The organism is Promicromonospora sp. NPDC050880, from assembly GCF_044456525.1.
Taxonomy (GTDB): Bacteria; Actinomycetota; Actinomycetes; order Actinomycetales; family Cellulomonadaceae; genus Promicromonospora.
In genome coordinates, this window is the sequence record NZ_JBITFV010000001.1 from 447769 (window position 1) to 503517 (window position 55749).

Here is a 55749-nt window from a genome sequence, read left to right on the forward strand (position 1 = left end):
AACTCGCAGACGTACTCGCGCGAGAGGTGCAACAACGGCTGGTGCGCCGTGATGTACGCGAGCTACTTCGAGAAGGACCAGACCCTCGACGGCCCGATCGCGATCGGCAGCCACAAGCACGACTGGGAGCACGTGGTCGTGTGGGTGGACCAGGGGTCGAACCAGGTCGAGTTCGTGTCGATCACCGAGCACAGCGGGTACGCCACCTACCCCCGGTCACAGGTCCGGTTCGACGGCACCCACCCCAAGATCGTCTACCACAAGGACGGTCCGAGCACGCACCTCTTCCGCCTCGCGGGCGGCAACGACGAACCGCCCGAGAACCACTACGGCACCTGGCGCTACCCGCCGCTGGTCGGCTGGGACGGCTGGCCCGGCACGGCGCTGCGGGACCGGCTGACGACCGCCGACTTCGGCGGCGCCACCCTCAAGATCGACGACGGCGACTTCACCTGGTGGCTGGGCCAGATGAAGCCGGCCGGCATCCCGTTCGACCCGGGCGCGTGACGTCCGGGGCGTGGTCCGCTCAGAGCGCGCCGACCACGGAGAGCAGCCGGAGCCGCTCGTGGCTCTCCGTGCCCGGCACGGCCGTGAACACGGTCAGCGCCTGGTGCTGGTCGGGGTCCAGGAGCGTCTGCCCGTGCAGCTCCAGGAGACCGACGTCGGGATGGTTCAGGCGCTTGGGCTCGCAGTACGGTCCGAGCACCGGGTGCTCGTCCCAGAGCCGCGCGAACTGCGTGCTGCGTCCCCGCAGGAGGGTGGCCAGCTCGCCGGCCGGGGAGCGGGGGCCCGTGCGTGCCTCGACGGCGGCCAGGCGGGCCACGAGCGTGCGCCCGTGCCGGGCGTGGTCCTCCTCGGGGACGCGGTCGCGGCCGCGCGGGTCGGCGAACCACCGGTAGACGCGGACGCGCTCCGGCCCGGTGTACGAGGTCTCGTCGCCGAGCAGGAGCGCGGCCAGGCGCGTCTGGCGGAGGGTCACGCCCAGCACGTTCTCGACCTGGGCGGGCGCCTCCGCCAGGCCGTCCAGGATCCGCATCAGCCCGGCGTTGACGTGGTCGCCCCGGGCGCGCCGGGGTGTGGCGTGCCCGGCGAGCTCGACCAGCCGGTCGCGCTCCTCGAGCGTCAGCCGCAGACCGTGGGCGATCCCGGAGAGCACCTGCTCCGACGGGACCGGCCCCCGGCTCTGCTCGATGCGGCTGTAGTAGTCCGCCGAGACACCGCTGAGGGCCGCCACCTCCTCGCGCCGCAGCCCGCTCGTGCGCCGACGCGGTCCGCGCGGCAGGCCCACGTCCTCGGGCTGCAGCGCCTCCCGGCGGGCCCGCAGGAAGTCACCCAGCCGTTCGCGGTCCATCGTCACCTCGTTCTCGTCCCGGGGCCGCAGGAACCACCGGACCTGTCCGGAGGGCGCCGTCCGGGAAGCGCACGCCCGTCAGCTCCTCGGAGACCGCCCAGAGCCGGGCAGCCGCGGCGGCGTCCGTCGCCGCGCGGTACACGCGCTGCGGTGCGGAGCTGCCCGTGAAGTGCCCAACGCCGTCGGGCCCGTAGAACGTCCCGCCCCCGGCGGCGGGGTCGGTGGCCGCCTGGAGGGCGGGCAGCAGGCCCTGCGCGACCGGCTGCACGAACACCCCGAGGGCGAGCAGCCGCCGCATGACGATGTCCACCCGCGGCGGCCTCGCGCTGCTGCCCAGCCCCGGTCCGGCGGAGTACAGGCCCGAGTAGGTGGTCCCGGGGTGGGCGGCGTTGCTCACGATGCCCCAGCCGTGCGCGCGGCTGCGGCGGTCCAGCTCCAGGGCGAACAGGAGCTGCGCGAGCTTGGAGAGGTTGTAGGCGCGGACGGGCGAGTAGTCCCGCTCGCTGTTCAGGTCGGCCCAGTCGATACGCCCGAACCGCGCGGCCGCACTGGTCATGGTCGTGACGCGCGCGCCCCCGCCGGGGCCCTGGGCGACCAGGAGCGGCAGCAGGCGGCCCACCAGGGCCATGTGCCCCAGGTGGTTGGTGCCGAGCTGGAGCTCGAACCCGTCCGCCGTGATGGTCCGGGACGGCGGGGTCATCACCCCGGCGTTCGCCACGAGCAGGTCGATGGGCCGCCCCTCGGCCAGCAGGCCGTCCGCGAGCGCCGCCACCGACGCCAGGGACGCGAGGTCGCCGGGCCGGGTGGTGACGACGACGCCGGGGACGGCGTCCCGCAGGCGGGCGACGGCGGCCGCCCCCTTGGCCGGGTTGCGCACGGGTAGTACCAGCTCGGCGCCTGCTCGCGCGAGGCGTTCGGCGAGCCCGAGGCCGATCCCGTCGCTCGCCCCGGTCACCAGGGCCCGGGTCCCGGTCAGGTCCGGGACGACGACGTCGGTGTACCGGCGCGCCCGGTGCCGCGTGTCGGTGCCCGGGAGCTTGGTGCTGCTGCCCAGCGGTGCTCCGCTCGGGGTCTTCCTGGTCACGTGGTCCGTCCTCACGGTGAGTTCTCGTGGCCGGCCGGGGGCCGGACGTCCCCAGCGTGCGCAGGCTGCCGCGCCGGATCCAGGTTCGATCTGTCCGTGGCTGCGAGCCCGTGGACGAGCGCGTATCGCCGCAGGTGGCGGGCTGTGACCAGGGCCACGTCACGTTCGGGCGCGCCGTGTTGTCGAACAGGTGAGACCACCAGAGGCAGTTGCACAGGAGGTTGTGATGCGAAAGATCCTGATCGTCGGAGGCGGCTACGCCGGCTTCTACACGGCGTGGGGCCTGGAGAAGCGGCTCCGCCGCGGCGAGGCGCACGTCACCCTCGTCGACCCGCACGGCTACATGACGTACCAGCCGTTCCTGCCGGAGGTCACGGCCGGGTCGATCGAGGCGCGCCACGTCATGGTGTCGCTGCGCCGGCACCTGCACCGCACGACCGTCGTCGCCGGTCACACGACGTCGATCGACCACGCACACCGCACCGCGACCGTCCGCACCAACGACGGCGCCCTACGTGAGGTCCGCTACGACACGATCGTCGTGACGGCGGGCGCGGTGACCCGTACGTTCCCGGTCCCCGGGATCGAGCAGGAGGCCATCGGCCTCAAGCACGTGGAGGAGGCGGTCGCGATCCGCGACCAGCTCCTGACGGCGTTCGACCGTGCCGCGCTGCTGCCCCCGGGCGAGGAACGCCGCCGGCTGCTCACGGTCACCGTGGTCGGTGGCGGGTTCACCGGGGTCGAGGTGTTCGGCGAGCTGCTGTCCCTGGCCACGAGCCTGCTGCGGGCCTACCCGGAGCTCGGCCGCGACGACCTGTCGTTCCACCTGGTCGACGCGAACGACCGCATCCTGCCCGAGGTCACCGACGAGCCCGGCCGCTGGGTGGTGCGGCACCTGCGGCAGCGCGGCGGGCACCTGCACCTGGGCACCCAGGTGGTCTCCGCCGCCGACGGCCGGATCATGCTGTCGACCGGCGAGTCGTACGGCAACGGCCTGCTGATCTGGGCCGCGGGCAACGGCAGCAACCCCGTCGTGGCACGCAACACCGACCTGCCGGTGGACGAGCGCGGGCTGGTCCGTGTCCGGGCCGACCTGCGGGTCGGCACCGACGACGCCGTCGTCCCGGACGCCTGGGCGGCCGGCGACAACGCCGCCGTGCCGGACCTGGCCTCGCCGGTGCCGGGTGCACGGACCGTGCCCAACGCCCAGCACGCGGTGCGGCAGGGCAGGCTGCTGGCGGCCAACCTGGTCGCCGACCTGCGCGGCCGGAAGGTGCGCCCCTACGTGCACCACAGCCTCGGTGTCGTGGCCACGCTCGGCATCGGGCACGGCATCTTCCAGTACAAGCGCCTGGTCGTCACGGGTGTGCCGGCCTGGCTGATGCACCGCGGCTACCACGTCCTGGCGGTGCCGACCTGGGAGCGCAAGGTGCGGGTGCTGCTGGTCTGGGCGTCGGCGGCGCTCTTCGGCCGCGACATCATCCCGCTGGCCACGGTCCAGCGACCGCGGGCCGCCTTCCTCGCGGGCGGCGACCCGTTCGCCGGGGCGGACGACGCCCCCGCCGTCCGCCGCGAGCTCAGCGCGGTGCGCGATGCCCGCTGACCCGGGCGGACGCCGCCGCCTGACCGCGTACGCGGCCGAGCTCGGCGCCCGCCGCGTGCAGCTGCGCTGGTCGAACCTGTTCGGCGTGGTGACCGTCGCGTGCCTGCTGGTCCTCGCGGTGACCGGGGTGCTGCTGGCGACCTGGTACACGCCGTCGAACGACCTGGTCACCTACGACGGCCCCTACGGGCCGCTGCGGGGCGCCACCGTCACCGAGGCGTTCGCCTCGACGATGGCCGTCTCGTTCGAGGTGACCGGCGGGCTGCTCGTGCGCCAGACGCACCACTGGGCCGCCCTGGTCATGCCTGCCGCGATGATCGTGCAGCTGCTGGTCACGTTCTTCACGGGCGGGTTCCGCCGTCCGCGGCAGCTGAGCTGGGTGCTGCTGGTGGTCGCGTTCCTGCTGGTGCTGCTGGCGGGCTGGAGCGGCTACGCGCTGCCCGACGACATGCTCTCGGGCACGGGCCTGCGCATCGTGGAGGGCGTGGTGCTCAGCATCCCGTTCGTGGGCACCTGGCTGGCGGGCTGGATGTTCGGCGGGCCGTTCCCCGGTCAGATCATCGAGAACCTGTACCCGGTGCACGCCGTGCTGGCGCCGGGTCTGCTCGTCCTGGTCCTGGTGGTGCGCGCCGCGCTCGCCGTCCGGCACGGCCAGGCCCAGCAGCCGCCGGCGGTCCGCGCGGCCCTCGGCCTGCGCCTGTGGCCGGACGCCGCGCTGCGCGCCGCCGGGATGACGGGCCTGACGGCCGCGGTGCTCGTGCTGCTGGGGGCGACCTCGACCATCAGCCCCGTGTGGTCGTACGGGCCGGCGTCCGTGGGCGAGGTGGGCGCGGGCAGCCAGCCCGACTGGTACATGGGATTCCTGGACGGCGCGCTGCGCCTGGTGCCGGCCGGCTGGGAGACCGTGTGGGGCGGCTGGACCGTCACGTTCGCGATGCTGGTACCTCTCGCGGTCGTCGCCGGGTACTTCGTGCTCCTGACGCTCTACCCGTACATCGAGGCGTGGGTGGACCAGGACCGCCTGCCGCACCACGTGCTCGACCGGCCGCGCAACGTGCCGGTCCGCACCGGGATCGGCGTGGCGGGCATGCTCTTCTACGGGATCCTGTGGGGCGCCGCGAGCGCCGACATCGTCTCCACGGAGTTCAGCGTCAGCTTCGAGACGGTCATCACGACCCTCCAGGTGGCACTCGTCGCCGGCCCTCCGCTGGCGTTCGAGGTGACGCGCCGGATCTGCGTCGGGCTGCAGCGCAAGGACCGCGAGATCCTGAGGCACGGGCACGAGACGGGCCGCATCGTCCGGATGCCGAACGGCGGCTACGTGGAGATCCACCAGCCGGCCGACGACGCCGAGCGCGCCCGCCTGGCCGTCACCGCCGCGTCACCGGCACCGGGCCGGACGGACGACGTCGGGCGCCTGACCGCGCGCGAACGCCTGCGCGGTGCGTTGTCGCGGGGGTTCGGGGAGGGGCACGTGGTGCCGGCCGACGCCGGACCGGACGCGCTGGACCGGGACCCGCGCCTCACCCACCGAGCGCGGCAAACCCCTCGTACACCATGAACGCCGGCCAGAAGATGCCCTGGACGATCGCCCACACGTACTCCCAGAAGCCGTCGGCCTGCTGCCAGAAGTAGACCCATGCGCCCAGGATGCCCAGCCCGTAGATCGCGCCGCCGCCGGCCGTCGCTCCCGCGTTCCGCTCGCCCATGTGGCACCTCCTTGTCTCCACACTAGGCGTCTCCGGACTAGGTCGTCTCGGCGGGACGGCACGTCCGGACCCTGCCGCACCCGGTGACCGCACCGTCGTCGTACCGCCGACCCTGACCCCGTACGGTGGGAGCGGAGCACCGAGAATGGTCGGGACCGGCCTGATCGGGACGGTCGGAGAGGAGCACGGGGTGGGCATCGGCGCAGGACGGCGGGACCACGGGCTGGCAGGCGTGGCGGACCCGGAGGCGGGGACCGACCTGGAGGCAGGCACCCGGACAGTGACCGGCGCCCGCACGCCGCGGCGCCGGGCGGGCGCCCGGTGAGCCCGCGGGACCGCCGCTTCCCCGCATCCGTCTTCGGGGTCGGCGCGGAGCCGGACGCACGGTTCACCCTCGCCAACGAGCGCACCTTCCTGGCATGGATCCGCACGGGGCTCGCGCTCGTGGCCGGCGGGGTGGCGCTGGAGACGCTCGGTCTGGACCTGCACCCGGGCCTGCGGCTGGCGGCGTCCGTGGTGCTGATCGTGGGCGGCATCGTCGTACCCCTCATCGCGTGGACGGGCTGGATGCGCGTCGAGCGCGCGCTGCGTCGCGGAGCGCCGCTGCCGTCGACCGTCGTGGGTGTCTGCCTCGCGGTGGTCGTCGCCGCGGTGGGCGTGCTGGTGCTGCTCGGCGTGCTGCTGCGATGACGGTACCGACCCCGGGGACGCCTGGGCTCCAGCCGGAACGCACGGAGCTCGCCTGGCGGCGGACGGCGCTCTCGGTCGCGGCCGTCTGCCTGGTCGGCGCACGGCTGCTGCCCGCGCTGTTCGGCGACGCCCGATGGCTGCTGCCCGGCGCCGTGGGCACGCTGGTGGCCGGGTGGCTGTGGCTCGCGTCCCGGCGCCGGCACCTGCGGTATCCGCGCACACCAGGGCCGAGCCCCGCTCCCGCGCCACCTGGCTCGTCCGCCTTCGGCCCGGCGTCGACCGGTGCGGGCCTCCTCGCCGTCGCGGGGGCCGTGGTGGTGGTCCTCGGGCTGGGCGGTCTGGCAGTCGTGATCGGCCTGCACGTGGGCGGCTGAGCCTCGCTGCCTCTGTGGCTCCTGAGGTCTCCGTCCCCGCTGAGCGCTCCCCCGCCCGTGGTGGCTCGGAGCGTCCCGGCCGCCCGGGGCCACCTACCTGCTCGGCGCACCGGAAGCGACGTCCGCGGCGACCATGCGGCGGCCATGCGGCGACCACGTAGCGACCACGCAGCGACCACGCAGCGACCACGTAGCGACCACGCAGCGACCCGCTGGACACCGGGCCGCACGTCGGCTGAGGTGGGCGCATGCCGTTCACCCTCTCGCACCCCGCAGCGGTGCTTCCGCTGCTGCGCCGCCCGTTCAGCACCGTCGCCCTGGTGGCCGGCGCCGTGGCGCCTGACCTGCCGTACTTCGCGCGCAGGACGCCGATACCCGTGACGGCGCAGTCCTGGTACGAGCCGTACATGAACGCGACGACGTCGCACGGTCTGGTGGGTGCGCTCACGGTCAGCCTGCCGTACGCAGTGGCGCTGTGCGGGCTGTACTGGGTGGCGCGGCGGCCGGTGAGAGCGTTGCTGGCGGATGGCGCGGCGGCTGCGGCGGGTCCCACGGCCGAGACACGCGGCGCGGGATCACGTGCAGCCGGCGGGGGTGGGGCCACGGCCGGGACGCCCCGAGGCGTCGGAGCAATGCGACGCCGCACGTTCGGCGCCGTCGCCCGCCGGGCCGGCTGGGTGCTGCTCTCACTGTTGATCGGCGTCGCCACGCACCTGCTCTGGGACTCGTTCACGCACAGCGACGGGTACGTGGTCCAGCACGTGCCCGCGCTCACCGAGCCGCTGGCAGCCGGCCTCACCTGGGCCAGGGCCCTGCAGCACGTGAGCACGGTCGTCGGCCTGGTGCTCGTCGCGGTCTACCTGTGGCGCCGTCGGACCCGTCTGACCGATGCCGCGGGCGGGCGGGTCGTGGGCGCGCGGACGCTGTGGGTGGTCGGTGCGGTGGCCGTGGCGGGCGCCTCGCTCGGGACGATCGATCTGTGGGAGGGCACCGGGCTGACCGTCGGTCAGACGACCGAGGCGGCGCTCGCCGGGGCGGCCACGGGGGCGGGGGCGGCACTGGTCGGTGGGCTGGTCCTGTACGTGACCGGGTGGTGGGTCGCCCGGGGACTCGGGGGCCTGCGACGGGCGCGCACGGCATGACGGAGACCGGGGTGTCCTCGCCACCTCCTGTCGATCTCGTCAGCCACGCGGCCTGCTGCTGACCCGCGTCAAAGCACACCTGAACATCGGCTCGTGTCCTGGATGCACTCGGCGCCGTTCAGAACGGCGGCCGGTCCGTGTCGCGTGCCCCACCCCGGTCCGTCGGGTTCGCCGTTCCCGTCGTCACCCGCGGCCGGCGTCGGCCGCCCGGGGGTTTCAGGGCAGCCACGGACAGGGCGTAGCTCGTGTCGGGGTCGACGGCGTCGAGCTCGACGTGGGTGTCGAGCACCGTCGGCGGGCGCGCGTGCGTCCGGCCTGACGGTGCGGTCCAGGTCGTGATCCCGCTGACCGGGTCGCGGACCACCGCCCAGCCGCCGTGGGTCTTGAGCAGATGGTGTCGCCGGCAGAGGGCCTGGAGGTTGTCGGCGCGGGTCTGTCCCGGCGTGCCGGGTGCCTGCGCGCCGGGGTCGAGGTCATGGTCGAACGGGACGACGTGGTCCAGGTCGGCCCAGGTCGCCGGGTGCTCGCAGTGCGGGAACGTGCACGTCTCGTCCCTGGCCTGCACCGCACGGCGCAGCACGCTGCCCGGCTGGTACACCGTGGTCGAGTAGTCGGCCAGGGTCCCCGTGACCGGGTCGGTCACCAGCCGCTGCCACGTCGCGTCGGTCGCCACCGTCCGCGCCACCTCGGCCGGCAGCGGACCGAACCCGGCCAAGTCCGCGGCAGCGTCGTCCAGGCCCAGCAGCACGCCGGCAGGCACCGTCACGCGCACCACCGGGCGCGTCGGGATCACGCGGACCTGCTGCACCACCGGTCGCACGACCGGAGCACGCCCGCCACAGGTGCAGTCCCCACGCTCGGCCTCGTCGCGGGTGCCCGGGGCGTCCGCCTCGCCTTCTCCGGCGGGAGAGCCCTGGGCGCCTTGGGCGGGACGGGCGTCCCGCGTCCCGGGGAAGGCATCCGGCGCGCCCGCGCTCCCGCCGCCGTGCGTGAACCGGTCGGCCGGGACGAGGCGGCCGGTCACGATGCCCGTCAGGCAGTCCGCACGCAGCTGCCCGAGGTCCCGCTCCTCCCCCGCCACCCTCCGCAGCTGGCGGGCCATGTCGTCCACGACGCCCCAGACCGCCGTGGCATCGACCGCCGGCAGGTACGCCGACAGCCACGCCATGTCGTTCTCGGCCCGGTCCACCTGCACCGAGCGGCGGGTCACCGCGGCCTTGGCGGCCGCGTCGGCGCCGTGGCGCGACTTGGCGAAGGCGAGCATCTTGGACTGGAGCCAGCGCCACGTCCGCGACGGCGCCTGCGGCAGGTAGCGGACGATCGCCTCGGCGCGCTCCTCCACGGTCAGCTGCGTGGCCGACCGCAGCAGCGTCTGGGCCTTGCGCGCGTCGATCCGCCCGGCCCTCAGGGCCGTGATCACCGCAGGGTGGTCGGCCCCCGACTCGCCTCGCACCACCACCTCCGACGCCTCCGACCCCGTCACGACGAGCTCGCCCGACACCTGCGCGACCAGCGAGCTGTGCGCCAGGGGGTGCGACTCCCGCGCCGCACGCTCGGCCACCACCACGGCCTGCACACCGGCCGCCCAGGACTGCAGCCGTCCGCACGCCACGACGAGATCGCCCAGCAGGTCGTCGGACAGGTCGGACAGGACGGCGGAGCCACCGTCGGGGTGACCGCCAGAGCTGTCGCCCGGCCCACCACGCCGGGCGTCGAGCTCTCCGTCGAGGTCGACCGCCTCGGCGACGACCCGCGCCAGCCGCACGCCAGGCCCGCGCGCCAGCGCCTCGCGCAGCACCGCCGTCGGCCACAGCACCACGGGCATGTCGTCCGGCGGCAGGTCCGGGCCATGATCAAGACCAGCATCGGCCGTCCCGCCCGGCGCCAGGCCCGCAGGCGCATCGGCACTCGACGCCGACGGCTCCTCGGCCATCACCCGTTGGAACAGGTCCCCTTCGAACCAGGCGCCGTTGTACCAGTCCTCGTCAAAGGCCGCCTCGTCGGACGTCCGGCCGTCGGACACCGCCTCGTCCAACGTCCCGCCGTCGAACACCCCGCCGTCGTCGACAACCCCGCCGTCCACCGCGGCCCCGTCGACCACCGCGGCCCCATCGACCACCGCGGCCCCATCGACCACCACACCCTCGCGCACCCCGTGGAGCACGCCCACGTCTCCCGACCATCCCGCTTCCATGCACCCCTCCCCACCCTGACATCAGACCCAGTGCGCACATTCACCGGTCCATCAGCACATACCTTTCAGACGTTTGTTCGACCCTATCTCCTACCACTGACACGCACCCGCACCGGGAAGAACGGCAGTCCTCAGAACCCCCGGTAGTCCACCAGCGGTGTCCTCGGCCCCCGCCGCGGTGCCCGGTGCCGCCCATCCAGCATGAGCAGCCGGACCACCCGGTGCCGGTGGGGTGCGTACGGCGCCAGCAGCCGCAGCATGCCGGCGTCGTCGGTGCGCTCACCGGCCAGCGCCATGCCCACGGCCGCCGGCAGGTGGAAGTCGCCCACCGAGACGGCGTCGGCGTCGCCGAAGGCACGTTGCGCCACCTCCGCCGACGTCCACACGCCCACGCCCTGCACCTTCTCCAGGCGGGACCGGGCCTCGGCGGGCGGCATGGCGCCCGCCTCCTCGAGACGCGGCGCCACCAGCGCGCAGCGTGCCACGGTCCGGGCGCGTCCCGGGTCGACGCCGGCCCGGTGCCAGTCCCACACCGGCACCCGCGCCCAGGTGCGCGCGTCCGGGACCACCCGCAGCCCGCCCGGCACTCCCTCGGGCGCCGGGCCCGGGGCCCGCGTGCCGTACCGGCGCACCAGCCACCGCCACGCGCGGTGTGCCGTCACCGTCTGCACCCGCTGCTCCAGCACGGCCGGCACCAGGGCCTCCAGCACGCGACCGCTGCGCGGCATCCGCATCCCCGCGGCACGGCGGTGCGCGTCGCGCACCTGCGCGGGCGGGGCGAAGCCCGCGACGTCGTCGTCCTCGCCGAGCAGCACCGGCAGGGCCGAGGCGGCCTCCCGCGCGCCGTCGCCCCAGTGGTGCACCACCACCTCGTGCGGGCCCGCCGGCACGAGCCGCTGCGTCACCGGCCCGCTGCGCAGCAACGACGTGCGCCAGACCGTGCCGTCGGCCGCCCGGTGGAACGTCGGGTCCGCGGGCCCGTGACCGAGGGGCCCGAGCGTCAGGGCGACGTCGAGCCGGCGCGGCGACGTGTGACGGACGGTGAGCACCTCTCCAGTGGACCACGTCCCGCCGGGTGCTCCGTGACGGGTCGGCCGCCCCGTCACCCCGACTCCAGCCGCGCAACCTCCCGCACCACCGTCCTGACCAGGAGCGGGTGGCCCAGCGGCCGGAAGTGCCCCGACAGCGGCAGCTCCACGTTCCGCGCGCCGACCAGGTGGCCCGTCTCGGGGATGTGCGGGTCGAACGTGGGGTACACGGCCGTGATGCGGTCGTTGACGAGCAGCTCGCCCGCGAGCGCAAGCAGCACCGGGTCGCGCGGGTCGAACGACCGCAGCGCCCGCGACAGCATGTACCGCGCCCACCGGGAGCCCGCGAACGGCGTCGCGACGGCCACCATGCCCAGCACCCGGTGGCCCGCGGGCGAGAGCATGACGTGCTTGCCGATGAGGCCGCCCTTGCTGTGCGCCACGAGCACGACGCCGGTCAGGCCGGCGCGGTCCAGCTCGTCGGCCACCACGTCGGCGGACTCGGGCACGGGACGCCCGTTGTGGCCCAGGCCGGCGACGGCGTGCACGGGGTGCCCTGCCCGGGCGAGGGCGTCGGCGACCGGGCCCAGGAACTCCCACGTCTCGTAGATGCCGGGCAGGAGCACCACCGGCGCCGCGGCGGCCGCACCGGGCACCCGGGGTGCGACCGGCAGCGCCGGGGGTCGCACCAGGTGCCGCAGCTGCCGGTCCAGGGCCCACGCGTAGTCGGCGGCCCAGGCGCCGAGCCGGGCGAGCGAGCCGCGGGACGACCGGCGCCGCGCGCTCACACCGTGCCCCGTTCGGCGGCCCGCCACGCGTCGAGCACGATCCGGGCGACGCCGTCGGGGTCGGAGTCCATCGCGTGGTGCCGGCCGCGGACGGTGGACCACCGGCCGGAGGGCGCGCAGGCGGCGAGCCGGGCGGTCCACGCGGGCGGCGCGACCGGGTCGCGCTCGCCGCGCACCACGACCACCGGGACGGTGGCCCGGGGCAGCACCTGCTCCAGCCGGTGGTCCACCACGTGGCGCAGCTGCCCGAGGTAGTACGGCACGCTGCACCGGACCAGGGCGTCCACGACCAGCACGCCCAGCGTCCCGGGTGGTTCGCCGACGGCGTCGGCGGCGAGCCGCATCGCCTGGCGGGCGATGGTGCGGGTGCCGGGTTCCGCCGTCGGGCCGACCAGGACGCCGGCGCCGGCGACGCCCGGGTGGTCGGCGAGGAGCTGCCCCACGACCTGGGCGCCCATCGAGTGGCCGACGACGACCGGGGCGGGCAGGCCGGCGTCCAGCACGTGCTCGTGGACGTAGCGGGCGACGGCGGCGGCGTGCTCCGGGATGTCGACGTCGCGCCGCAGGTGCGGGGACGCGCCGTAGCCGGGCAGGTCGACGGCGTGCACCGCGCCGTGCGCCACGAGGCGGTCGCCGAGCCGCCGGTAGGCGCGCGCCGACGAGCCGACGCCGTGCACGAGGACCACGGCCCGGTCCGGGTCGGCCGGTCCGCGCACGTGACCGACGACGGTCAGGTCGCCGTCGCGGGTGCGGGTCATACCGTGCACGGTACCGGCGGGCTCGCGGGCAGGGTGCGGTGGCGCGCGCGGGCCTGCGGGACATGGCACGGGACATGGCACGGGACATGGCACGGGACATGGCACGGGATGTAGCACGGGACATGCCGCGGGATGCGAGCGGCACCGCCGGGTGTGACGGTGGCTCCATGCGGATCGTCGTCGTGGGGGCCACCGGGAACGCCGGGACGGCACTCCTGCGCGCGCTGCACGAGGAGCCCGCGGTCACCTCCGTGCTGGGCGTGGCCCGGCGTCTGCCGGACCGGAGCGCCGAGCCCTACCGGCACGCCGGGTGGGCGTCGGTGGACATCGCCGCCGGCGACGGTCCCGAGCCGGTGGTCGCCCGGCTGGCCGAGCTCTTCCGCGGGGCGGACGCCGTGGTGCACCTGGCCTGGCTGGTGCAGCCGAACCGGGACCGCGACCTGTTGCGCCGCACCAACGTGGAGGGCACGCGCCGCGTGGCGGACGCCGTGGTGCGCGCCGGAGTGCCCCACCTGGTCGTGGCGTCCTCCGTGGGGGCGTACTCCGCCGTGGACGACGACACCCCGCGGCGCGAGGACTGGCCCGCCCGCGGCATCCCGACGTCGCACTACAGCGTGGACAAGGCGGCCCAGGAACGGGTGCTGGACGAGCTGGAGGCCGCCCGGCCGGAGCTCGCCGTCGCCCGGCTGCGGCCCGCGCTCGTCTTCCAGGGCGACGCCGCCCAGTCGGTGGTGCGGTACTTCCTGGGCCCGCTGGTCCCGGTGCGGCTGCTGCGGTACGGCCGCCTGCCGCTGCTCCCGCTGCCCGCTGGCCTGCGCCTGCAGGCGGTCCACGCCGACGACGTCGCCGACGCCTACCGGCGCGTGGTCGTCGAGCGGGCTGCCGGAGCGTTCAACGTGGCGGCCGACGACGTGCTGCACGGACCGGACCTGGCTCGCCTGGTGGGCCACGGGCGGCTCGTCGAGGTGCCGCGCGGCGCCGTCCGCGGGGTGCTGGTGGCCGCCCACGACGCCCACCTGGTCCGCGCGGACCCCGGCTGGCTGGACCTCGCCGCGAGCGTGCCCGTGCTGGACACGTCGCGGATCCGCACGGAGCTCGGCTGGCGGCCCCGCCGGAGCGCCGCCGAGGCCGTCGAGGACCTGCTGGCGGGCATGGCGGTGGGGCGCGGCCTGCGGTCCGCTCCCCTGCACCCCGCCACCCACCGCCCGCCAGGCGACTCCGTGCTGCCCCTGCGGCACCGCGGCGACGTCCGGGTCCCGCCGTCGATGGACCGCGGCCTGCTGGGTCTGTACCTCGCGGACCACCAGGCGGTCGCGACCGCGACCCTGGAGCGCGTCCAGCTGATGACCGACCGGTACCGGGACACACCGTTCCACGCCGAGCTGGCCGAGGTGACCGAGCAGCTCCGCGGCCAGCGCGAGCTCTCCCGCGACCTGCTGGACCGCCTGGGTGTGCCCGCGCGGCGGTACCGGCAGGCGGCGGCCCGGCTCGCGGAGCGGGCCGGGCGGCTGAAGCTCAACGGGCGCGTGGTGCACCGCTCGCCGCTGTCGCCGGTGGTCGAGGCGGAGGTCGTCCGCTCGGCGGTGCTCGGCACGATCGGCAGCTGGCAGACGCTGCGTGACCACGCCGACGAGCTCGGCCTCGACCCGGCGCAGCTCGACGAGCTGATCGCCCAGGCCGACCGGCAGGTGGAGATGCTCGACCGGTTCCACGCCTATGCCCGGGAGCGGGCGTTCACGAGCCGTCGGCAGACGGAGGACGGGACGGAGCGCGGGTAGCCCGGTCCTCCCGGGCCGCGTCGCGCAGCTCTCGCCCGCGCTCGATCTCCCGCTGCCGCTTCGCCTCGCGCTTCTCGCTGGCACGGGCGTCCTTGGGCGGCAGCCGCAGCACCTCCTCCGCCGCGAACCCGCCCTGCAGCTCCCGGCCGCGTTCCAGCTCCGCGTCCAGCTCGGCCCCCAGCAGCAGGGCCAGGTTGGTGATCCAGAGCCACAGCAGGAACACGATCACGCCGGCCAGCGACCCGTAGGTGGCGTCGTAGCTCGAGAACGTCGCCACGTAGAACCCGAACGCGGCCGACGCCACCAGCCACCCCAGGATGGCGACGACCGCGCCCACGCTGACCCAGCGGATCCGCGGCTGCCGCACGTTCGGCGTGACGTGGTAGAGGATCGCCACCAGCACCACGACCAGCACCAGCACGACCGGCCACTTGGCGACGTTCCAGACGGTCACCGCCGTCGTGCCCAGGCCGACCGCGTCGCCCACGGCCCGCGCGACCGGCCCGCTGAGCGCGAGCGCCGCCACGACCAGCGCCGCGATGACCACGGCCACCAGCGTGACCAGCAGCAGCACCGGGCGCAGCTTCCAGACGGGACGGCCCTCGTCCATGCCGTAGACGCGGTTCATCGCGCGCCCGAACGCCCCGACGTACCCGGACGCCGACCACAGGGCCAGCACGACACCGAGGATCAGGGCGAAGCCTGCCCGGCCCCCGGCCCCGGCGGCGTTCTCGACGAGCGGCTGGACGACGGTCAGCACGTCCGGGGGCACCACGCCCTCCAGGGTGCCGATCACCCGCTCGACGGCCTGCCCGCCGCTGCCCACCAGCCCGAGCACGGACACGAGCGCGAGCAGTGCGGGCGCGGCCGCGAGCACGGCGTAGTACGTCAGGCCCGCGGCGAGGTCCAGGCACTGGTCCCGGGAGAACTGCCGCACCGTGGACCCCAGCACGTGCGTCCAGGTCCGGCGGTTCAGGTCCGGGGGTGAGTCGGGTTTGCGCCGGTCGTCCGGCGCCGGGTCGGCTCCGGTGCGGGCCGCGGTGTCGTCGATGTGGGCCATGGTGCCTCCCAGGACGGGTCCGGGACCGGCGGTGAGCCGGTCCCGGTGACCGGCGACGGGCCGGCCGTGGGGTACCTGTCGCGCGCCGACCGGCTCAGGCCGTGGAGCCGCCCGAGCCGGAGCGCAGGTCGGCGGCCGCCTCCCGGCCGTGCTCGCCGACCGACCGTGCGGCGTCCTTCGCCGCGTCGCGGACCGCGTCGACACCCTCGCGTGCCGGTTCCTGCAGGTCGTGGACAGCGTCGCGCGCCGTCGTCCGCAGGTCGTCCACCAGCGGGGCCGCCTTCTCCTCGACCGCCGCCGCGGCACGCCGCTCGGCGCGGCCGGCAGGGATCAGGGACGCGGCCGCCAGCCCGGCGCCGAAGGCCACCAGGCCCACGACCAGCGGGTTGCCCCGCGTCCGGTCACGCACCGCGTCCGGCGCCGCGCTCACGCCGTGGGCGACCGACGACGCCGCCTCCCGGCCACGGTCCGCCAGGTCGTGCGTGGCGGCCTGCGCGGAGTGCGTAGTGTCGTGCGCCGTGCCCATGACCCGGTCCTTCACCCGGCCCATGCGGGACCGTGCCCGGTCCGCCTGACGGCGCACCGCGTGCCCGGGGTGCACCTTGTCGCCCAGGATGTCCACGTCGTGGCTGAGCTCGGCCCGGGTGCGTTCGATGTCTGCTCGGATCACGTCCGGATCGTTGGTGCTCATGCGTTCCTCTCCTCGTCTCGTCGCGGGTGGTCTCCTCGCGGGTGGTCTCCTCGCGGGTGGTCTCCTCGCGGGTGGTCTCCTCGCGGGTGGTCTCCTCGCGGCTCGTCGGCGTGCCCACGCAGGGCGTCCGGGATCTTCCGGACCGTCTCGGCGGTCTGCGGCACGCCGCGGACCGCCCGCAGCTCGGCCCGCCCGCGCAGCGCGAGCACGGCCGCCACCACTGCCCAGACCGCGGCGACCACGAGCGCACCCCAGCCGCCGCCCAGGACCGACCCCAGCGCCCACCACAGGGCGAGCGAGCCGAACAGCAGGACCATGTGTCCCGCCACGCCCGCGCCGCCGAACATCCCGGCGCCCTTCCCGGCACGCCGGGCCGACTCCGTCGCCTCGGCCTTGGCGAGCGCCACCTCCTGCCGGACCAGCGTCGACAGGTCGCTGGTGACCTCGCTCACGAGCTCGCCCAGGCTCGGCAGGTCGCCCGCGGACCGGCTGGTCCCGCGAGCCCCGTCGGGTCCGGACCGCGTGTGCTCGGCGACGGTGGACGTGCCGAAGGGGTCACGTGCGCCCGGCATAGGTCTCACCTCCTGTGGCCACCGGCTCCGCGACCGGTGCGCGACCGGCGTCGGGGTCGTCGTCCGCGGAACCGTCCCGGCTGCCGCGCAGCAGCCTGCCCGCGAGCAGGCCTGCCCCGGCGGCGATCAGCACGAACGTGCCCGGTCGTCGACGGGCGAACGCCTCGACCTCGTGCAGCACGTCGTCGGGCTCGCGGTCCTCGAACCAGCGGGCCACGCGCCCGGTGGCCTGCCCGGCCCGGTCGACCAGGTCGCTCGCGTAGCCCGGGTCCTCGGCCGCGCCGGCCATCCGGCCCAGCTCGTCGCCGAGGGACCGGAGCCCGCCCGCGAGGTTGCGCTGCTGGTCACCCATGCGGGACCGCAGCTCGGACGTCGCGCGGTCGGCAAGACCGCGGGCCTGGTCGCCCGCCTCGTGGGCGACGTCGTGCACGCGCTCGCGGGCGTCCCGGGCCGTCTCGCGGCCCGCGTCGCCCACGCGCGACGCCGCCTCGCCGAGCCGTTCCTGGACGCCCGGGGGCTCGGGCGCCTGGCTCGGGGGCGCCGGGCTCGGGGGCGTCTGGCTGCCGGGCGGAGCGCCGTACGGCGTACCGCCCGGGAGGTTCGTCTGGCTCATGGTCGGACTCCTGTCGTCGTCCCGCCGGGACCGGCCCGGCAGGTCGTGGAGCACGTGCCACGGCGGGCTGTGCTCCACCGGTACGGCCGCTTCCTGACCACTCACCAACCTAGGAGGGTGCGTGCCACTCGCAACCCAGCACGAAAAGGGAAGGGGCACGACGGCCCGGTCTCTCGGTTCTGGGGCTGTTCGCCGTCGCGACGGCCGGCTTCGGCGCAGTCGCCTCGACCCTGCGGCTCGCCGCGGGGACCTCGACCGGGCATCCCGGCAGAGCCCATGGTGGTGACGCGCCTCACGCCGGTGTGAGGTGCGCCGTCTCAGACTCTGCCCTGGATCCGCGGGGCAGGCAACAGCAACGTCACGCGGCACCGAGGTGCGGGAGCTGGTCGAGGCGCTGGAGGATCACGCCCTCCCGCAGCGCCCACGGGCAGATCTCCAGCTCGACCAGGTCGAACACGTCCATGCACGCCTCGGCCACCAGCGCGCCCGGCACGATCTGGTGCGCCCGGCTCGGCGAGACGCCCGGCAGCCCCGCCAGCGCGTCCGGTGCCATGGTGGTCAGCTCCTCGACGCGCTCCCGCAGCGTGTCCAGGCGCAGCACCCGCCGCACCAGCGGCCCGTCGCCCGCGGGCGCGGCCCCGCAGATCCGGGCCAGGGACCGGAACGTCTTCGAGGTCGCCGCCGCGCGGTCGGGCCGCCCGCTGCGCAGCAGGCTCCCGGCGTTGCGGGCGATGTCCGCGCGCAGGTCGCGGCGCAGGGCGCGCAGCGACCCGGCGTCGGGCAGGGCGGGCGAGGCGAAGTGCGCCCGGGCCAGGCGGGCCGCCCCGAGCGGCAGGGACCAGGCGGCGTCGGGTGCCTCGTCGGAGCCGCCCGCGATCTCGAGGGAGCCGCCGCCGATGTCGAACACGGCGAGCCGCCCGGCCGACCAGCCGAACCAGCGGCGCACGGCCAGGAAGGTCAGCCGGGCCTCGTCCTCGCCGCTGAGCACCTCCAGCCGCACGCCGGTGCGGTCGAGCACCGTCTTCAGGACGTCCTCGGAGTTGCCGGCGTCGCGCACCGCCGAGGTGGCGAACGCGAGCGTCTGCGCGCAGCCCCGGTCCTCCGCGACGCGCATCGCCTGGGCGGTGAACTCCGCCAGCGCGTCCACGCCGGCGGGACGCACGGCGCCGGAGTCGTCGAGGTGCTCCGCCAGCCGCAGCGGCTGCTTGAACGACGACGCGGGCAGCGGCGCCGCGCCGCCGTGGGCGTCGACCACCAGCAGGTGACCCGTGTTGGAACCGATGTCGAGCACGCCCAGACGCATGGGACAGACGCTACCGGGCCGGTGGGCGGGCGCGGCGTGTCAGGGCCGTGTCAGGGCGGTGTCAGCGCGTGCGGCCAGAGTCCTCCGCATGACGACGAACAGCAGCTCCCCCAGTGCTCCGTGGTCGGGCATGGTCCCGGTCGACGACACCGCCCTGTACACCGTCGACTCCGGCGGCAGCGGCATCCCGGTCATCTACCTCAACGGCCAGTTCGCCACCCTCGGGTACTGGGACCGCGTGATCGCCGAGCTCGGCGACGGCTACCGGCACATCACCTACGACGAGCGGGCCCGCGGGCGCCGGTCGAAGCCCTCGGCGGACTACTCGTTCGAGTCCGTGGTCCGCGACGTCGACGTGGTCCTGGCGGCGCGCGGCGTCGACCGGGCGCTCGTGGTGGGCTGGTCCTACGGGGCCTTCGCCGCGGCGCACTGGGCCAGCCGCAACCCGCGGCGCGCGCTGGGCGCGGTGCTGGTCGAGGGCGCCGAGCCGAACGACTGGCTGGACGAGGCCATGGAGCGCCGCATCCGGAAGCTGTTCCGGCTGCTGCGCCCGGTCACGTGGCTGCTGCGTCCCACGGGCCTGACCCCGCGGCTGAACGCCGCGCAGCAGGCCGAGAGCAACATCGAGCTCGGCCGGATCGGCAGCGAGCGCGCGCTCGGCCCGGTCCTGGACGCCGTCACGGTGCCCACGCGCTACGTGCTGGCCTCCGGTGCGTCGCTCGGCAGCAAGGGCGACGAGCAGGAGAAGATCCGGGCCAGCCTCGGGCCGGTGCTGGAGCGCAACCCGAACATCGAGATCAGCGCCAAGGTCGCCAGCAACCACGACTGGATCCTGAAGAAGGACTTCCGCGCGGTCGCCGACGCCGTCCGCGAGGTCGCCGCCCTCGGCCACGCGGGGCGCTGACCGGGCAGGACGCCCGGGTGGCCGACCTTCGGCGACATGGTGGAGGCACGGTCACCCGGCGTGGCAGGATCTGCGCGTGCAGATCGGGTTGATCGGACCGTTCGAGGTACGCCTGGACGACGGCGTCGTCGCCGACGTGCCCGGCGCGCGCCTGCGCGCGCTGCTCGTCACGCTGGCGCTCGAGCCGGGCCGGGTGGTGCCCAAGTCCACGCTCGTCGACCGGATCTGGGGCGAGGAGCCGCCGCACGACGCGGCCGGCGCCCTGCAGCGCCTGGTCTCCCGCCTGCGCAAGACGCTGCCGGACGGCGCCGTCGAGGGCCACCCGTCCGGCTACCGGCTCCTCGTGGCGCCCGACGACGTCGACGCCGTCCGGTTCGAACAGCTCCTCGCCCGCGCCCGCGCCACCGAGGGTCCCGGACGGGTGCGGCTGCTGCGGGACGCCCTGGCCCTGTGGCGCGGTCCGGCGCTGGCCGACGCGGGGCTGGAGGGCCCGGCCGCGACGGCGGTGGCCACCCGCCTCGACGGGCTGCGCCTGGCCGCCCTCCAGGAACGGATCGACGCCGAGATCGGGCTCGGCCACGGCGCCGACCTCGTCGACGAGCTCACCGACCTCGTCGCGGCGCACCCCACGCGCGAGCCGCTGGTCGGGTCGCTCATGCGCGCCCTCGCCGCCGCGGGCCGCGCGAACGAGGCGCTGCTCGCCTACCAGCGCACGCGGGAGACCCTGGCGGACACGCTCGGCGTGGACCCCTCGCCCGAGCTGTCCTCGCTGCACGTGGCGCTGCTGCGCGGCGAGCTCGGGCCGCAGGAGACGGACCGCAGGACCAACCTGCGGGCCGAGCTGACCAGCTTCGTGGGCCGGGCCGACGACATCGCGGTGGTCCGCGACCTCGTCGGCGAGCACCGGCTGACCACCCTGGTCGGACCCGGTGGGGCCGGCAAGACCCGGCTCGCCACCGAGGCCGCGCGGGCGATGCTGCCCGACCTGCCCGACGGCGCCTGGCTGGTCGAGCTCGCGGCACTGGACGCCGACGGCGACGTCGGGCAGGCGGTCCTGGCGGGACTCGGGCTGCGCGACGGACTGCTCGGCGAGGGATCGCACGACGCACGCAGCACGACCCCCGCGGAACGGATCGTGTCGGCGCTCCGGGAGCGCGAGCTGCTGCTGGTCCTGGACAACTGCGAGCACGTGGTCGAGCAGGCGGCCGCGCTCGCCCACCGGTTGCTCGGCGAGTGCCGCCGCCTGCGGATCCTGGCCACGAGCCGGGAACCGCTCGGCATCACCGGCGAGGCGCTGTGGCAGGTGCTGCCGCTGCCGCTGCCGGACGCCGACGCCCGCCCCGGCGAGATCGAGGCGGCACCCGCCGTCCGGCTGCTGCGGGACCGGGCGGCGGCCGTGCGCCAGGACCTCGTGCTCGACGAGAGCACCCTGGACACGGCGGCGCGCGTCTGCCGCGTCCTGGACGGCATGCCCCTGGCGATCGAGCTGGCCGCCGCGCGCCTGCGCACCATGACGATCGACCAGCTCGCCGACCGCCTCGACGACCGCTTCCGCCTGCTGACCAGCGGCAGCCGCACCGCCCTGCCCCGCCACCGCACCCTGCGCGCGGTGGTCGACTGGAGCTGGGAGCCGCTCACGGACGCGGAGCGTGCGGTGCTGCGCCGCCTCGCCGTCTTCTGGGGCGGCGCGAGCCTGGAGGCCGCCGAGGAGATCTGCTCCGGGGGCGCCGTCGCGCCCGAGGACGTGCTCGACCTGCTCACGGCCCTGGCCGAGAAGTCGCTCGTGGTGGCCGACGGCGCCGGCGCGCCCCGGTACCGCCTGCTCGGCACCATCAAGGAGTACGCCGCGGGGCGCCTGGCCGAGGCGGGCGAGACAGACCGGGCCCGGCAGGCGCACCTCGCCCACTTCACCGGGCTCGCCGAGCGGGCCGAACCGCACCTGCGCCGCGCGGAGCAGCTCACGTGGCTCGCCCTGCTCGCCGCCGAGCACGACAACATCGGCGCCGCCATGCGGTTCGCGCTCGCCGAGCGCGACGCCGCGGCCGCCATGCGCCTCGCCGCCGGCGCCGGCTGGTACTGGTGGCTCAGCGGGCACAAGTCCGAGGGCATGGACCTGATCGTCGCGGCCACCGAGCTGCCCGGCGACGTGCCCGACGACGTCCGCGCCTGGGTGTACGCCCTGCTGTCCATGTTCATGAGCTCGGGCCTGGGCGACGAGCACACCGCCGCCGACTGGATCCACAAGGCCTACCGGTACGGCACCACCAGCGAGCAGCCGCACCCCGCGCTGCCGCTCACCGTGCCGCTGGAGCGCATGCTGGCCGACCCGGCCGACGGGCTGGCCGCCTGGGCGGAGGTGCTGGACGACCCCGACCCCTGGGTCAGCGCGCTGGCCCGCCTCCACCTCGGCAAGCTGCGCCTCGTCCTCGGCGACACCGGGCACGACGGGGTGGCCGACCTGAGGGTGGCCCTCGCCGAGTTCCGGGCGCTGGGCGAGCGGTTCGGCATCATGTTCGCGCTGTCCGAGCTGGCCGACGACGCCGCGGCGTGCGGTGATCTGGCCGGTGCCTGCGCGCACTACGAGCAGGCGGCCGAGGTGGTCACCGAGATGGGCGCCGTCGACGACCTCATCCAGATCCGGACCCGGCAGGCGCACCTCCACTGGCTCCTGGGCGACGCCGACGCGAGCGCCTCCGCCATGGCGGAGGCCGAGCGGTACGCGCGGCGGGTCACGTGGCCGGGCACGCTGGGTGGGCTCGCGCTGTCGCGGGCCGAGCTCGCCCGGTGGGCCGGCCTGCCCGAGGAGGCCCGCGCCCACCTGGCCGCGGCGTCGGCGCTGTGGGGTCCCGAGGGCGACGGCGCGCACATCCGCGCGGTGACGCACGACCAGCTCGGGTACCTGTCCACGGACCTGGGCACGGCGCGCGAGCACCACGCGGCGGCGTACCGGGCCGCGCTGGAGACGGGACACGCGCCGATGACCGCCATCGCGATCGTGGGCGTCGCCGACCTGGCGCTGCGCGGCGACCAGGTGGAGCAGGCGGCCCGCCTGCTCGGGGCGAGCGCGGGGACGCACGAGCACCCGGACTACCGGGTGCTGCCGGACCTCGCCCGGATCGAGGCGGCGGCACGGGACCGCCTCGGCGACGCGGGGTTCGCCGAGGCGGTCCGGCAGGGCCGGGAGGCCGAGCAGGCGGAGCTGGTCGCGGTCACGCTCGCCGGGTGAACGTGGCCCCGGCCCAGACGTAGCCGACCACGGCGATTGCCACGCACCAGCCGACGGCCAGCAGCGCGTCGCCCGTGTCCGGCGTGCCGGCCAGCAGGCCCCGCAGGGTCTCGATGACCGGCGTGAACGGCTGGTACTGCGCGAACTGCGCCAGGCCGGGCCCCATCGCGTCGGCGGGGACGATGGCGCTGCTGAAGAACGGCAGCATCACCAGCGGCACGGAGGCCAGACCGGCGGTCTCCGGGGAGCGTGCGGCCAGGCCGAGGGCGACGGTCAGCCAGCCCGTGGCGCACCCGAGCAGCACCACCAGGCCGGCCACGCCGAGCCACTCCAGGAGCCCGGCCGCCGGGCTGAACCCGAGCAGCAGGGCCACCCCGACCAGGGCCGCGACGGCCACGACGTTGGTCAGCACGCTGGTCACCACGTGCCCGGTCAGCACCGCGCCGCGCGAGACGTCCATGACCTTGAACCGGTTGATGATGCCCTTGGTCATGTCGGAGTTCGCGGCCGTCGCGGTGGAGCCCAGGCCGTAGCAGACGGCCAGCAGCATGAGGCCGGGCGTCGCGTAGTCGACGTAGTCGACGCCGACGTCGAAGGCGTCGCCGAACATGTACACGAACATCAGCAGGATGATGATCGGCATCAGGACGGCGTTGAACACGGTGGTCGGGTTGCGGGCGACGTGCTTCAGGTTGCGGCGCAGCATGACGAGCGCGTGGGGCCGGGTGCTCATGGCGCTACCTCCGTGGTCGGGGTGGTCGGGGTGGTCGGGACGTGGCCCGTCAGGGCGAGGAACACGTCGTCGAGGTCGGGGGTGTGCACGGAGAGCTCCTGGGCGCTCAGCGCGTACTCGTCGAGCCGGTCCAGCAGGGCCCGCAGCGACCGGGTGCCGCCGTCGCCGGGCACGCGCAGGGTCAGCTCGGCGTCGTCGGGTGTGGCGTCCGCCAGGACCCGGGCCGCGGCGTCGAGCTCGGCCGCCGAGGCGAACCGGAGCCGCACGTGGGAGCCGGGCACCAGGCGCTTGAGCTCGGCGGCGGTGCCCTGGGCGACGATGCGGCCGTGGTCGAGGACGGCGATCCGGTCGGCGAGCTGGTCCGCCTCCTCCAGGTACTGCGTGGTGAGGAAGATGGTGACGCCGTCGGCCACGAGGTCGCGGATGATCGACCACATGGTGCGCCGGCTGCGCGGGTCCAGGCCCGTGGTCGGTTCGTCCAGGAAGATGATCCGGGGGTCGCCCACGAGCGTCATCGCCAGGTCGAGCTTGCGGCGCATGCCGCCCGAGTAGGTGGCCGCCGGCTTGTCCGCCGACCCGGTCAGCTCGAACCGCTCCAGCAGGTCGGCGACCACGTGCCGGCCGCCGGCCGCGGACCGGTTCAGGTCCACCATGAGCTCCAGGTTCTCCCGCCCGGTGAGCAGCTCGTCCACGGCGGCGAACTGGCCGGTGACGCCGATGGCGGCACGCACCGCCCGGGCCTGCGTCGCCAGGTCGTGCCCGGCCACCCGGGCCGTGCCGCCGTCGGCCCGTACGAGCGTGGTGAGCACGTTGACAGTGGTGGTCTTGCCGGCGCCGTTGGGGCCGAGGAGGGAGAAGATCGTGCCCTCCTCGACGGCGAGGTCCACGCCGTCGAGCACCGTCTTGTCCTTGAACGTCTTGCGCAGCCCGGAGACCGCGATGGCCGGCGTCGTCATCACATGGCCCCCAGCAGCAGCGCGACGGTGCCGCCGGTCGACATCAGCAGGGTGGTGCCGACGTGCATGCCGATGGACAGGCGCAGGTCCTGCTTCTTCCAGACGAACCAGGGTCCGGGGAAGAAGAAGATCACGCGGGACAGGAACACCCACGGCGACCACAGGTGGTAGAGCGAGAACAGCACCGTGCTGAGCACCGGCGCCCAGGCGCCGAGGTGCGCGATCCGCGGCAGGAGGAACCCGCGGAACCAGTACTCCTCGATGAGCGGCAGCGTGAACCCGGTGAACGGGATGGACGCGGCCAGGGTGGCGATCATGACCGTGCGGTCGGTGCCGTCCAGGTAGGTGGTGGCGCTGGCGCCCGCGTCGTCGAACGGGATCCACGTGAAGAACGCGTCGTACACGACGGCGTCGAGGGCGGTGAGCAGCGACGAGACGACCACGAACCACACGATCAGGCCCGCGACCATGGCCACGAGGCGGCCGCGCGGCACCGGCTTGTCCAGGTAGCCCAGCACGCCGCGCAGCGAGTACCGGCCGGTGCGCCGGCGGCCCAGCCACAGCAGGAGTCCCTGGAGCGGGAAGAGCACCACGGTCAGGGCGATCGCCCAGCCGAGGAACGACGGAAGGTCGAGGGCCCGCATGAGCGGCTGGGCGAGCAGCAGGTAGACCGCGACGATCAGGACGCCGGGGACGAGGTGCAGGGCGATCGAGAGGGGCAGGGAGTGGCGGTCGGCGAGCAGCAGCTCGGCGAAGCGGTTCGGCCGGACGCCCGGCAGGGCGGTGGGGTGCGGTGTGTTGTCCATGCCGCAGATGTTTGCGGCCGGTCCGGACACGACCCTGACACGGCGCTGACACGGCGTGGGGGCGGTGTCTGCGCGGGTGTCGGCGCGCGGGAGTCAGTCGACGAGCTCCTGCGTGCCCAGCACCACGGCGAGCGCCAGCCGTTCGGCGTCGGGCGTGCCAGGTTCGGCGGTGTAGACCATGAGGCGCAGGTCGTCGGCGGTCACCACGAGCACGTCGCAGTCGAGCGCGATGCGGCCGACGGCGGGGTGGTCGACGACCTTGTGCCGGGAGGTGTCGCGGGGCAGCTCCGGGGTCTCGGACTCCCAGAGCTCGGTGAAGCGCGGGCTGGCGGCGGCGAGGTCGCGCACGAGGCGGCCGACGGCCGGGTCGGCGGGGTACCGGGCGGCGGTGAGGTGCAGGTCGGCGACGAGACGGGCCACGACGTCGGCCTCCTCGTGCGGGGTGTGCACCACGCGGCTGCCCGGTCCGGCCAGGTGCCGCCACAGCGCGTTGCGCTCGATGCCGCGCCAGCTCGTGGTGGCGCCCATGAGCGCGTCGTAGGGGGAGTTGGCGACGATCAGCGTCTGCGTGGCGTCGTAGACGGCGACGGCGGTGCCGTCGAGCCGGTCGAGCAGACGCTGCACGCTGGGCGGGATGTGCCGGGGCACGAGGTCGAGCCCGGGTGCGGCGTGCCCGGCCAAGCGGTACAGGAGGTCGCGTTCGTCGTCGGGCAGCCGCAGGGCGCGGGCGAGCGCCTCGACGACCTGGGCCGACGGCGAGACGGCCCGCCCCTGCTCCAGGCGGGTCAGGTAGTCGGCGGAGATGCCGGCGAGGCCCGCGAGCTCCTCGCGTCGCAGCCCCATGGCGCGGCGGCGGGGTCCGCGCGGCAGGCCGACGGCCTCGGGGGCGACGGCGTCGCGCCGCCGCCGCACCATCCGGCCGAACTCCCAGGCGTCCACGGTCCCAGTGTGCGCGGGCGGGGCGGGGTTGTCCTGGCCCTGGTGGTCCTACGACAACGGGACGGCTCCCTGTCCCGCGCCGGGCGGCCGACGCTGGAGGCATGACAACGACACTGATCACCGGGGCCACGCGCGGCCTCGGCAAGGAAACGGCCCGCCAGCTCGTCGCCGCCGGGCACACCGTCTACGTGGGTGCCCGGGACGAGGACGCGGGCCGCGCGGTGGCCGCCGAGCTCGGGGCCCGCTGGGTGCGGCTCGACGTCACGGACGACGCGTCCGTCGCGGCCGCGTTCACGCGCCTCGAGGCCGAGGGCGGGCTGGACGTGCTGGTCAACAACGCCGGCATCGCGCTGCTCGCGCTGAACGGCCCGGACGCCCTGGCGGTGTTCGACACGAACGCAGTGGGCGTCGTCCGGGTCACCGAGGCGGCGTTGCCGCTGCTGCGCCGCTCGGCGAACCCGGTGGTGGTGAACGTGTCCAGCGCCCTGGGCTCGTTCTGGGCCAACCACTCCCCCGACCGCCCGGCCTCGCAGGTCTCGGCGATCGTGTACGGCGCGAGCAAGGCGGCCGTCTCCATGCTCACGGTGCAGTACGCGCGCGCCGTCCCGGAGGTGCGGATCAACGCGGTGGAGCCCGGCTACACGGCCACCGAGCTGGGCGGGCAGCCCAACCCGCACGGCCGCCCGGTCGAGGTCAGCGCACGCACGGTCGTGCGGCTGGCGACCATCGGCCCGGACGGGCCGACGGGCACCTTCCAGGAGGACGACGGCGAGCTGGGCTGGTGAGCGGACGCCGGGCGTGCGGATCACGCGCACGCCCGGCGCGCGCCGTCAGGCCGCGCGGACCGCCACCTCGAACACGCGGGCCACGTCGGGGGTGTAGTTCGACGGGTCCGTGACCACCAGGCGCACCTGGTCGACGGCGGCGGCCGGACCGGGCGCACTGACCAGGCCGAGCGTGTTGTCGTCGAACGCCGCCGCCTGCTGCCACCCGGCGGACGTGTGCACCTCGACGGTGAAGTCGCGCAGCACGTTGACCGAGCCACCGCCCACGAACCCGCTGTACACGTCGATCTGGTCCACGACGGTGGGCGCGTCGAGCGTGATCGTCAGGGTGGGTGCGGCGTCGCCCTCCGCCGAGAGCCAGCGGCCGGCGTTGGTGCAGTCGCCGTCCACCGCCTTGGCCGCGCCGGAGGTGCTGCTCCCGGACGACGAGGCGACCGCCGTCGCCCCCACCGCGGCATGGTCAGCGCACGGGGACGCGTACGGCTGGTCGGCGAGCCAGGCCTTGATCATGGCGCCCTGGTGCTCACCGCCGAGCAGGTTCCAGTCGTGGTCGAACATCTGGGGCTTCCAGTAGTTGTCGAAGAGCCAGGCCGTCCAGCTGATGTGCGGGCGGGCGTCGAGGTACTGACGCAGCGGGATGCCCCAGCCCGACGTCGTGCCCTGGGTGACCACCGGGTCGGAGAACTCGCCGGGCGGGTTCCAGCCGAACTCGGTGAGGATGACGGGGATCTGCTGGGCCGCGTTGCCGAACTTGGCGTCGAGGTTGGCGGCCGTCGCGTCCCCCTGGTTGGGGTACAGGTGGTAGACGTAGGCGATGTCGGTGCCCGCGATCGGGTCGGCCGCCGCCTGGTTGACGTAGGTGCTCCACTGGGGGCTGCCCATGAGCAGCAGCGTCTCGGGCGCGACGGCCCGGATGTCGTCCACGACCGGCTGGATGTACGACTTCCACGTGGCCCAGCTCGCCGGGGCGACGGGCTCGTTGAAGACCTCGTAGATCACGTTCGGCACGTCGGCGTACAGCGGCGCCACGTAGTCCCAGAACTCCGAGACGGCGGACTGCGGCACCCCGGTGCTGCCGTAGTCGGACACGTGGTGCAGGTCCACGATGATGTAGACGCCCAGCTCGACGGCCTGCTGCACGTACGGGTCGACGTACCGGGCCACGTTCTCCTCGACGGTCAGCGAACCCCAGACCGTGACCGGCAGGCGCACCACGTCGGACTGCCAGCCGTCGGACACGGTCATGTCGATCACGTCGGAGATCGGCTTCGGGTTGCACTCGGGGCACTCGGCGTTGTGCCGCGGGGCGAGCACGGACACGCCGCGCAGCTGCACGGGCGTGCCCGACGCGTCGACGATCGTGTTGCCCGAGGTGCCGAGCCGGGAGACGGCGGCGGGGGCGGCGTCGGGCGACAGGCCGGCGGGCGCGACCTCGGCGCGCACGACGTCGGCGGACGCCGCGCCGGCTGCTCCCGCCGCGGGGACCGCGAGCCCCAGACCCGCCACGACCAGCGCGAGCGCGGACGCGACGGCCGCGGGCCGTGCCGGCTTGCGCCGCGGCGGGCGGACGGCGGGGCGGGAGACGTCGGAAGACGGGCTGGTGGGCTGGGGCCTGCGACCCCTGAACAGGATGTTTCGCAGCACGATGGTTCTCCGTTCTTCGTCGAACGAGCGGTCGAGCTGGTACAAGACATGGCACAGATGGGAACAGCACGACGAGATCGGTCGGATGCCCTGAGACCGGTCGATTGACCGACCGATCTCAGCGCATCGGACCGAAGTCGCTGGGTTCGGTCAGTTGCCTCCCCTCACTCGCGGTGGGTGCGGATGTGGTCGGGCCAGGCGAGCGTGATACCGAGCGTGCCGGTCAGCAGCCGCTGGTAGTCCGCGAGCCGCGCGGGGTCGTTGCGCACCTTGCGCGGCGGCAGGCCGCGGTCCAGGCAGAACGCGACCAGGGCGCCGACGGCCTCGCCGATGCCCCACTCCACGGGGTGCAGCCGGTAGCAGCCGTTCGTGATGTGCGTGGTGCCGATGTTCTTGCCCGCGGGCAGCAGGTTCTCCACCCGCACCGGCACCAGGGCGCCCAGCGGCACCTGGAACGGGTACGCCTCGATGTCCACGTAGGAGCGCCCGGCCGTGCTGGGGTGCAGGTCGATCCGGTAGCGGCCCAGGCCCACGGTGTCACCGAACACCTCGCTGCCCGCGCCGTCGGGCCGGGCCTGGACGCCCACGTGCTGCTCCGTCACGGTCAGCTCCGCCCGGATCCGCCGGGCCTCGCGGATGTAGGGGGTCTTGGCCAGGCCGTCCGGTGTCCCGGTGACGTCGGGGCGCAGACGCAGGCCGGGGTAGCCCGTGCCGCCGTCGGACCGGGGCGCGTCCGTCTGGAGCCAGTGCAGGAACGAGAACGACAGGTCGCGCGCGCCCGCGAGCGCCGATTCCCGGGCGGCGGCGTCGACGCCGGGGCCGAGCAGGGGCGCGGCCCAGTAGTCGATCTGGGGCCAGTTGACGATCGTGACGTCGCGGACGGCGCCGTCGGCGAAGTTGTCGCGGGCCAGGACCCGGCGGAAGGTCCACAGCGGGAAGTGGGCACCCCGGGCGTGGTCGGCCTCGAACAGCCGCCAGGTGCGTCGTTGCAGGGTGATGGGCACGACGTCGTCGAACGAGAGCTGCGGGCCGGGCCAGAAGGGGGCGACGGTGGTGCGCCAGTGCTCGTACCGGGCGGGGCGGTCGATCGTGTGGTCCTCGCCGGGCCGGTGCTCCAGGGCGAAGCACCAGGAGATCGCCTGCTGGTCGAGCGGGTCGGCGACGGCGGGGGCGTGCGGCTCGCCGGTCTCGTCCTGTCCTTCGGCGCCGACCACGTGCTCGACGCCCGCGAGGTCGAGCAGGTCGCCGAGCTCGGTGGCGTCCACGACGTAGTCGGCCTGGACGGTGGTCTCGGTGCCCGTGCGCGTGTCGCGCAGGGTCACGGCGTCCACCTCGTCACCGGAGGTGTGGGCCGTGACGGGCTCGTGGCACAGCAGCAGCTCGATCTGCCCGCCCGCGCGCCAGGGCGCGACCATCTCCTCCAGCACGGCGGCGGCGACGCGCGGCTCGTGGCACAGGTGGCTGACGATGCCGAGGCCGGGGTCCAGCAGCGGGTCGGCGGCGGCGCGCGGCGTCAGGGGGTAGTTGCGCCGGTAGTAGTCGCGCACGCGGCGGCGCAGCTCGGCGTAGCCGGGCGGGGCGTAGCGCTCCTCGATCCAGGTGTGCTCGTCGGGCGGCACGGCCTGGGCGGTGAGCTGACCGCCGAGCCACTCGGTGGGCTCGGTCAGCACTACCCGCCGGCCCAGCCGGGCCGCGGTCAGCGCGGCGGCCACGCCGCCCATGCCTCCGCCGACGATCAGTACGTCGGTCTTGCGCTCTCTCGTCCCCGCGCTCATCCGGCGTTCCCCTTCGTCGGTGCTGATGGTCTGGCCGGCGGCGCGGCCACGGTCTCGCCCTCGACGACGACGCACTCCACGAGTACGTCCGCCACCGGCTCGCCGGGTTGGTCGAGCATGCCGACGAGCGTGTCGATGGCGAGGCGGCCCACCTCGCGGCGCGGGATCTGCAGGCAGTCCCAGCGCACGGCGGCGTCGGGTCCGACGCCTTCCAGGACGGCGACGGAGACGTCGCGCGGGATGGTCAGCCCGCGCGCCGCGAGCCGCTCGGCGAGCGGGTTGGCCAGCCACTCGGCGTCGGCGACCACCGCGGTGACGCGTCCGTCGGCCACGGCGTCGAGCCATGCCGTGCCCGGCCCGGCGGTGTCGAGGCCCGCGCCCTCCAGGCCCGGGCTCGCCGGCGACACGTCCCGCAGGCCGCGCCGCGCGACGGCGGACTCGTAGCCCCGCCGGCGGTCCGCGTAGGACTCCTCGTCGATGCCGGCGCGCAGGTAGCCGATCCGCTCGTGCCCGAGGTCGGCCAGCCGGTCGACGATGGCGGCGGCGGCCGACTCGTAGTCGGGCACGACGCACGTGATGCGGGTGCCGGGCACCTCGCGGCGGCCGATGTGCACGAAGGGGTACCCGTCGGCCTCCAGCCGGGCCAGCTCGGCGCGGTCGGCGGCCACGCCGAGCAGCACCGCGCCGTCGGCCACGTTGAGGCGGTTGACGCCGTCCCGGTAGACGCGGCGCCGACCGTCGCTACCGCCCGTGGAGGTGAACAGCACCAGGTCGTGGTCGATCTCCTCGGCGCGCTCCTCGATGCCGAGCAGGAACTCGAAGTAGAAGTCCTCGCGCGCCCGCGGGAACACCGCCTCGAAGGTGTGCACGCCGAGCAGGCGGTTGCGGCCGGTGCGCAGCTTGCGCGCCGTCGGGTTGGGCACGTAGCCCAGCTCCTTGATCGCGTCCTGGATGCGCCGCACGGTGGCCTCGGGGATCCGCGCGGCGTCGGTGTCGCCGCCGATCACGCGGGACACGGCGGACTGCGAGACGCCGGCCAGGCGGGCGACGTCGGACTGGCGGGGCGCCCGGGCGCGGCGCGGGGTGGTGGTCACTCGTTCTCCTGGGTGGGCTCTGACGGCTCGGGCGTGGTGCGGCCGGCGGCGTGCAGCCAGCAGCGGGTCCAGCGCCCGTCGCCGAGGTCGGCGCGCGGCGGGGCCTGCGTGCGGCAGACGTCCATGGCGAACGGGCAGCGTGGGTGGAACCGGCAGCCGGGCGGCGGGTCGATGAGGCTGGGCGGCTCGCCCAGGCCGTCGGCGTCGGCGTCGAACAGCGCCTCCCGGTCGCGGGCGCCGCGGTCCGGGTCGGGCGACGAGTCCACGAGCAGCCGGGTGTAGGGGTGCTGCGGGTCGGCGATGACCTGCTCCTTGGGCCCGCCCTCGACCATCTCGCCCGCGTACATGACCACGACGTCGTCGCACAGGTAGCGGGCGCTGGCGATGTCGTGCGTGATGTAGAGCAGCGCCAGGCCGTCCTCGGTGCGCAGCCGGTCGAGCAGGTTGAGCATCTCCAGGCGGATGGACACGTCGAGCATCGAGATGGGCTCGTCGCCCAGCAGCACCTTGGGCTCCACGGCCAGGGCGCGGGCGATGACGACGCGCTGGCGCTGCCCGCCGGAGAGCTCGTGGGGGAACTTGTCGGCGTACTGCTCGGCGGGCGTCAGGGCCACGCGCTCCAGCAGCTCCCGCACCCGCCGGTCCAGCTCCGCCGTGCCACGCACCCCGTGGTGCAGCCTGAGGGGACGCTCCAGGTTGTGCCGCACGCGGTGCAGCGGGTTCAGGGAGCCGAACGGGTCCTGGAAGATGAGCTGGACGTCCTTGTGGTAGCCGCGCTCCACGCGCCCGCGGCGCTGCCGCACCGGCACGCCCTCCAGGGCGATCTCGCCGCTCGTGGGCGCGTAGAACCCGGCGAGCAGCCGGGCCAGCGTCGTCTTGCCGCTGCCCGACTCCCCCACCAGCGCCACGACCCGGCCGCGGTGCAGGTCGAGCGTGGCGCCCTCGACGGCGCGCACCACGGACCGGGCGCCGACGGCGGAGCGCACCGTGAAGTGCCTGGTCACGTCGACGGCGGACAGCACGGGTGGTTCCGGCGCGGCGACGGGGGCCGACGGCGCGGGGGTGGTCGCGGTCATGACGCTCCTCCTTCGGTCCGGACAGCCGCCGGGTCAGGTGCCGAGTCAGGTGCCGAGTCAGGTGCCGGGCCGGGTCTCGCGGCCGGCTCGTGCAACCGGCACGCGACGGCGTGCCCGCCCTCCGCCGGCCGCCCGAGGGTGACCAGCTCCGGCCGGTGCGTGTCGCACCCCTGGAACCGAGCCGCGCACCGCGGGTGGAACGGGCAGCCGGACGGCGGACGACGCAGGTCGGGCGGCGTGCCCGGGATCCCGGTGAGCCGTGTCAGGGGCGCGTGCAGCGGCGGGAACGAGTCGCGCAGGCCGCGGGTGTACGGGTGGCGCGGGTCGTCGTAGAGCTCCCGCGCGGTGCCGAGCTCCACGATCCGCCCGGCGTACATGACGGCGATGCGGTCGGCGAGCTCCAGCAGCAGCGACAGGTCGTGCGTCACGAAGACGACGGCGAACCCCAACGTGCGGCGCAGCCGGAGCACCTGGGCCAGGATCTGCCGTTGCATGACGACGTCGACCGCCGTCGTCGGCTCGTCCATGACCACCAGCTCCGGGCCGCACGCGAGGGCCAGCGCGATGCTGGCGCGCTGGCGCATACCGCCGGACAGCTCGTGCGGGTAGCTGCGTGCCCGGTCCCCCGAGATGCCGACCGTGGCGAGCAGCTCGGCGGCGCGCGCCCAGGCGGCGTCCTTGCTGAGGGTCCGGTCGTGGGTGCGCAGGGCGTCGGCGAACTGCGCGCCGAGCCGCATCACGGGGTTGAGGGCGTCCATGGCGCTCTGCAGCACGATCGACAGGGACGTCCAGCGCAGCGCCCGCAAGGCCTTGGGGCTCGCGGTGACCAGGTCGATCGCGGGGCCGGCGTCGCGCGGGTGGAACACGATGCTGCCCGCTGTCGTGACGGCGGGCGGGCGCTGCAGCCTCGTGAGAGCCGTGATCAGGGTGGACTTGCCGGAGCCGGACTCGCCCGCGACGCCGAGGATCTCGCCGCGGCGCAGCGTGAACGTGACGTCGGCGCAGGCGCGCACGGGGTCGCCGTCGGTCACGTACTCGACGGTGAGGCCGGAGACGTGCAGGACGTCGCCATCCGCTCCGCGCGCGGAGGTGGTCCCGGCGTCGGACCGATCGGTGTCAGGCACGAACTGGGTGACCATCAGGCATCGCTCCCTACGGTGGTCTCGGCGGCGGTCGTCTCGGCAGCACGGTCGTGGGCACGGCGCACCACGGAGCGCCGTACCGTGCGCAGCTTGGGGTTGGCCAGCTCGTCGACGCCGAAGTTCACCAGCGTCGCGGCCGTCGCAACCAGCGCGATGCACAGCCCCGGCGGCACGAACCACCACCACATGCCGCGCAGCACGGCGCTCTGCTGCTGGGCGGCCTGGATCATGGTGCCCCAGCTGATCGCGCCGGAGTCGGAGATGCCGAGGAACGCGAGTCCGGCCTCGGCCATGACGCCGCCGATGACGCCCGAGAGGAACATCGCGGCGATCCAGCCGGTCAGGTGCGGCAGCACCTCGTGGAACAGGAGCCGGTGGTGCGGCTCGCCGAGGGTGCGCATGGCGAGCACGAAGTCGCGGTTGCTCACGCTCATGGCCTGCGCGCGGATGGTCCGGGCGCCGCCCGACCAGCCGAAGAAGCCGATGATCAGCGCGATCACCCACAGCCCCGTGCCCTGCATGTAGCCGGCGACGATGAGGATCAGCGGCAGCACGGGCATGACGATGAACAGGTTGGACAGGAAGTTGAGCCAGGCGTCCGTGCGGCCGCCGAAGTAGCCGGCGGGCAGGCCGACGAGGATCGCGAGCGCCGTGCCGATCACGGCCGAGAGGAACCCGACGAACAGGGAGCCGCGGGCGCCCTCGATGGTCTGGGCCAGCACATCCTGGCCGAACTGGGTGGTGCCGAGCCAGTGCTCGGCGCTGGGCGGCCGGCCGATGGCGGTGAGGTCGTTGGCGCGCGGGTCGAGGCCGGGGATGCTCGCCGTCAGCCACGGGCCGAGGATCGCCAGGAGCACGAAGAATCCGATGACCGAGAGGCCGACGCGGACCTTCCATCCCTTCAGCAGTCCCGTTCTCATTGCACTCACCCCTGTTCCCGGATGCGCGGGTCGAGCACCACGTACAGGGAGTCGGCCAGAAGGTTGGCGAGGAGCGTCGCGAGCGTCACGATCAGGAAGACCCCCTGCATCATCGGGTAGTCGCGCTTGGTGAGGGACTCGAACAGCAGGTAGCCGATGCCGGGGTAGCTGAACACCGTCTCGGTGAGCAGTGCGCCCCCGATCACACCGCCGAGCGCCATGGCGAACCCGGTGAAGCTCGGCAGCATGGCGTTGCGTGCGGCGTACCGCAGGATCACCCGGCCGCGCGAGAGGCCCTTGGCCTGGGCGAGCAGCACGTAGTCCTCGCGCACGGTGGTGACGGTCATGTTCCGCATGCCGAGCAGCCAGCCGCCGAACGCGGAGAACACGATGGTGGCGGCGGGCAGTGCCCCGTAGTGCAGCACCGAGGCGAGGAAGGGCAGGTTGAAGCCCTCGGCGAGGTTCGCGTCGTAGCCGCCGGACAGCGGGAACCAGCCCAGCACGAACCCGAACACCCACAGCGCCAGCAGCGCGACCCAGAAGTACGGCACGGACGACAGGAACGCCGTCAGCGGCGTGAGGATCGAGTCGAGCCGGCTACCGGCCTTCCACCCGGCGACGACGCCGAGACCGGTGCCGAGCACGAACGCCAGCACGGTGGTGGTGCCGACCAGCAGGAGTGTCCACGGGAGTGCCTGGAGCACGAGCTCGCTCACCGGCACGGGGAAGTTGACGACGGAGACGCCCAGGTCGAACCGCGCGAGCTGGCCCAGGTACCCGGCGAACTGCTCGCCGAGGTTCTGGTCCGGGTCACCGAAGATCGCCCGGATGCTCTCCAGGGTCTCGGGCGGCACCTGCTGTCCGCTGACGCGCTGCAGCTCCTCCACGATGGCGGACGACGGGTCGCCCGGCATCAGCCGCGGCAGCAGGAAGTTCAGCACGATCGCGGCGGCCGCCGCCGCGGCGTAGAACCCCAGCCGGCGCAGCAGGAACCCCCAGCGGCGCACGGCCCGCACCGCGGCCGTCGGTGTGGGTGGCGCCGACGTGGGCGCCTCCGTCGTCGTCATGTCAGTCCTCCGCCGGCTCGAGGTCGAGCAGCGTGAGGATGAGGTCCGGACCGAGACCCACCATCGGGATGTGGTCGAAGTCGTCCGGTGTGGGCCAGCCCTGCCAGCGGGAGGCGTTGATCTGCACGAAGTAGAAGTTGTCGTACAGCGGGCTGAACGGCACCTGGTCCACGACGAGCCGCTGCATCCGCAGGCCCAGCTCCTTGAGCTCGGCCTCGTCGTCCGTGCTCTCCATCGCGTCGATGATCTCGTCGGCCTCGTCGTCGGACCAGCGGCCCTGGTTGAGCGTGGCCGACTCCCCCTCCGGCACCACGAAGTCGCTGTCCAGGAAGTTGTAGACGCCGTACACGCCGGCCCCGCCCGTGGAGGCGGCCGTGATGTCGAAGCTGCCGAGGTTCATCGCGTCGTAGTACCCCGCGGTGGGCTGCCCGGCGGGCTTCACCTCGAGGCCCAGGGCGTCGCGCCAGCCGTTGATGAGGATGTCGGCGTAGCTGCCCCACGCCCAGTCGTTGTTGAACAGGATGCTGGGCCGGTAGCTCTTGCCGTCCTTGACGAGGGCGCCGTCCTCGACGGTCCAGCCGCCGGCGGTGAGCTCGGCCCGGGCCGCGTCGGCGTCGACCGGCCACGGCTCCGTGAGCTCCGGGTCCACCCAGTCGGCGTAGACCGTGGCGTTCAGGCCGGTGGGCCCCGCCTCGGTCCCGGGGCGCTGCAGCGTGGTCGTGATGGCGGTGCGGTCCATGGTCATGGCCAGCGCGCGGCGCACGTGGACGTCGTCGAACGGGGGCCGGCCGGCGTTGAACATGGCCGACATGGCGCCGCCGTTCGGGTAGAGCTGGTACAGGTGGTGCTCCGGGTCCTGGGCCGTGAACTCCTGCTCGCCGCCTGCCCACGAGCCCTGCGCGATGTCGATGTCCCCGCGCAGGAGCTGCGCCTTGGCGGCGTCCTGGCTGGTGGGGATGATCTTGTACGTGGACATGGGCAGCGCGCCGCCCCAGTAGTCGTCCCGGGCCGTGAGCGTGACCTGCTGGGGCTTGAACTCCGCCAGGGTGAACGGTCCGGTGCCGACCGGCTCCGGGTTGGTCCAGGTGTTGAGGTCCTGGTCGCGCCAGATGTGCTCGGGCACCATCGGCAGCAGGATGTTGGCGAACTGCTTCACGGTGGCGAACGACGGCTCGGCGAACGTGACGGTGAACGTGAGGTCGTCCACCTTCTCGGCCTTCTCGTAGGTGACGCCCGCGATCGAGAACTCCGGCTGCTCGATCGGCAGGTTCAGCGAGAAGACGGCGTCGTCCGCGGTGAACGGCTCGCCGTCCGAGAAGGTGACGCCGTCGCGCAGGTGGACCGTGAGCGTGGTGCCGGCGTCGTCGAACTCCCAGCTCTCCGCGAGCCAGGGTTCGACCACGGCGCCGTTGCTGTAGTCGACGCGCATGAGCGGCTCGTAGACCAGCTCCATGTTGGGCGCCTTGTCGACCGCAGGGCCCACCACGTTGTAGTTGTGGACGAACGTGGTGCCGCCGTCCGTCTTGCCGTAGACCATCGTGTCGTCGCGTCCGCCCGCGGTCTCCTCGCCGGACGTCGAGCCGCCCGCACAGGCCGAGGTGAGCAGGACGACGGCGACGGCCAGCGCTGAAACGCGCCGTCCGAACGATCGTGCGTGTCCCATGCCAGATCCCTTCCGCTTCGTCGAGGTAGGTCAGTCTGCTCATACGTATGAGCACCGGTTCGCGGCGATGCGGAGGGTTGCTCCTACGTATGAGCGAGGACATTAGGGGCGTGCGGGGTGGGGTGTCAATGGGTTCGGCCGGGCGAACACCGTGCACCGCGACGGACGCTCGCGGACCGGTACACGCCTAACGCAGCTCGAACTCGAACCGTTCGACCCACCCGAGGTCGAGGTCCTGCCGGGCCACGTCCCTCAGCACTGCCACGATGTCGTCGAAGAGGTCGGCACCGAGCCGTGACCTGCTCGTCGCGGAGTCCAACCAGATGATCCTCAGCGGCCGGTCCACGTCGGTCGAGAGCCGATCATGCAGAGCGGCCAGATTTCGCCCGTACCAGGGCCCGAGATCCAGCTGCTCCGCCAGTACCCGATGGACGTCGGACTCCGTCGTGACCGAACGTCCTTCGATGCGTATCTCCGCCATGCTCACCGCCCCCGTCACTGGATGAACGTCTCGGTATGTCCGCCCGTGCTGCGTGAGCGTCCGGTGCCTACGACCCGGCCCGCCCCCGCCGGGCCGCCCGCCCGTCGAGCTCGGCCTCGTGGATCGCCCGCTCCAGCGCCTCGGCCACCTGGCCTGCGACGTCGCGCAGCAGCCGCGCCTTGTGCAGCGCGTTCCGTGCCTCGGCCGGGGTGTCGGCGTCGAGGTCGATCGTGACGACGCGACCGCAGTCGGCGACGGAGAGGCGCGCGCTGACGCGCCTTCCGCGCTCGTCCGGGTCGAATCCGGGCTCGACGGTGATATCAGCCAGCGCGTACGCGCCGGCGTGGTGGCCGCGCAGGTTCAGGAAGGTGCGGCGGTAGAAGCGCCGGAACGCCATGGGTACCTCGTCTCAGGACAACTCCCGCCTGAGTGGGCGGGGTCGGTACCCGCCCCATGACCCGCCGGATGCTCGCACCATGCCCGCCACCCTACGCGCACGGCATCCGTGCGCGCACCGGTTCTCGCACGGCGGCGCCGGCCCGCCGCGCACGACGCCGCCGCAGCCGGCCCGCCGCCATGCGTCCCGCCGATTCCCAGGCACCATAGGGATACGGCACACGAGCCCAGCCCCATCCGGACCGCGCCACGGAGGACACCGATGACCACCGAGACCCCGCGTCACACCGCCACCGCGACCACCCACATCGCGGAGCCGCCCGAGCGGGTCTGGGCCGAGCTCACCCATCCCGGGGCACGGTGGATGCTGGGCGCCAACGTCGAGACCGACTACCGGCCCGGCAGCCCCATCACCTTCGAGGGACACTTCTTCGGCCGGGTCTTCGCCGACAAGGGCACCGTCATCGCCGTCGACCGCCCGCGCCTGCTGCACTTCACGCACTTCGCGCCGCTGAGCGGGCTCGACGACGTGCCCGAGAACTACCACGAGATCCGCATCGAGCTCGTGGCGGACGACGGCGGCACGCGCGTCACCGTGGTCCAGGACAACATCGACACGGCACACCACGCCTCCGCCGCCGAGGGGCACTGGAAGGACGCCCTGGCCACGCTCGCCCACCGCGACGACGGGACGGGCAACACCCACTGGTGAAAGGTCAGCCCGCCAGCGCCGCGTACCGCGCGCTAAGGGGCACGTAGTCGGCGTCGAAGTCGCCGAGGTCCGGCAGCTCGCCGCCCTCGACGGCGGCGACCAGGCGGTTCAGGTACCACTCCCAGCCGGGTCCGGTCTCCGACAGGGTCTTCGGGTCGAGCTCCATCTGGCGCAGGGTCAGCGTGGTGCCGCCCTCCACCTCCGCCAGCTCGGCGCGCAGGCGCCAGTGCCCGTACTCGTCGACGGCGCTCACCGCCAGCAGGTGCGGCGCCTCGCAGGCGTGGACCTGGAACTCCGTCGGGTCCGCCGGCTCGGCCTCGGCGGTCATGGTCACCAGCACCCGGCCGGTCGACGGGTCGCCCGTCCAGGTGCCGAACCAGCGGGCCAGGCGGTCCGGGTCGGTGACGCTCCCCCAGACGTCCTCGATCGGCGCCCTGAACCGGCGCACCAGCACCAGCGTGCGCCCGTCGTCCTCCAGCTCTCCGGTCAGGTTCATGCGATCCGCTCCTTCGTGGTCGTGGTACCTGGTGTGGGGGCCGTGCCGGCTGCAGACGTCCCCCGGCGGCGGTCGCGCGCCGCCCGGCGCACCTCGGTGTCCAGCCCGTCGAGGTGGCCGGCCGAGACGGGTGCCCGCCGCGCGGCGAGCGCGCCCAGCAGGTCACGCACCTCCGCCAGCGGGCCGGGGTCGAGCGTGTAGCGCCGCTCCCGGCCGTCGTCGGTGCCTCGCACCAGCCCCGCATCGCTCAGCACGCGCAGGTGCTTGCTGATCGCCGGGCGCGACACCGCGTGCCCGGCCGCGAGGTCCACCACGCGCGCCGGACCCGCGGCCAGCCGCAGCAGCAGGTCACGGCGGATCGGGTCGGCGAGCGCTGAGAAGACGTCCACCCCCTAATGGTAACCGACCGGTTACCATTCGTCAGGATCCGGGCGGCGCCACCGAGCCACGCTCCACCAGCCGCACACCGAGCGAGACCGGCGCGGCACCGGGCCCGGCCACGCCCTGCGACCGCCCGGCCCCGCGCTCGATCTCCTCCAGCACGATGCGCGACGCCTCCGCCACCTTCGCGGGCATGTCCTGCGCGATCGTGGTCAGCCCCGGCGTGGTGTACGCGCCGAAGTCGAGGCCGTCGAACCCGATCACCGACACGTCGCCGGGCACCGACCCGCCCGCCTCCGCGATGCCCGCCATGATGCCGACGGCGAGGTGGTCGGCCGTCGCGAACACCGCCGTCACCCCGGGGTGGTCCCGGCGCAGACGCACGCCGAGGCGCCGTCCGTCCTCGAACGAGGTGAGCACCTCGACGGCCCGGACGCCGCCCGGTTCGAGACCCCCCTCCAGGCACGCCTCGCGGAAGCCCGCCCAACGCCGGCCCACCACGCCCATGCCCTGGTAGGGCGGCCCGGCGAAGAGGACCCGCCGGTGCCCGGCGTCGGCCAGGCGTGCCCCGGCGAGGCGCCCGCCCCGCTGGTCGTCGCTGCGCACGCCGACGACGCGGGGGTTGGCCGAGTAGCTGTCGATGGCGACCAGCGGCACGGTGTCGACGCGCAGCCTGTCGACCTGCTCGTCCGGGAACTCGACCAGCACCACGCCGTCGAGCGACCAGCCGCGCACGGTCTGCGCCACCTGGTCCTCGTGCTCGATCCCGCGCAGCAGCACGTGGTAGCCGTGGTGCCGCAGGTGGGTCTCCATGCCGCCCACGACGGCGACGGTGTGCGGGCTGACCAGCAGGCTGTTGTTCTCCCCCACCGGCACCAGCGCGGCCACGATGTGCGACCTGCTCGCCGCGAGGCTGCGCGCCGGGATGTTCGGCACGTAACCGAGCCGGGCGGCGATGCCGAGGACCCTCTCGATCGTGGCGGGCGAGACGCGGGCGCGCTTGCCGTTCATCACGTTCGAGACGGTCATCACGCTGACGCCGGCCTCGTCCGCGATGTCGCTGAGCTTGACGGTCACGCGGCCCTCTCTCGTCGATGGTCCCTGCCGACATCCTAGGGACGCCCTTGACCGCGCGGCAGGAGGCGCCGTACCGTCGCACCGCAAAGTTTACCGCTAAACCTTCCGGTCCCGGCGATGACGCCGCGGCCTCCCCGCACGACGGGCGCACCGCGGCGCCCGCGACGAGACGGAGCGACAGCATGACACCCACCCTGACGACATGGCGCAGACGCCTGGCCCTGCTGGCGGCCCTCGCGCTCGCCGGCACCACCCTCGTGGCGGTCGCGGCCCCGGCGGGCGCCGCGACCACGCGGTACCAGGCCGAGCAGGCCGCCCTGTCGGGCGGCGCCGTCGTCGCCACGGAGCACGCCGGCTACACCGGCACCGGCTTCGTCGGCGGCTACACCGACGGCAACAAGGGCACCGCGACCAGCACGTTCGCCGTGACCGCGGCGGCGTCGGGCCCGCACACGCTGGCCCTCCGGTACGCCAACGGCACCGGCTCGGCCAAGACCCTCACGCTCCTGGTGGACGGCGCCGCGCAGCAGGTGACCCTGCCCGCGACCTCGGGTTGGACCACGTGGGCGACGCAGAGCACGGTCGTCACGCTGTCCGCGGGCAGCCACTCGATCGCGTACCGGTTCGGCTCCGGCGACTCGGGCAACGTGAACCTCGACGCCCTCGACGTCAGCGACTCGGGCGGAGGCAGCGGCGCGGACTACGGTCCCGGACCCACGTTCGAGGCGGAGGCCGCGACCCTCGCGGGCGGCGCCGTGACCGCCGCGGACCACACCGGGTTCTCCGGCAGCGGGTTCGTGGGCGGGTTCACGGACGGCAACGCCGGCTCGGCGTCGGTCACGTTCACGGTGCAGGTCACCGCGGCGGGAGCCAAGGACCTCACGGTCCGGTACGCGAACGGCACCGGCTCGGCCCGGACCCTCTCGCTGTACGACGGCGGCACGCGCCTGACGCAGCTGTCCCTGCCCGCGACCGCGAGCTGGGACACGTGGGGCACCGTCACGCACACCGCGACGCTGACCGCGGGCAACCACGACCTGCGGCTGACCTACGCCTCGGGCGACAACGGCAACGCGAACATCGACAGGCTCGACGTCTCGGCGAACGTGCCACCGCAGCCCGCCGACCCGGGCGAGGCCGAGACCGCGTACCGCTCCGGGAACGCGGCGGTCGCGAGCGCCACCGGCGGCTTCACGGGCGCGGGCTACGTCGGCGGCTTCACGACGGCGGGGGCGCGCGTGCTGCGCACGGTCCAGGCCGGTTCGGCGGGCACCGCGACCGCCACGTTCCGGTTCGGCACGCCTGTGGGCGGGCGCACCCTCGACCTGCTGGTCAACGGCCGGGTCACGGGCCAGGTGAGCTTCGCCGCCGGCAGCGGGTGGCGCACCGTGACGGCGAGCGTGCCGCTCCGGGCGGGCGTGAACACGGTGGGCGTGCGGGCGGCGAGCGCCGGCGCCGACGTGCTGCTGGACAGCATCGCCGTCTCGGGTGAGACGGACCTCGCGGCGCGCGGCGCGTCGACGTCGTACACGCAGTACGAGGCCGAGGCGGGCACGACGACCGGAACCAGGCTGGCGCCGTCGCGCACCTACGGCACGGTGCAGGCCGAGTCGAGCGGGCGCAGCGCGGTGCGGCTGGACGCCGTCGGCGAGAAGGTGGACGTGACGCTGACCGCCCCGGCGAGCGGGGTCGTGGTGCGCTACTCGATCCCGGACGACGCCGCCGGGACCGGGCAGACGTCGCCCCTGGCGGTGTACGCGAACGGGACCAAGCTGAAGGACGTGACGCTGACGTCGGCCCACGCCTGGCAGTACGGCGAGTACCCGTTCCACAACGACCCGTCCCTCGGCGCCGCCCACCGGTTCTACGACGAGCTGCGGTTCGAGATCCCGGAGCAGGCAGCCGGAACGGTGCTGTCGCTGCGGAAGGACTCGGGCGCCGTCGCGCACATCGACCTCGACCTGATCGAGGCGGAGCGGGTCGATGCCCCGCTCACCGCGCCCGCGGGCGCGGTCTCGATCACGGCGCACGGCGCGACGTCGGGCGGGGGTGACGACACGGCGGCCATCACGGCGGCGGTCGCCGCCGCGAAGGCGGCGGGCGTGCCGGTCTGGATCCCCGCGGGCACCTTCCACGTGAACGACGCGATCCGGGTCTCGGGTGTGTCCGTGCTCGGCGCCGGACCGTGGCACTCGGTGATCGTGGGTACCGGCCGGGCGGGCGGCTTCTACGCGACCGGCGGCGGCGTGACGATCGCCGACGTCGCGGTCTTCGGCTCGGCCACGGTCCGCGAGGACGCCGAGGGGCAGGCCGCGATCGAGGGCGACTTCACGGGCGAGTCGCTGCTGCAGAACATCTGGGTGCAGCACACCAAGGTGGGCCTGTGGGTGCGGCCGGGGTCGCGCGACGTGCTCGCGGTCGGGCTGCGCGTGCGCGACACGTATGCCGACGGCGTGAACCTGCGCTCGGGCGTGACCAACGCTCAGGTGACCCAGTCGACGTTCCGCAACACGGGCGACGACTCGCTGGCGATGTGGTCGGACGGCGCGGCCGTGAGCGGCAGCGTGTTCTCGTTCAACACCGTGCAGGCGCCGGCGCTGGCCAACGGGCTGGCCGTGTACGGCGGCGGGGGCGGCAACCGGGTCGAGGACAATCTCGTGGCCGACACCGTCAACGCGGCCGCGGGCATCGCGGTGAGCACGCGGTTCGGGGTGCCGTTCACGGGTACGACGACGGTGGCGCGCAACACGCTGACGCGCACCGGCAGCCGCGAGCCGAACTGGCCGGCCGAGCTGGGCGCGCTGTGGGTCTACGCCGACGTGCACGCCATCGACGCGCCGATCGTGATCCGGGACCTGACCATCCAGGACAGCACGTATGCGGGCGTGCTGATGTCGTGGCAGAAGTCGATCCAGCAGGTCAGCCTCGACCGGGTGAGCATCACCGGTTCGGGCACCTACGGCATCGAGCTGCACGCCGCGGGGAGCGCGTCGTTCGCGAACACGACCGTCTCCGGCTCGGGGACGGCGGGGCTCCTGAACGACATGGGGTTCGTGCTGGACCGGCAGGGCGGGAACTCGGGGTTCTGACCCGTTGATTCCCGGGGCGGCCCGGGCCTGTGGTGGCCCGGGCCGCTCCGGACGACGTCGGCTACTTGCCGCCCGTCGTCGCGATGCCCTGGACGATGTACTTCTGCCCCACGAGGAACACCACGAACACCGGGACCAGGCTGACGACCGACATCGCGAACAGCGGCCCCCAGCTGCTGGCGCTGGTCGAGTCGACCAGCGAGCGTAGCGCGACCGAGGTGCTGAACATGGCCGGGTCCGTGAGGTAGATGAGCTGGGTGAAGAAGTCGTTCCAGGTCCAGATGAAGGTGAAGATCGTGGTGGTCACCAGGGCCGGGCGCATCAGCGGCAGCAGGATCTGGGCGTAGATCCGGAAGAACCCGGCGCCGTCGATCCGGGCGGCCTCGTCGAGCTCGCGCGGGATGCCGCGGATGAACTGGACCATGAGGAACACGAAGAACGCGTCCGTGGCCAGGAGCTTGGGCACGATGAGCGGCCAGAACGTGTTGACCCAGCCGAGCTGGGAGAAGATCACGTACTGCGGCACGATCACGACGTGGATCGGCAGCATGATCGTGAGCAGCATGATGCCGAAGAACACGCGCCGTCCGCGGAACCGCAGGCGGGCGAACGCGTAGGCCGCCATGGAGCAGGAGACCAGGTTGCCGACGATGGCGCCGAGCGCGATGAGGCTGGAGTTGACCAGGTACCGGCTGAACGGGAGCCCGGCGCTGTCCCAGCCCTCGACGAAGTTCGCGAGGTCGTCGCCCGCCGGCCACAGGCCGGGCGACGTGAAGATGTCCGGCTCGTCGCGGACGGCGCTGACCAGCATCCAGGCCAGCGGGTAGGTCATCGCCAGCCCGATCAGGATGACGACGAGGTGCTTGGTCGCGGTCTTGAGCGTGTCAGTCGTCATAGAACACCCAGAATCGTGAGGCCCAGAAGTTGATGGCGGTGAAAGCGGCGACGATCACCAGCAGCACCCAGGCCATGGCGGACGCGTACCCCATCTGGAAGTTGCCGAAGCCGCTCTGGTAGAGGTACAGCGTGAAGAACATCGTCGAGTCGGACGGTCCGCCGGTACCGCCGGACACGATGAAGGCCTGCGTGAACGCCTGGAAGGCGTGGATGATCTGCAGCACCACGTTGAAGAAGATGATCGGCGTGATCATCGGCAGCGTGATCCGCGCGAACCGCGCCCAGCGCCCGGCGCCGTCCACGGCCGCCGCCTCGTAGAGCGAGACGGGCACCTGCCGCAGGCCGGCCAGGAAGATGACCATGGGGGCGCCGAACGTCCAGACGTTGAGCACCACGAGCGTGCCGAGCGCGGTGTCGGGGTCGGCCACCCAGGCGGGGGCGTCGTGCACGCCGAGCAGCGCGAGCCCCTGGTTGACCAGGCCGTCCGCGCCGAACAGCCGCCGCCACAGCACGGCCACGGCCACGGACCCGCCCAGCAGCGAGGGCAGGTAGTACACGGAGCGGTAGAAGGCCAGGCCGCGCATCCCCCGGTTGAGCACCACGGCGATGCCCAGGGCGGCGGCGAGCTGGAGCGGCACGGAGACGAACACGTAGGTGAAGGTGACGCCCAGCGAGTTGAGCAGGCGTTCGTCGTCGAGCATCTGCACGTAGTTGGCCAGGCCGAGGAACTCGGGCGGCTGGAGCAGGTTGTAGTCCGTGAGCGAGACGTAGAGCGAGGCGACCATGGGCCCGGCCGTGATGAGCACGAGGCCCGCCAGCCACGGCACCAGGAAGAGGTAGGCGGCGCGCTCCTCCTTGCGGGCGGCCTCGCTCAGCACCTCCGAGCCGCCCTGCCTGCGCAGCGTGCGCAGCTCGCCGAGCGCGCTCATCGCAGCACCCGCGCGGCCTGCTCGAAGAACTCGGTGGCGGCGGCCGAGACGGTCGCCTCGCCGAAGCCGATGTCCTGGTCGAGCTTGACGAACAGCGTGAGCAGCTCGTTGTAGCCCAGCGGCCAGGCCGGGGGCGCGGGCGGGACGGAGCCCGCGATGCGGCCCACGTAGTCGACGGCGCGCTGCTCGGCGGACCCGGCGTCCAGGTCCAGCAGGCCGATCGCCCGCTGCGACGGCGGCACGCCGAGCACGATGCCGAGCGTGCGGATCGCGTCGTCGTCGTTCACGAGGAAGTCGATGATCCGGGCCGCCTCGTCGGGCTGCGAGCTGGTCGAGGCGATGGACCAGAAGTCCAGGCACTTGACGAACAGGCCCGAGCTGCCCGTTCCTGCGGTGGGCGGAGTCAGGATGTCGAGGGGGCCGTCGAGGAACGGCTGCACGAACGCGACCTGCTGCACCCAGCCGAAGCCCACCGCCGTGGTGCCCTTGGCCAGCGGCCAGGTGTCGAAGCCCGCGACCTCGGCCGACACGGCCGCCGGGGGCGCACCCCGGTTCGCCCGCAGGTCGTCCCAGTAGGCCCACCACTCCTCGAGCACGCCCTGGTCGAACGCGAGGTCCGAGCCGTCCGGCGTGAACATCTCGGTGCCGTGCTCGCGCACGTACGACTCGAAGAGCTGGAGGCTGCCGCCCTGGTCCATGGACCCGTACACGTCGTCGCGCGCGGCGCCGACCTCCTTGGCCCAGGTGCCGAAGTCGGCCCAGGTCCACGTCTCGTCGACGTCGGCCACCCCGAGCGCCGCCACCAGGTCGCGGTTGACGAACGCGGCGTTGGCGATGGAGCTCTGGCTGACGCCGTAGTACGTCCCGTCGATGCGGGCGCTGTCGGCGATGTCGGGGGCCATGTCGTCGATGTGGATCGCCGAGCCGAGGTAGGGCGACAGGTCGGTCAGCGCGCCGCGGTCGGCGTAGTCGGCGAGGTAGCTCATCGACATCCGCATCACGTCGGGCGCGGAGCGGCCGGCCGTCTGGGTCGCGAGGCGGTCCCAGTAGTCGTCGAACGCCGAGAACTGGGCCACGACGTCCACGTCCGCGTGCTTGCGGCCGTAGAGGCGGACGAGCTCCTGCATCGCCTCGTGGACGGGGTCTCCCCCGTACCAGCTCAGGCCTGGTCTGCCCGGCGGCGAGCCGGTGGGGCGGCAGGCCGCGAGGGACGCCGCCGCGAGCCCGGCCAGGGTCACGCCCAGGAGCTGGCGGCGGGTGAGGTCGGGGGTCATGCGGTGGCTCCGTCCGGGTCGAAGGCCCAGTTGTGGGGTGCGCGCTTGGCCGTGTACGCGCCGGCGGGCAGCTCGTCCTGCGCGCGGAGCATCCACTGCGTCAGGCGCCACAGCAGGTCGGCGCGGTCGGCGGCGTGGGCGGGGTCGTGGAACAGGTCGTGCACCTCGGCCGGGTCGGCGGCGAGATCGTACAGCTCGCCGCTGCCGTCGCTGTGCACGATCAGCTTGAGGTCGCCGTGCCGCAGCATCCGCGAGCGCCCGCTCTGGGTCACGGTGTTGAGCTCGTCGAACGTGCGGCCCTCGTACGGGAAGTGCAGGGGCGGGCGTTCGTCGGCGCGGTAGGTGAGGCCGCCGAAGCCGCGTTCGGCGTAGAGGTCGTCGAACTCGGGTGACGTGCGCCCGGGGTCGAGCAGGAGGGGCGCGAGGCTGCGGCCGGTGACGCCGTCGGGGACGGCGGAGCCCACCAGCTCGGCGACGGTGGGCAGGATGTCCACGATGGAGACCAGCTCGCCGCGAGTGCGGGCCGCGACCGGTCCCCCGCTGACGAAGAACGGGATCCGCATGAGCACCTCGGGCATGCCGGCGCCCTTGCGCTGCAGCCCGTACTCGGCCACGTAGTCGCCGTGGTCGCTGACCATGATGACCAGCACGTCGTCGCCCAGCGTGGCCCAGACGTGCTCCATGAGCCGCTTGACCTGGTCGTCCAGGAGCCGGAGCTGTCCGCAGTAGTTGGCGCGGTAGCGGGCGCGCTCGTCATCGTAGCCCGGGCGCTTCTCCTCGATGAGCTCCTGGAGCCAGGCCCAGTGCCCGCCCTTGGCGCGCGCGACGTCGGGCCCGTGCAGGCGCTCCGGGATCTGCTCGGCGGGGAACATGCTGAAGTACGGCTCGGGCACCTGGTAGGGGTTGTGGGGCTCGGGGAAGGAGACCCACAGGAAGGTGGGCACGGACGGGTCGGCGCCCAAGATCTCGTCCACGGCGTCGGACACGATGCGGTACGGGAGCGAGGCCTCGAGCGGGAAGGGGGTGGGCTCGTGGGCGACGCCGTGGTCCAGCTCGTCGAGCCACCGGTCGAACGCCTCGTGCTGCGGGTTCCGCTCGGGTCCGTCGGTGTGGAAGTAGGGCCCCCGGTAGGCGTCGAAGTCGTCCGGGCCGCGGTGCATGTGCGGCTTCCCGGCGAACACCCGCCGGTATCCCGCCTCGCCCAGCACGTCGAGCAGGTCACGGTCGTAGGACGCCGCCGCGGCGGTGCTGTTCTGCGTGACCCGGTGGGCGGACGGGAACCGGCCCGTCAGGAGGCTCTCCCGGGCGGGCACGCACAGCGGCGAGCTGGTGTAGCCGCGCTGGAAGTCGGTCCCCCGCTCCGCGAGGTGGTCCAGGAACGGGGTCGTGTCGAGGGGGAACCCGGTACGGGCCGAGAGGTCGGCCCGGTGCTGGTCGGTCATGATCAGCACGATGTGGGGCGCGGCTGGTGGCGCGTTCATCTTTTTCCTTCCACTGTGGAACGTTGCATCCTCGGGGAGCGGGTCGCCGCGGGCGGTCTGCGCCGCCCGCGGCTCGCTCAGCCCTCCGTGACGGTGATGTCGCGCCAGCTCCCGGTCCCGGTCTGCGCGCGGACCCCGACGGCGCCGTGGGTGAAGCAGCCGGGGTCGGTGTACGTCAGCTCGACGGGCGCCGCGCTGCCGCCCGACGGCGTCCCGGTCACGGTGAAGGTGCAGCCGTGCGCCTCGACCGTCACGTGGTACCAGGCGCCCCGGGCGAGCCCGCCGGGGATCGGGACGCCGGCCAGCGGGGTCCACGTGCCGTCCATCCTGCCGAGGGACAGCGTGGTGGTGGAGACACCGGCGTAGTAGCCGTCGAGCCGGTCCGCGCCGACGCGGGGATCGGTGACCCGCACCACGAAGCCGGCCTGGGGCCCGGTGTCGATCCGGACGTCACCCTCCAGCGTGTAGTCGGTCCACCCGGTGTTGCCGGCGACCGCCTTGTTGCCGTCGCTGCCTCCGCAGGTCTCGGAGAACACACCGTCCGCCGTGGTCCAGCAGCCCCCGTAGTCGATCCAGCCCGACTGGCCGTCGTCGAACGCGCTGGCGTACGGGAGCTGGCCCACGGAACGCGTGCCCGTACCCTCCATGCACCCGGTGGAGCCGACGGCGGTGGCGGCCGTGTAGCGGACCGAGGCCGCGTCGGGGCTGAGCAGCAGGTTGGGGCTGTAGCTCGTGCTGCACGCCTCGGCCTGGGCGGTGCGGGGCTGGAACGGGGCCGGCATCCAGGTCCAGGGACCCTGGCCGTCGGGCGGGCCGACGAAGATGGCCTGCCGGTCCTCGCGCGTGAACGCGTTGTCGGCGGCGAAGCGGGTGCGCATGCCGGTCAGCAGGAGCTGCCCGTCGGGTCCTCCCTCCGGGGTCCACACCACGTACGGGCTGCTGCCCAGGTACCTGCCGTCCGTCGTGACCGCCATGGTGCCGAGGTCGGAGGGTCCGGAGCCCCACGTCTCCCCGCCGTCGGTCGAGGTCTTGGTGTAGGCCTCACAGTTGCGGCCCTCGCCGCAGATCTCGTAGGCCAGCACCATGGTCCCGTCCGGGAGGGTCGCCACCGTGGGCATCCCGGGCCGGTCGGTGGCCACGTCGCTGCGCACGTCGACGACGAGGCCGGGGCTGAAGTTCGTCGATCCGTCGGGGTTGGCGCTCCAGGTGACGCCGCCGTCGTTCGACACCATGTGCGCGAGCACCTGGGCGTGCTCCGGCTCGGTCCGCTCGTCGGAGAAGTACATCGCGAGCTGCCCCGCACCGTTGACGGTGAGGAAGGGCTCCCAGACGCCCGAGCCGCCGTGCGGCGCGCCGATGCTCCCACCGCCGGTCTGCAGGATCGACTGGAAGGTCCAGCTCGCGCCGTGGTCGGTGCTGCGCCACAGGACGAAGTCGGTCCGGACCTTCTCGCTGGGCGCGATGTTCCCCGCCAGCAGCAGCGTTCCCGCCGGGAACTCCCCCATCGCCGTCGGCAGCTCGAAGAGGAACGGCTGCCAGAACTGGTCGGACGGGTGGTTGGTGCCGGTCAGCGGGTCGGTCAGCGTGGTGAGCGTCGTCCAGGTCGCGCCGTCGTCGGTGGACCTGCGGATGATGAAGCTGCTGGGCGTGCCGTCCGTGGTCGCGTGCTCGAAGGTGCCGATCAGGGTGCCGTTCGCCGAACCGCTGTGCTCGAGCCGGATGATCCGCGGGTAGGCGAGACGCTCCGTCGTCGAGGAGCGCGTGTACATGCTCTCGCCCAGGTCGTTCGCCGAGGCGCTCCGCAGCTGCAGGGCGCCGAGCACGCTCAGCAGCATCACCACCGCGGCCAACGCACCGACCCACCGTGCCGCACGCGGCACAGGAACCTCTCGCATGGTGCCTCTCCTTCGAGTCCCCGGCCCCGAGAAACGGTCCGGTCGCGGCCTTGCCTCGATGCAAGCCGTCGGGGCGAGACCTTATCCAGTACGCTTGCCTCGATGCAATATCTCGATGCCACAGGGAGGTCGCATTGGGCCGGCGCGAAGACGTCGCACGCCTCGCCGGAGTCTCCGCGCGCACGGTGTCGAACGTGGTCAGCGGTACCGTCAACGTCGCGGCCGACACCCGCCAACGGGTGCTCGCGGCCATCGAGGAGCTCGACTACCGGCCGAGCGAGATCGGCCGGATGCTCCGGTCGGGCCGCACCGGCATGGCCGCGCTGGTGGTCCCGGACCTCGACAACCCCTACTTCGCGGAGCTCGCCCGCACGCTGATCGAGGCCGCCCGGCGCCAGGGCTACACGCTCATGATCGAGCAGACCGACGGCGTCCGGGAGCGTGAGCGGGAGCTGCTCGCGCGGGCCGACACCAAGGCGATCTTCGACGGTCTCATCGTGAGCCCCCTCGGGCTCACCGACGACGACCTGTCCCGGTCGTCGCGCACGCAGCGGCCCGTGGTGCTGCTGGGCGAGGAGTCCCACCCCGGGTTCGACCACGTCCACATCGACAACTTCGCGGCCGCGCGCACCGCCGTCGAGCACCTGCTGGCGACCGGTCGCGAGCGTGTGGTGGCCGTCGGTGCGCAGCGCACCGGGGAGTCGTCGAGCTCGCTGCGGCTGGCCGGCTTCGAGGCCGCGATGGGCGCGGCACCCTCGGCGTCGGGCGACGTCGCCTACGTCGACTCGTTCACCCGGCGCGGCGGGGCCGAGGCGACGCGGGCCCTCCTGCGCCGCGGCGTCCTGCCCGACGCCCTGTTCTGCTTCTCCGACCTGCTCGCGCTCGGCGCCCTGCGCGCCCTGCACGACGCCGGGATCTCCGTGCCCGAGCAGGTCGCCGTGGTGGGCTTCGACGACATCGAGGACGGGCGCTACGGCAACCCCAGCCTCACGACGATCTCGCCGGACAAGGCGGCGATCGCGCAGGCCGCCATCGACGCGCTGGTCCGCCGGATCGGCGGCGACGACGGCGAGGCGGTGCGCGTCATCACGCCGCACCGCCTCGTCGTCCGCGAGAGCACCGGGGTGCGGCCCGGCTAGCCGGGCCCGCTCAGCGCGGCACGTCCGACAGCGGCACGTCCCGCAGCGGCGTGTCCGACTGCGGCAGGTCCGACAGCGGCACCGCCGCGGGCCGCTCGCACCGGCTCTCGACGGCCACCGTCGTGCCGCTGCCGGCCGACTCGAGCAGCGCCGTCATGATCTCCAGCACGTGGTACGCGAGCTCGCCGCCGGCTCGCGGGGGCACGCCGTCCGGCGTCGTCGCGAGGTCGGCGACGCCGTAGCCGCGCCCGGCGTCCCGGTAGCCGGCGCTCGGCGGAAGGGTCACCCAGGAGCCGCCCAGCTCGTGCAGCTCGACGTCGCCGTCGAACTGGTTGGGGTCGGGCACCACGAGCGAGCCGGCCTGCCCGTGCACCTCGATGTTCGACGCGCGCGTCGCGACCGAGTCGAAGCTCATCACCAGGGTCGACAGCGCGCCGGAGACGTGCCGCAGCACGCCCGTCACGTGCGTGTCGACGTCGACCGGCACGGTCTGGCCGGCCCGCGGGCCCGCGCCGATCGTGCGTGTCGCACGGGTGTGGCTCGCGGCCCCCACCACCGACTCGACCGGGCCGAGCAGCGTGACCAGCGTGGTCACGTAGTACGGCCCCATGTCGAGCAGCGGCCCGCCGCCGGGCTGGTAGTAGAAGTCGGGGTTCGGGTGCCAGCGCTCGTGGCCGGGCGTCGTCATGGTCGCGGTGGCCGCGACCGGCAGCCCGATCACGCCGTCGTCGATCGCCTTGCGCGCCGTCTGGACGCCCGTGCCGAGCACCGTGTCGGGTGCGCAGCCCACGCGCACCCCGGCCGCGCGGGCGGCGTCGAGGACCGCGCGCGCCTCGGCGGGCGTGGCCGCCAGCGGCTTCTCGCCGTAGACGGACTTGCCGCCAGCGATGGCCCGGAGGGCGACCTCGGCGTGGGCGGCGGGGATGGTCAGGTTCAGCACGAGGTCGACCTCGGGGTCGTTCACCAGCTCGTCCACGGTGAGCGCGCGCACGCCCTGCTCGGCGGCCACGGCCGCCGCCCGGGCGGCGTCCAGGTCGGCGACGGCGACGAGCCGCACGGCCGCCAGCCGCTCGAAGGTGGACAGGTACTGGCCGGCGATCGCCCCGACCCCGACGATCCCGACGTTCAGCGGCTGGCCCACAGGATGCCCCTCTCGATGACGGTGCGGACGTTCGGGTCCTGGACGACGGCGAGCTCGTGGCCCGGCGTCGAGACGAAGACGCGGCCCTCGCCCCACTGCCGCGTCCAGATCGCCGGGCAGGTGACCGGCCGGTGCCACGGGTCGAAGTCGCGCGCGGCGAGCGTCGTGGTGGCCAGCACCTCGTTGTACTCGTCGGTCAGCACCCAGTACTGCTCGGTCGTCAGCTCGAAGTCGCCGATCCCGGCGACGATCGGGTGGTCGGCCCGCTCGGGCACGATCTCGATCGTGTGCCGCACGAAGTTGTCGGCCGCCTCCCCCGCCAGCTCCTCGCGGGGCGCCCGCGGCGGGTGCGCCGCGAACTGCCCGCCGACGAGCTGCAGGTAGTCGGAGCTGCTGCGGTAGGAGTCGGCGATGCCGCCGTGCCACCCCGCCAGCCCCGTACCGCTCGCCACGGCGCCCATCAGCCCGCGCAGCTCGTCGGTCTCGATCGTGCTCATCGTGTTCGTCTGGACGATCAGGTCCACGCCGGCCAGGTAGCCGGCGTCGGCGTAGACCGCCGTCGTGTCCTCGACGCGGACGTCGTAGCCCTGCTCGGTCAGGAACGGGATGAACGCGTCGGTCGTCTCGACGGGCTGGTGGCCCGTCCATCCGCCGCGCACGATCAGCGCCCGCTTCTCCATCGAAGTCGCCATCTACCGCTCCACTCCACAAGTTGCGCAACATACGGACCCTCTGGGTGCCGCACCTCTTGATACATGAGGACTTTTGCCGTTTCAAGACCCAGTTAGTTGCGCAACTTCTGCGCGCGGTCCTACCGTCGGTCCCATGGAGAACGCGCGCCGCACCACGCTGGCCGACGTCGCCCGCGCCGCCGGGACGACGGTTCCCACGGTGTCCAAGGTGCTCGGCGGCCGCTCCGACGTCTCCGCCGGGACCAGGACCCGCGTCATGCGCGTCGTGGCCGAGCTCGGGTACCGCGGCCGGGCGGGCCGGGCTGTGCCACCCGACGCCGGGCGGCCGCCGTTCGTCGACCTCGTGCTCAGCGGCATCGAGGGCACCTGGGCCAACCGGGCGCTGAGCGGCGTGGAGCGCGCCGCCGCGGACGCGGGCGTCGAGGTGGTCGTCTCGGTCACCCGGCCGCCCGACGACGCCTGGCTCACCCGCCTGCTGGCCCGCCGGCTGCGCGGCGCCGTGCTGGCCCTCGTCGACACGACGCCCGACCAGCTCGCGACGCTGGCCGCGGCCCGCATGCCCGTGGTGCTGCTCGACCCGGTACGGCAGCCGCCCGGCACCGTGCCGAGCGTCGGGGCCGCCAACTGGGCCGGCGGGCGGGCCGCCGCCGAGCACCTGCTCGCGCTCGGGCACCGGCGGCTCGGGGTCCTCGCCGGGCAGCGCACCCACCTCTACAGCCAGGCGCGCGTCGACGGCTTCCGCTCGGCCGTCACCCAGGCGGGCCTCGACCTGGCCGACGACCGCGTGGTGCACACCGACTGGCGGCGGGCGCCCTCCCGGGCCCGGGCGGCCGAGCTCCTGCGTGGTGCCGACGGGCCGACGGCCGTCTTCGCGTGCTCGGACGCGATCGCGCTCGGCGTGTACGACGCGGCCGCCGAGCTGGGCCTGCGCATCCCGCAGGACCTCAGCGTGGTCGGGTTCGACGACCTGCCGGAGGCGGAGTGGGCCACCCCCGCGCTGACCACGGTGCACCAGCCGATCGCCGAGATGGGCGGCGCCGCCCTGCGCATGCTCCTGCGCCTCGGCACGGACCAGCCGCCCGAGGCGCCCCGCGAGGAGCTGGCGACGCGCCTCGTGGTGCGCGGCTCGACCGCCGCCGCGCCCTGACCGCCGGCCTCAGGCGCCGACCGGCGCCAGGCGCACCAGCGGGTCCGGGCTGTGCACGCCGCGCGGCCGGTAGCCCAGGCTGTCCGCGAGGCCCAGGAGGTCGGCGAGGTACCAGACGATGGCGAGCCACATCTCGGTGCCCTGGAGCCCGGGCACGCCGTCCGGGCCGGGGTCGTCGGGGGCGAAGGCGAAGCCCGCGCCGTCCGACCAGTGGCCGAGCGCCCGCCGGAGCTGCGTCCGGGCCCAGCCCGCGCCCTCCGCGCGCCGGTGGCTCGTCTGCCGGGCCGCGAGCCAGAGCGGGTGCACGACGTCCAGGACGTTGCAGGCGGTGTAGCCCGCGGGCGTGGCCAGGTGCGGGTCCGCCGCGTGCTCCAGGACCGTGCCGACCGCCGCGTCGGGGTACGGCAGCGGGAGCCCGAGCTGGGCGTACGTGCCGCGGGTCAGGCGGTAGAAGCCGTTGACCGCCTGGAGCCAGCGCGGTGCCGGCTGCGGGGCGCCCCACAGCCCCGTGGCCGGGTCGGCGCGCGCCGTCAGCCAGCCCAGCAGCGGGTACAGCGGGCCGACGCCGCCGTCGTCGAACCGGTCGGCGAAGTCCGTGACGTTCAGGGCGCAGGCCGTGGCCACCGCGTCGACGGCGGCGCCGCTGCCCCAGGCCCCGGCGCCCCAGTCCCGGGCCTCCAGCGCCCGGACCAGGTCGCGCCCGGACAGGCGGTGCACGGCGTGCACGGGATGGGGCAGCCGCCCGCCGAGCAGCCGGACCGCGTACCCGACGCTGAGGACGTGGTAGCTCGGGCTGCCGTCGAACGGGTCCAGCGGCTCGCCGTCCGTCCCGGGGCCGGCCAGGCCCGCGTCGGCGAGGTCTCCGTCGGGCACGAGGCCCGTGACCGGGTCCTGCCGGTGGGTGAGCCGCCGGACCAGGTCCGCGGCCTCGAACCCGGCCGGCGGGGCGCCCAGCAGCAGGTCGGCGATCTCGACGGCGTCCGCCCACGGCCGCACCGCCGGTCGGCGCGGGCCCGCGAGGGCCGCCGGGCGGTCGACGAACCGCCCGTCCTCG

General features: G+C 74.1%; 52 protein-coding genes (2 of these 52 cut by a window edge). 15 read left to right on the forward strand and 37 right to left on the reverse strand.

Translation table 11 applies throughout. The features are described 5' to 3' along the window. A protein-coding gene (locus tag ACIBBF_RS02115) for an NPP1 family protein (protein ID WP_397409987.1) crosses the window boundary here: on the forward strand, positions 1 to 507 show its 3' portion. It extends 321 nt beyond the left edge of the window; the window shows 507 of its 828 coding nt (coding positions 322–828); the start codon falls outside the window, past its left edge; its stop codon occupies positions 505 to 507. Between the two features lie 19 nt (positions 508 to 526). Here the strand turns inward: ACIBBF_RS02115 and ACIBBF_RS02120 are convergent, their stop codons facing one another. Together ACIBBF_RS02120 and ACIBBF_RS02125 are read right to left on the reverse strand one after the other, a co-directional pair. Next, on the reverse strand, positions 527 to 1351 hold the full coding sequence (locus ACIBBF_RS02120; RefSeq protein ID WP_397409989.1) for a helix-turn-helix transcriptional regulator: 825 nt from the start codon (positions 1349 to 1351) through the stop codon (positions 527 to 529). Then, entirely contained in the window at positions 1329 to 2405 is a 1077-nt protein-coding gene (locus tag ACIBBF_RS02125) for an SDR family oxidoreductase (protein ID WP_397410669.1), read from the reverse strand. Before ACIBBF_RS02125 ends, ACIBBF_RS02120 begins: the two co-directional genes overlap by 23 nt. Positions 2406 to 2661: 256 nt before the next feature. Here ACIBBF_RS02125 and ACIBBF_RS02130 point away from each other — a divergent pair, with 256 nt between their 5' ends. Continuing rightward, the gene (locus ACIBBF_RS02130) at positions 2662 to 4038 is read left to right on the forward strand and encodes an NAD(P)/FAD-dependent oxidoreductase (protein ID WP_397409991.1); all 1377 of its coding nucleotides are present in this window, start codon (positions 2662 to 2664) and stop codon (positions 4036 to 4038) included. Next, positions 4028 to 5599: a cytochrome bc complex cytochrome b subunit gene (locus tag ACIBBF_RS02135; RefSeq protein WP_397409993.1), complete on the forward strand. Its 1572-nt coding sequence runs from the start codon at positions 4028 to 4030 to the stop codon at positions 5597 to 5599. Before ACIBBF_RS02130 ends, ACIBBF_RS02135 begins: the two co-directional genes overlap by 11 nt. Here the strand turns inward: ACIBBF_RS02135 and ACIBBF_RS02140 are convergent. Next, the gene (locus tag ACIBBF_RS02140) at positions 5562 to 5747 is read right to left on the reverse strand and encodes a hypothetical protein (RefSeq protein ID WP_397409995.1); all 186 of its coding nucleotides are present in this window, start codon (positions 5745 to 5747) and stop codon (positions 5562 to 5564) included. The genes ACIBBF_RS02135 and ACIBBF_RS02140 overlap by 38 nt on opposite strands. 190 nt (positions 5748 to 5937) lie before the next feature. On the opposite strand from ACIBBF_RS02140, the gene ACIBBF_RS02145 reads away from it, so the two are divergent. From ACIBBF_RS02145 to ACIBBF_RS02160, 4 genes are all read left to right on the forward strand, one after another. Continuing rightward, on the forward strand, positions 5938 to 6072 hold the full coding sequence (locus tag ACIBBF_RS02145; protein ID WP_397409997.1) for a hypothetical protein: 135 nt from the start codon (positions 5938 to 5940) through the stop codon (positions 6070 to 6072). Beyond that, positions 6069 to 6437, forward strand: coding sequence for a YidH family protein (locus ACIBBF_RS02150; protein WP_397409999.1), 369 nt, complete (start codon positions 6069 to 6071; stop codon positions 6435 to 6437). The genes ACIBBF_RS02145 and ACIBBF_RS02150 overlap by 4 nt, the downstream gene beginning before the upstream one ends. Continuing rightward, positions 6434 to 6811: a DUF202 domain-containing protein gene (locus ACIBBF_RS02155; RefSeq protein ID WP_397410001.1), complete on the forward strand. Its 378-nt coding sequence runs from the start codon at positions 6434 to 6436 to the stop codon at positions 6809 to 6811. Before ACIBBF_RS02150 ends, ACIBBF_RS02155 begins: the two co-directional genes overlap by 4 nt. Positions 6812 to 7059: 248 nt before the next feature. Beyond that, positions 7060 to 7953 (forward strand): DUF4184 family protein, encoded by an 894-nt coding sequence (locus tag ACIBBF_RS02160; RefSeq protein WP_397410003.1) that lies wholly within the window; start codon positions 7060 to 7062, stop codon positions 7951 to 7953. A 118-nt stretch (positions 7954 to 8071) separates the two neighbouring features. Here the strand turns inward: ACIBBF_RS02160 and ACIBBF_RS02165 are convergent, their stop codons facing one another. The 4 genes from ACIBBF_RS02165 to ACIBBF_RS02180 form a co-directional block, all read right to left on the reverse strand. Beyond that, a complete protein-coding gene (locus ACIBBF_RS02165) occupies positions 8072 to 10147 on the reverse strand; it encodes an HNH endonuclease (protein WP_397410005.1) in 2076 nt (691 codons plus the stop codon). 131 nt (positions 10148 to 10278) lie between these two features. Further along, the gene (locus tag ACIBBF_RS02170; RefSeq protein ID WP_397410007.1) at positions 10279 to 11196 is read right to left on the reverse strand and encodes a DNA-3-methyladenine glycosylase family protein; all 918 of its coding nucleotides are present in this window, start codon (positions 11194 to 11196) and stop codon (positions 10279 to 10281) included. A 53-nt stretch (positions 11197 to 11249) separates the two neighbouring features. Further along, positions 11250 to 11963: an esterase/lipase family protein gene (locus ACIBBF_RS02175; protein ID WP_397410008.1), complete on the reverse strand. Its 714-nt coding sequence runs from the start codon at positions 11961 to 11963 to the stop codon at positions 11250 to 11252. Then, positions 11960 to 12721, reverse strand: a complete 762-nt coding sequence (locus tag ACIBBF_RS02180) for an alpha/beta fold hydrolase (RefSeq protein ID WP_397410010.1) — start codon at positions 12719 to 12721, stop codon at positions 11960 to 11962. Before ACIBBF_RS02180 ends, ACIBBF_RS02175 begins: the two co-directional genes overlap by 4 nt. A gap of 167 nt (positions 12722 to 12888) precedes the next feature. Here ACIBBF_RS02180 and ACIBBF_RS02185 point away from each other — a divergent pair, with 167 nt between their 5' ends. Then, positions 12889 to 14499: an NAD-dependent epimerase/dehydratase family protein gene (locus ACIBBF_RS02185; protein ID WP_397410012.1), complete on the forward strand. Its 1611-nt coding sequence runs from the start codon at positions 12889 to 12891 to the stop codon at positions 14497 to 14499. Here the strand turns inward: ACIBBF_RS02185 and ACIBBF_RS02190 are convergent. From ACIBBF_RS02190 to ACIBBF_RS02210, 5 genes are all read right to left on the reverse strand, one after another. Then, positions 14456 to 15559, reverse strand: a complete 1104-nt coding sequence (locus ACIBBF_RS02190; RefSeq protein ID WP_397410014.1) for a YihY/virulence factor BrkB family protein — start codon at positions 15557 to 15559, stop codon at positions 14456 to 14458. The genes ACIBBF_RS02185 and ACIBBF_RS02190 overlap by 44 nt on opposite strands. A gap of 94 nt (positions 15560 to 15653) precedes the next feature. Beyond that, positions 15654 to 16250 carry a DUF3618 domain-containing protein gene (locus tag ACIBBF_RS02195; RefSeq protein WP_397410016.1) on the reverse strand — a complete coding sequence of 199 codons (597 nt, stop codon included), beginning with the start codon at positions 16248 to 16250 and terminating at the stop codon, positions 15654 to 15656. Next, positions 16247 to 16822, reverse strand: coding sequence for a phage holin family protein (locus tag ACIBBF_RS02200; protein WP_397410018.1), 576 nt, complete (start codon positions 16820 to 16822; stop codon positions 16247 to 16249). The genes ACIBBF_RS02195 and ACIBBF_RS02200 overlap by 4 nt, the downstream gene beginning before the upstream one ends. After that, complete coding sequence (locus ACIBBF_RS02205) at positions 16806 to 17435, reverse strand: hypothetical protein (protein WP_397410020.1); 630 nt, start codon at positions 17433 to 17435, stop codon at positions 16806 to 16808. The genes ACIBBF_RS02200 and ACIBBF_RS02205 overlap by 17 nt, the downstream gene beginning before the upstream one ends. A gap of 358 nt (positions 17436 to 17793) precedes the next feature. Then, positions 17794 to 18738, reverse strand: coding sequence for a Ppx/GppA family phosphatase (locus ACIBBF_RS02210; protein WP_397410022.1), 945 nt, complete (start codon positions 18736 to 18738; stop codon positions 17794 to 17796). 88 nt (positions 18739 to 18826) lie between these two features. Between ACIBBF_RS02210 and ACIBBF_RS02215 the strand changes: the two genes are divergently transcribed. Next, complete coding sequence (locus ACIBBF_RS02215; protein ID WP_397410024.1) at positions 18827 to 19642, forward strand: alpha/beta fold hydrolase; 816 nt, start codon at positions 18827 to 18829, stop codon at positions 19640 to 19642. 76 nt (positions 19643 to 19718) lie between these two features. After that, positions 19719 to 22868, forward strand: coding sequence for a BTAD domain-containing putative transcriptional regulator (locus ACIBBF_RS02220; protein WP_397410026.1), 3150 nt, complete (start codon positions 19719 to 19721; stop codon positions 22866 to 22868). Here ACIBBF_RS02220 and ACIBBF_RS02225 read toward each other — a convergent pair. The 4 genes from ACIBBF_RS02225 to ACIBBF_RS02240 form a co-directional block, all read right to left on the reverse strand. Further along, entirely contained in the window at positions 22852 to 23601 is a 750-nt protein-coding gene (locus tag ACIBBF_RS02225; protein WP_397410028.1) for an ABC transporter permease, read from the reverse strand. The genes ACIBBF_RS02220 and ACIBBF_RS02225 overlap by 17 nt on opposite strands. Next, positions 23598 to 24557: an ATP-binding cassette domain-containing protein gene (locus ACIBBF_RS02230; protein WP_397410030.1), complete on the reverse strand. Its 960-nt coding sequence runs from the start codon at positions 24555 to 24557 to the stop codon at positions 23598 to 23600. The genes ACIBBF_RS02225 and ACIBBF_RS02230 overlap by 4 nt, the downstream gene beginning before the upstream one ends. Further along, positions 24557 to 25363 carry a lysostaphin resistance A-like protein gene (locus ACIBBF_RS02235; RefSeq protein ID WP_397410032.1) on the reverse strand — a complete coding sequence of 269 codons (807 nt, stop codon included), beginning with the start codon at positions 25361 to 25363 and terminating at the stop codon, positions 24557 to 24559. Before ACIBBF_RS02235 ends, ACIBBF_RS02230 begins: the two co-directional genes overlap by 1 nt. Positions 25364 to 25456: 93 nt before the next feature. Then, entirely contained in the window at positions 25457 to 26302 is an 846-nt protein-coding gene (locus tag ACIBBF_RS02240; protein ID WP_397410034.1) for a helix-turn-helix transcriptional regulator, read from the reverse strand. A gap of 101 nt (positions 26303 to 26403) precedes the next feature. Here ACIBBF_RS02240 and ACIBBF_RS02245 point away from each other — a divergent pair, with 101 nt between their 5' ends. Further along, on the forward strand, positions 26404 to 27087 hold the full coding sequence (locus tag ACIBBF_RS02245; RefSeq protein ID WP_397410036.1) for an SDR family NAD(P)-dependent oxidoreductase: 684 nt from the start codon (positions 26404 to 26406) through the stop codon (positions 27085 to 27087). Between the two features lie 45 nt (positions 27088 to 27132). Here ACIBBF_RS02245 and ACIBBF_RS02250 read toward each other — a convergent pair whose 3' ends face one another. The 10 genes from ACIBBF_RS02250 to ACIBBF_RS02295 all read right to left on the reverse strand — a co-directional run bounded on the left by ACIBBF_RS02250 (position 27133) and on the right by ACIBBF_RS02295 (position 38346). Next, on the reverse strand, positions 27133 to 28731 hold the full coding sequence (locus tag ACIBBF_RS02250; protein WP_397410038.1) for a cellulase family glycosylhydrolase: 1599 nt from the start codon (positions 28729 to 28731) through the stop codon (positions 27133 to 27135). Positions 28732 to 28895: 164 nt separating this feature from the next. Then, positions 28896 to 30506: an FAD-dependent oxidoreductase gene (locus ACIBBF_RS02255; protein ID WP_397410040.1), complete on the reverse strand. Its 1611-nt coding sequence runs from the start codon at positions 30504 to 30506 to the stop codon at positions 28896 to 28898. Beyond that, complete coding sequence (locus ACIBBF_RS02260) at positions 30503 to 31600, reverse strand: LacI family DNA-binding transcriptional regulator (protein ID WP_397410042.1); 1098 nt, start codon at positions 31598 to 31600, stop codon at positions 30503 to 30505. Before ACIBBF_RS02260 ends, ACIBBF_RS02255 begins: the two co-directional genes overlap by 4 nt. Further along, a complete protein-coding gene (locus ACIBBF_RS02265) occupies positions 31597 to 32676 on the reverse strand; it encodes an ABC transporter ATP-binding protein (RefSeq protein ID WP_397410044.1) in 1080 nt (359 codons plus the stop codon). The genes ACIBBF_RS02260 and ACIBBF_RS02265 overlap by 4 nt, the downstream gene beginning before the upstream one ends. Further along, entirely contained in the window at positions 32673 to 33800 is a 1128-nt protein-coding gene (locus ACIBBF_RS02270; RefSeq protein WP_397410046.1) for an ABC transporter ATP-binding protein, read from the reverse strand. The genes ACIBBF_RS02265 and ACIBBF_RS02270 overlap by 4 nt, the downstream gene beginning before the upstream one ends. Positions 33801 to 33814: 14 nt before the next feature. After that, the gene (locus ACIBBF_RS02275) at positions 33815 to 34738 is read right to left on the reverse strand and encodes an ABC transporter permease (protein ID WP_397410048.1); all 924 of its coding nucleotides are present in this window, start codon (positions 34736 to 34738) and stop codon (positions 33815 to 33817) included. Positions 34739 to 34743: 5 nt separating this feature from the next. Beyond that, positions 34744 to 35805 carry an ABC transporter permease gene (locus ACIBBF_RS02280; RefSeq protein ID WP_397410050.1) on the reverse strand — a complete coding sequence of 354 codons (1062 nt, stop codon included), beginning with the start codon at positions 35803 to 35805 and terminating at the stop codon, positions 34744 to 34746. Between the two features lies 1 nt (position 35806). Continuing rightward, positions 35807 to 37468, reverse strand: a complete 1662-nt coding sequence (locus ACIBBF_RS02285) for an ABC transporter substrate-binding protein (protein ID WP_397410052.1) — start codon at positions 37466 to 37468, stop codon at positions 35807 to 35809. A 187-nt stretch (positions 37469 to 37655) separates the two neighbouring features. Further along, positions 37656 to 37949 (reverse strand): barstar family protein, encoded by a 294-nt coding sequence (locus tag ACIBBF_RS02290; protein ID WP_397410054.1) that lies wholly within the window; start codon positions 37947 to 37949, stop codon positions 37656 to 37658. Between the two features lie 67 nt (positions 37950 to 38016). After that, complete coding sequence (locus ACIBBF_RS02295) at positions 38017 to 38346, reverse strand: hypothetical protein (protein WP_397410056.1); 330 nt, start codon at positions 38344 to 38346, stop codon at positions 38017 to 38019. Positions 38347 to 38607: 261 nt separating this feature from the next. Here ACIBBF_RS02295 and ACIBBF_RS02300 point away from each other — a divergent pair, with 261 nt between their 5' ends. After that, positions 38608 to 39057 (forward strand): SRPBCC domain-containing protein, encoded by a 450-nt coding sequence (locus ACIBBF_RS02300; protein WP_397410058.1) that lies wholly within the window; start codon positions 38608 to 38610, stop codon positions 39055 to 39057. Between the two features lie 4 nt (positions 39058 to 39061). On the opposite strand, the gene ACIBBF_RS02305 is transcribed toward ACIBBF_RS02300, so the two are convergent. Genes ACIBBF_RS02305 through ACIBBF_RS02315 form a run of 3 tightly spaced genes read right to left on the reverse strand, consistent with a single transcriptional unit; the run spans position 39062 to position 41011 of the window. Next, entirely contained in the window at positions 39062 to 39553 is a 492-nt protein-coding gene (locus tag ACIBBF_RS02305; RefSeq protein ID WP_397410060.1) for an SRPBCC family protein, read from the reverse strand. Then, on the reverse strand, positions 39550 to 39942 hold the full coding sequence (locus ACIBBF_RS02310) for an ArsR/SmtB family transcription factor (protein WP_397410062.1): 393 nt from the start codon (positions 39940 to 39942) through the stop codon (positions 39550 to 39552). Before ACIBBF_RS02310 ends, ACIBBF_RS02305 begins: the two co-directional genes overlap by 4 nt. 31 nt (positions 39943 to 39973) lie before the next feature. Further along, positions 39974 to 41011, reverse strand: coding sequence for a LacI family DNA-binding transcriptional regulator (locus ACIBBF_RS02315; RefSeq protein ID WP_397410064.1), 1038 nt, complete (start codon positions 41009 to 41011; stop codon positions 39974 to 39976). A 182-nt stretch (positions 41012 to 41193) separates the two neighbouring features. Between ACIBBF_RS02315 and ACIBBF_RS02320 the strand changes: the two genes are divergently transcribed. Further along, positions 41194 to 44100, forward strand: a complete 2907-nt coding sequence (locus ACIBBF_RS02320; RefSeq protein WP_397410066.1) for a CBM35 domain-containing protein — start codon at positions 41194 to 41196, stop codon at positions 44098 to 44100. Positions 44101 to 44161: 61 nt separating this feature from the next. On the opposite strand, the gene ACIBBF_RS02325 is transcribed toward ACIBBF_RS02320, so the two are convergent. The 5 genes from ACIBBF_RS02325 to ACIBBF_RS02345 form a co-directional block, all read right to left on the reverse strand. Then, entirely contained in the window at positions 44162 to 44995 is an 834-nt protein-coding gene (locus ACIBBF_RS02325) for a carbohydrate ABC transporter permease (protein WP_397410068.1), read from the reverse strand. Next, positions 44985 to 45926, reverse strand: a complete 942-nt coding sequence (locus ACIBBF_RS02330) for a carbohydrate ABC transporter permease (RefSeq protein ID WP_397410070.1) — start codon at positions 45924 to 45926, stop codon at positions 44985 to 44987. The genes ACIBBF_RS02325 and ACIBBF_RS02330 overlap by 11 nt, the downstream gene beginning before the upstream one ends. Next, positions 45923 to 47200 carry an extracellular solute-binding protein gene (locus ACIBBF_RS02335; protein ID WP_397410072.1) on the reverse strand — a complete coding sequence of 426 codons (1278 nt, stop codon included), beginning with the start codon at positions 47198 to 47200 and terminating at the stop codon, positions 45923 to 45925. The genes ACIBBF_RS02330 and ACIBBF_RS02335 overlap by 4 nt, the downstream gene beginning before the upstream one ends. Continuing rightward, entirely contained in the window at positions 47197 to 48681 is a 1485-nt protein-coding gene (locus ACIBBF_RS02340) for a sulfatase-like hydrolase/transferase (protein ID WP_397410074.1), read from the reverse strand. Before ACIBBF_RS02340 ends, ACIBBF_RS02335 begins: the two co-directional genes overlap by 4 nt. 77 nt (positions 48682 to 48758) lie before the next feature. Beyond that, complete coding sequence (locus ACIBBF_RS02345) at positions 48759 to 50576, reverse strand: sialidase family protein (RefSeq protein ID WP_397410076.1); 1818 nt, start codon at positions 50574 to 50576, stop codon at positions 48759 to 48761. 134 nt (positions 50577 to 50710) lie between these two features. Here ACIBBF_RS02345 and ACIBBF_RS02350 point away from each other — a divergent pair, with 134 nt between their 5' ends. Next, complete coding sequence (locus ACIBBF_RS02350) at positions 50711 to 51715, forward strand: LacI family DNA-binding transcriptional regulator (RefSeq protein WP_397410078.1); 1005 nt, start codon at positions 50711 to 50713, stop codon at positions 51713 to 51715. A gap of 10 nt (positions 51716 to 51725) precedes the next feature. Here ACIBBF_RS02350 and ACIBBF_RS02355 read toward each other — a convergent pair whose 3' ends face one another. Both ACIBBF_RS02355 and ACIBBF_RS02360 read right to left on the reverse strand, forming a co-directional pair. Beyond that, entirely contained in the window at positions 51726 to 52856 is a 1131-nt protein-coding gene (locus tag ACIBBF_RS02355; RefSeq protein WP_397410080.1) for a Gfo/Idh/MocA family protein, read from the reverse strand. Next, complete coding sequence (locus ACIBBF_RS02360) at positions 52841 to 53548, reverse strand: ThuA domain-containing protein (RefSeq protein WP_397410082.1); 708 nt, start codon at positions 53546 to 53548, stop codon at positions 52841 to 52843. Before ACIBBF_RS02360 ends, ACIBBF_RS02355 begins: the two co-directional genes overlap by 16 nt. Before the next feature lie 133 nt (positions 53549 to 53681). Between ACIBBF_RS02360 and ACIBBF_RS02365 the strand changes: the two genes are divergently transcribed. After that, a complete protein-coding gene (locus ACIBBF_RS02365; RefSeq protein WP_397410084.1) occupies positions 53682 to 54695 on the forward strand; it encodes a LacI family DNA-binding transcriptional regulator in 1014 nt (337 codons plus the stop codon). Positions 54696 to 54704: 9 nt separating this feature from the next. Here the strand turns inward: ACIBBF_RS02365 and ACIBBF_RS02370 are convergent, their stop codons facing one another. Next, positions 54705 to 55749: the 3' portion of a DapH/DapD/GlmU-related protein gene (locus ACIBBF_RS02370; protein WP_397410086.1), read on the reverse strand. It continues 662 nt past the right edge of the window; only the last 1045 of its 1707 coding nucleotides appear in the window; the start codon falls outside the window, past its right edge; the stop codon is at positions 54705 to 54707.

Excerpts from the sequence above, each read along its gene's own strand:
- ACIBBF_RS02120 (WP_397409989.1), bottom strand. The coding sequence starts at position 1,351 with ATGGACCGCGAACGGCTGGGTGACTTCCTGCGGGCCCGCCGGGAGGCG.
- ACIBBF_RS02130 (WP_397409991.1), top strand. The coding sequence starts at position 2,662 with ATGCGAAAGATCCTGATCGTCGGAGGCGGCTACGCCGGCTTCTACACG.
- ACIBBF_RS02135 (WP_397409993.1), top strand. The coding sequence starts at position 4,028 with ATGCCCGCTGACCCGGGCGGACGCCGCCGCCTGACCGCGTACGCGGCC.
- ACIBBF_RS02140 (WP_397409995.1), bottom strand. The coding sequence starts at position 5,747 with ATGGGCGAGCGGAACGCGGGAGCGACGGCCGGCGGCGGCGCGATCTAC.
- ACIBBF_RS02155 (WP_397410001.1), top strand. The coding sequence starts at position 6,434 with ATGACGGTACCGACCCCGGGGACGCCTGGGCTCCAGCCGGAACGCACG.
- ACIBBF_RS02160 (WP_397410003.1), top strand. The coding sequence starts at position 7,060 with ATGCCGTTCACCCTCTCGCACCCCGCAGCGGTGCTTCCGCTGCTGCGC.
- ACIBBF_RS02165 (WP_397410005.1), bottom strand. The coding sequence starts at position 10,147 with ATGGAAGCGGGATGGTCGGGAGACGTGGGCGTGCTCCACGGGGTGCGC.
- ACIBBF_RS02180 (WP_397410010.1), bottom strand. The coding sequence starts at position 12,721 with ATGACCCGCACCCGCGACGGCGACCTGACCGTCGTCGGTCACGTGCGC.
- ACIBBF_RS02185 (WP_397410012.1), top strand. The coding sequence starts at position 12,889 with ATGCGGATCGTCGTCGTGGGGGCCACCGGGAACGCCGGGACGGCACTC.
- ACIBBF_RS02190 (WP_397410014.1), bottom strand. The coding sequence starts at position 15,559 with ATGGCCCACATCGACGACACCGCGGCCCGCACCGGAGCCGACCCGGCG.
- ACIBBF_RS02195 (WP_397410016.1), bottom strand. The coding sequence starts at position 16,250 with ATGAGCACCAACGATCCGGACGTGATCCGAGCAGACATCGAACGCACC.
- ACIBBF_RS02200 (WP_397410018.1), bottom strand. The coding sequence starts at position 16,822 with ATGCCGGGCGCACGTGACCCCTTCGGCACGTCCACCGTCGCCGAGCAC.
- ACIBBF_RS02205 (WP_397410020.1), bottom strand. The coding sequence starts at position 17,435 with ATGAGCCAGACGAACCTCCCGGGCGGTACGCCGTACGGCGCTCCGCCC.
- ACIBBF_RS02210 (WP_397410022.1), bottom strand. The coding sequence starts at position 18,738 with ATGCGTCTGGGCGTGCTCGACATCGGTTCCAACACGGGTCACCTGCTG.
- ACIBBF_RS02215 (WP_397410024.1), top strand. The coding sequence starts at position 18,827 with ATGACGACGAACAGCAGCTCCCCCAGTGCTCCGTGGTCGGGCATGGTC.
- ACIBBF_RS02225 (WP_397410028.1), bottom strand. The coding sequence starts at position 23,601 with ATGAGCACCCGGCCCCACGCGCTCGTCATGCTGCGCCGCAACCTGAAG.
- ACIBBF_RS02230 (WP_397410030.1), bottom strand. The coding sequence starts at position 24,557 with ATGACGACGCCGGCCATCGCGGTCTCCGGGCTGCGCAAGACGTTCAAG.
- ACIBBF_RS02235 (WP_397410032.1), bottom strand. The coding sequence starts at position 25,363 with ATGGACAACACACCGCACCCCACCGCCCTGCCGGGCGTCCGGCCGAAC.
- ACIBBF_RS02245 (WP_397410036.1), top strand. The coding sequence starts at position 26,404 with ATGACAACGACACTGATCACCGGGGCCACGCGCGGCCTCGGCAAGGAA.
- ACIBBF_RS02255 (WP_397410040.1), bottom strand. The coding sequence starts at position 30,506 with ATGAGCGCGGGGACGAGAGAGCGCAAGACCGACGTACTGATCGTCGGC.
- ACIBBF_RS02265 (WP_397410044.1), bottom strand. The coding sequence starts at position 32,676 with ATGACCGCGACCACCCCCGCGCCGTCGGCCCCCGTCGCCGCGCCGGAA.
- ACIBBF_RS02275 (WP_397410048.1), bottom strand. The coding sequence starts at position 34,738 with ATGAGAACGGGACTGCTGAAGGGATGGAAGGTCCGCGTCGGCCTCTCG.
- ACIBBF_RS02280 (WP_397410050.1), bottom strand. The coding sequence starts at position 35,805 with ATGACGACGACGGAGGCGCCCACGTCGGCGCCACCCACACCGACGGCC.
- ACIBBF_RS02285 (WP_397410052.1), bottom strand. The coding sequence starts at position 37,468 with ATGGGACACGCACGATCGTTCGGACGGCGCGTTTCAGCGCTGGCCGTC.
- ACIBBF_RS02290 (WP_397410054.1), bottom strand. The coding sequence starts at position 37,949 with ATGGCGGAGATACGCATCGAAGGACGTTCGGTCACGACGGAGTCCGAC.
- ACIBBF_RS02295 (WP_397410056.1), bottom strand. The coding sequence starts at position 38,346 with ATGGCGTTCCGGCGCTTCTACCGCCGCACCTTCCTGAACCTGCGCGGC.
- ACIBBF_RS02300 (WP_397410058.1), top strand. The coding sequence starts at position 38,608 with ATGACCACCGAGACCCCGCGTCACACCGCCACCGCGACCACCCACATC.
- ACIBBF_RS02305 (WP_397410060.1), bottom strand. The coding sequence starts at position 39,553 with ATGAACCTGACCGGAGAGCTGGAGGACGACGGGCGCACGCTGGTGCTG.
- ACIBBF_RS02320 (WP_397410066.1), top strand. The coding sequence starts at position 41,194 with ATGACACCCACCCTGACGACATGGCGCAGACGCCTGGCCCTGCTGGCG.
- ACIBBF_RS02325 (WP_397410068.1), bottom strand. The coding sequence starts at position 44,995 with ATGACGACTGACACGCTCAAGACCGCGACCAAGCACCTCGTCGTCATC.
- ACIBBF_RS02330 (WP_397410070.1), bottom strand. The coding sequence starts at position 45,926 with ATGAGCGCGCTCGGCGAGCTGCGCACGCTGCGCAGGCAGGGCGGCTCG.
- ACIBBF_RS02335 (WP_397410072.1), bottom strand. The coding sequence starts at position 47,200 with ATGACCCCCGACCTCACCCGCCGCCAGCTCCTGGGCGTGACCCTGGCC.
- ACIBBF_RS02340 (WP_397410074.1), bottom strand. The coding sequence starts at position 48,681 with ATGAACGCGCCACCAGCCGCGCCCCACATCGTGCTGATCATGACCGAC.
- ACIBBF_RS02345 (WP_397410076.1), bottom strand. The coding sequence starts at position 50,576 with ATGCGAGAGGTTCCTGTGCCGCGTGCGGCACGGTGGGTCGGTGCGTTG.
- ACIBBF_RS02360 (WP_397410082.1), bottom strand. The coding sequence starts at position 53,548 with ATGGCGACTTCGATGGAGAAGCGGGCGCTGATCGTGCGCGGCGGATGG.
- ACIBBF_RS02365 (WP_397410084.1), top strand. The coding sequence starts at position 53,682 with ATGGAGAACGCGCGCCGCACCACGCTGGCCGACGTCGCCCGCGCCGCC.